This window comes from Streptococcus sp., assembly GCF_032481935.1.
Lineage (GTDB): Bacteria > Bacillota > Bacilli > Lactobacillales > Streptococcaceae > Streptococcus.
In genome coordinates this window covers 1-57,671 of record NZ_JAWERU010000001.1, presented here as the reverse complement: position 1 = coordinate 57,671, position 57,671 = coordinate 1, and the positions used below count along the sequence as shown (strand labels likewise).

Sequence of the window (57,671 nt, the reverse complement as noted above, 5' to 3'; positions counted from 1 at the left end):
ATAAATATTTGACATAATTGTCCTCCTTATTTAATAACGACTGTGTAGTCAGTATTTTCTGTAATGACTTGCTCAGCACGTTTTAAATCCTGAGCATTCTTAAAGGAAATTTGCAGAATCCCGTGAACATCCTCACGGTTTTCCTCATTGATATGGATATTGACCAAAGAAGTTCCTCTTAGCAATTCCAAGATGCGCAAGATGACGTTTTCCTCATCAGGAACGTCTACATAGAGGTCAAATGAGCTATCTACTCCTCCACGTTTATGGATTTCCATAGCTTGACGTTGTTCACGCGCTTGATTGAAAAAGTTCCAGATTTGGTTTTCGTCACCCTTACTAATAGCTTGTCCAACCTCGTCTAAACGTCGCTTGAAATCCTCGATGCGTTCAATAATGGTCTCTCGATTGGATAAGAGGATAGAAGTCCACATTCCTGGCTCACTTTCGGCAATCCGAGTCATATCCCTGAAACCACCTGCCGCAAAACGTCGTGCCATCTCATGTTCTTCAGCATAACTGGCAGTTTGTTCCATCAATCCTGATGCTAAGATATGAGGAAAATGACTGATCTGAGAAGTCACTCGGTCATGCTCTGTAGCATCGATTTCAATGAAACGAGCGTGAAGACCTGACAGCAAGTCTTTCATTTCTTCAAGCGTATCCTGGGTTGTTAAGCTCGAAGGCGTAAAGATATAGTAGGCATTTTCAAAAAGATTAATATCTGCAGAGGCCGCTCCTGTCTTATGACTACCTGCCATAGGATGCGCTCCAACAAAGCGAACAGGCTTATCTGCAAAGCAATTCTCAGCTGTAGCTACGATAGCTGACTTGGTCGATCCAGCATCAGAAATAATGACATCTTCTTTTAGTTCCAAAGTTGCCAATTCTTGTAAAAAAGCAATGGTTTGCTTGATTGGCAAGGTAAGAATGATGACATCTGCAAGTGGAGCAAAACTAGCAAAGTCATTCGTCGCCCGGTCGATCATTCCTCGCTCCAAGGCAATATCTCTGGACGCCTGACTACGATTGTATCCCAAAATCTCATAATCAGGATGATCTCTCTTAATCCCCAGTGCCATGGAAGCACCAATCAAACCAAGCCCTGCGATATAGATGGTTTTTGCCATAAGAACTCCTTAATAATTCTTTGTATACTCCCGATGATTCGCAACAACTTCTTTTAATTCTTCCAGATTATCTGAGGAGAATTTCTCTAAAATTTCTTGGGCCAAGACCGTTGCTACGACTGCCTCCATAACGACGCCTGCTGCTGGAAGAGCAGTTGGATCACTTCTCTCTACTGTTGCTTTATAAGGTTCATGGGTTTCGATATCGACACTCATCAATGGTTTATAGAGTGTTGGAATTGGTTTCATAACCCCACGGACAACAATTGGTTGGCCGTTAGTCATACCACCTTCGAAACCTCCAAGATTATTAGTACGACGAGTATAGCCATCTGCTTGTGACCAGAGGATTTCATCCATGACTTGGCTACCCTTGAGATAACCTGCTTTAAAGCCTAGTCCAAACTCCACTCCTTTAAAGGCATTGATTGAGACAACCGCTTGAGCTAGTCTTGCATCTAGTTTGCGATCCCATTGGACATATGAACCCAGACCAACCGGAACACCACCGACAACCGTTTCAACAACACCACCGATGGTATCTCCATCACGTTTGATTTGATCAATATAGTCTTTGATTTCCTGCTCACGTTCTTGGTTAACGATGGAAACTTCTGACTGGGCAGCTAGTTTTTTAATCTCTGCAACTGTTAAGTTTTCTGGAACATCGATTTCCTTACCACCAAAGACAACAACATGGTTGGCAATTTCAATATCAAGCTCAGCCAATAGTCGTTTAGCCACAGCCCCAACTGCAACTCGCATTGTCGTTTCACGAGCAGATGAACGTTCCAGGGAATTTCGCAAATCATCAAAGCGGTATTTGATACCTCCTACCAAGTCAGCGTGACCTGGGCGAGGATGTGTAATTTTTCGTTTACTTTTAAGTTTATCCTCAATATCCTCAGCAGACATGATATCTAGCCATTTTTGATGGTCTTTGTTAATGACATCCATGGTAATGGGAGCCCCTGTCGTCTTCCCGTGGCGAACACCAGAAGTAAAGACAACTTGGTCACTTTCAATCTTCATACGACCACCACGTCCGTATCCACCCTGGCGACGTTTGAGATCCTCATTGATATCTTCTGCAGTTAAAGGAAGACCTGCTGGGATTCCTTCAATAATTGCTGTCAGACGAGGACCATGTGATTCTCCTGCTGTTAAATATCTCATACATTCTCCTTATTTTACTAAGTAATCTTTCATTTCTTCGAGAGAAACTGGATGAATCTTTGCTGAACCAAGCTCTGGTACCAAGACTAATTTCATAGTGTTGCCACGCGCTTTTTTATCGTGAGTCAAAGCCTGATAAAGCTTATCAAGGTCCCAGTTTTCATAATCAACAGGAAGGCCAAATTTTTGACACATTTCTCGGATAGACTGAGTGATTCCAGCTGGCATAAGACCTTTTTGTTCTGCTACCTTAGAAACCTGAACCATTCCCATCGCTACTGCCTCACCATGCATGACACGTCCATAACCAGCAGTTGCTTCAATAGCATGACCGATTGTATGACCAAAGTTGAGATACAGACGAATGCCATTGTCCAATTCATCCTCAACTACCATCTTTCGCTTGACCTGGCAAGAATGCTCAATCAAACTTTCTGAATGCTCCAAAATACTCTCTACAGAACCATCCATTTCAGATAATAAGTCCCAGAGTTCTGGATCTTCAATTAAGCCATACTTGATGACTTCACCCATTCCTTCAATCAATTCTCTCTTCCCTAAGGTTTCAAGAACGTTTGGGTCAATCAAAACACCATCTGGCTGGGCAAAAGTTCCCACCATATTCTTGGCAAAAGGAGTATTCACTCCTGTCTTACCCCCGATTGAAGAGTCAACTTGAGCTGTCAAGCTAGTCGGAATTTGAACAAAGTGAATACCTCGCATATAGGTTGAGGCTACAAAGCCAGCTAAGTCTCCGACCACTCCGCCACCAAGTGCAACGATGCCGTCACTGCGAGTCAAGTCTTGCTTAACTAGAAATTCATAAGCCTTTTGAACCGTGGTTAGATTTTTTCGCTCTTCACCCTCTAGAAAGTCAAAAACTGCCACTTGAAAACCAGCATCCTCTAAGCTCAATTTTACTTTTTCTGCATAGAGAGAAGCCACATGGTTATCCGTAATGATAACGACTTTTTGCGGTTGCCAAAGTTCCCTCAACCATTTTCCTGCTTGAGACAGGCATCCTTTTTCAATCTGAATATCATAAGGATGGTGGGGAAGGTCTATTTTGATTTTCATAGCAGTTCTCCTTTTTTCATTTTTGATACTTTTGTTTTAGTAATTCCCAGATTTGATCGGTTGGCATTTCCTTTCCGGTCCATAACTGAAAAGCTTCAGCTGCTTGGTAAAGCAACATGCCCAGGCCATTAACAGCATGATTGCCCTGGTTTCTTGCCCAATTTAAAAATGGTGTCTCAAAGGGTTGATAAATCACATCAGCTACCAAAAGCTTCTCTGGTAAAACGACACTTGCTGGGATTGGCAGAGATACTCCATCCATGCCAACACTAGTCGCATTTACCAGTAAATCCGAATCAATTATCCTTGCTTGCAGTTCAGAAACATCTTCTAAAGCAAATAAATCTACCTTAAATCCTGTTTCATTTTGTAGTTTTTCTAAGTAAGGTCTTGTTTTTTCTATTGAAGCCGAACGTACAAAGACAGAAACTTGACTGACTCCATCCAAGATTGCCTGCGCCAAAATTGCCTTGGCTGCACCGCCTGCTCCTAACAATACCATTTTTTTCCCAGATATTTTAAAAGAAGGCAAGCTCTTAAAGAATCCCTTGCCATCTGTGTTATATCCGATTAAAGTTCCCTCTCGATTCACCACTGTATTGACAGCACCAATCAACCGAGCTTCTTCACTCAACTGGTCCAGATAAAAAATCACCTGCTCCTTGTAAGGCATGGAAAGATTGATCCCAAACATCTGATAGCGACGAACATTTGCAACTGTTTCTGCCAAGTCAGTCGCTTCTACTTCCCAAGCTACATAGACACCATTGGTATGAGTTGATTCAAAAGCTTGATTGTGAATGAAGGGAGAAATGGAATGTTTGATAGGATTGGCGACTACAGCTGCTAAACGTGTGTAGCCATCAATCTTCATTTAGTATCTCCCGAATTTTTTTCATGCTAGAAAGTGAAATCTGTCCTGGAGCACTGGCTTCGTCCAGACTTGCGAAAGACCAGCTAGAACCCGTCACATCTGAAGTGATACGAGAAACCTTACCCACTTTCCCCATAGAAATCGTCACATATTCTTGTTCTGGGTTCAATGTTTTAAAGCCACGTGTAAAGTTCATAAGGTCCAATACATCTTGTTCTGTATGAGCCATAACCGATACTTTAACCACTTTCGGAGTTAGACTGGTTAGCTCGGATAAGATTTCCATCATATTCTCTGGAGTTTCTTGAAAGTTATGATAACTCAAGACTAGATTTGGAAAATCAAGCATCTCTTCAAAAACATCCTTGTGAGAAAAATACTCAAAATCAATATATTCTGGTTGATAGAGTTGAGCTACATCTTTGATAATTTGGACATACTCTGCCGAATCCAAATCTATCTCTCCTCCCTCAGCACGAGTTCGTAGAGTAAAGAGGAGTTCGCGACCTGCAAATTTTTCAAAAATAGCTGGGGCTACCTGTAAAATAGCTTCCTTAGGTAGGAAATCGGCACGCCACTCAATGATATCAGCATCAATATACCGCATGGCATCGATCCCTTGCGCCTCTTCCAAACTCTTTGGCATTACTGAAACGACTAATTTCATTTAGTTACCTTCATGCTAATCACCTTGAGGTAATTACTACTTTCATCTTTTTCATTGTAGACAAAGTCTGCTGGAAGTCCATACTTTTGAAGAACCTGATATTTTCTTCCTGCGAATCCTTTGTCGATTTGTTCTATAAATTTTTGACGGGAAACATTGGCAGCATTGGTACTAGCAATGATCATACCTCCCGGATTTAAAATCTCTAAACTCTGGGAAATCAACTTGTGATAGTCCTTAGCTACAGAGAAAGTTTGCTTTTTATTACGGGCAAAGCTAGGTGGATCAAGAACGATCACATCATAAGATAAGCCCTTACGTTTAGCGTATTTAAAGTATTCAAAGACATCCATAACAATGAAACGATGACTGTCAAGACTGAGTCCATTGGCATGAAAATGAGCTTCTGATAGTTCTCTTGAACGTTTGGCTAGGTCTACAGAGGTTGTTTCACTAGCTCCCCCCATAGCTGCAGCAACTGAGAAAGCTGCTGTATAGGAAAACATATTTAGCAAGGACTTGCCCATGGCTAAACCATCAACCAAGCTACCACGAACTTCATGCTGATCCAAGAAAATCCCTGTCATAAGACCATCATTCATAAAGACTTGGTACAAGACTCCATTCTCAAGAACTGTAAAATTTTCTGGTGCTTCTTGACCATAGATATGGGCAGACTCATAGTCTAGACCTTTAAAACGAATCTTTTCATAGGCACCTAAGACTTCAGGGAAAACCTGAGCAAAAGCTGCTAAAATCTGTTGGCGAAGCCCATAGATATAGGAGTTATACCATGAAAAAACAACATAATCTCCATAAAGATCCAAAGTCATTCCACCAAAACCATCGCCTTCTTGATTAAACAAACGAAAAGCAGTTGTCAACTCATCTTGATAGTAAGCAAAACGTTTTTGTTTGGCTTTTTCAAACAAACTTTCAAAGAATTTTTGGTTAAAAGAAAGCTTCTGGTTCGTTACAAACCAACCAATCCCCTTATTTTGACGAGATAAATAGGCCTTGCCCAAAAACTGCTTGTTTTGACTCAATAACTCAACTTCTTGATCAGTTTCAGATAGTTCTGGAAAATCAATTTCCTCCAAAAGTACTAGACCTTGGTTTAGTTTTTTTTCAACACGTCTACTGACGAATACTTTATTCATAAACACTATTATAACAAATTTTGTGACAATTCACAAAATAGAAACTATTGATTCATCCATCATCTTGCCCTATCTGAGAGAATTTTTCCTCCCATTAGTCCTACTATTTTTATTTTATAGTATTTCAACACTTCCAGTTGAAAAAGAGACATAAATTTCAAAGAGTTTAATTATAACGCAAACGTTTGCATATTCTTTAGCTTTATGCTACAATAATTCTCATCACTGTAAGTAAGAGGATCAACTATGAAAAATCAAACCCTAATGCAATATTTTGAGTGGTATCTCCCCCACGATGGAAATCACTGGACACGCCTAGCTGACGATGCTGAACACCTAGCCAACTTAGGTATTAGTCACATTTGGATGCCCCCTGCTTTTAAAGCAACAAATGAAAAGGATGTTGGTTATGGCGTCTATGACTTGTTTGACCTTGGAGAATTTAATCAGAAGGGTACTGTACGTACCAAGTATGGCTTTAAAGAAGACTATCTTCATGCCATTCAAACTTTAAAATCTCATGGGATTCAACCAATGGCTGATATCGTCTTAAATCATAAGGCAGCCGCTGACCATTTAGAATCTTTCCAAGTAATAGAAGTGGATCCAGAAGATCGAACTGTGGAACTAGGAGAACCTTTTACCATCAATGGCTGGACTGGTTTTACCTTTGACGGACGACAAAACACCTACAATGACTTCCACTGGCACTGGTACCACTTTACTGGAACTGACTATGATGCCAAACGCCGTAAATCTGGGATCTATCTGATACAGGGAGACAACAAAGGCTGGGCTCATGAAGAATTAGTCGACAATGAGAATGGCAATTACGACTATCTCATGTATGCCGATCTAGATTTCAAACATCCTGAAGTGATAAAAAATATCTACGATTGGGCAGATTGGTTTATGGAAACAACTGGTGTAGCTGGTTTCCGTTTAGATGCAGTTAAACACATTGACTCTTTCTTTATGCGCAACTTCATTCGCGATATCAAAGAAAAATATGGCCAAGATTTCTATGTCTTTGGAGAATTCTGGAATCCAGATAAGGAAGCAAATCTGGACTACCTTGAAAAGATTGAAGAACGCTTTGATCTTGTCGATGTTCGCCTTCACCAAAATCTCTTTGAAGCAAGCAAATCTGGAGAAGACTATGATTTGACAAGCATCTTTGAGGATAGTCTAGTTCAACTCAATCCAGACCGAGCTGTAACCTTTGTCGATAACCATGATACTCAACGTGGCCAGGCTCTTGAATCCACTGTTGAAGAATGGTTTAAACCAGCAGCCTACGCTCTTATTCTCTTACGTCAAGAAGGGCTTCCATGTGTATTTTATGGAGACTACTATGGTATTTCTGGTCAATATGCTCAGCAAAATTTCAAAGATGTTCTTGACCGTTTGCTAGCTATTCGAAAAGAGTTGGCTTATGGAGAGCAAACGGACTACTTTGATGACCCTAATTGTATCGGTTGGGTCCGTTCAGGAGCTGAAAATCAATCACCACTTGCCATCGTGATTTCTAATGCCCAAGCAAACTCTAAAACCATGTTCGTCGGTCAAGAATGGGCTGACCAAACCTTTGTTGATTTACTAGCAAATCATCCTGACCAAGTAACGATTAATGCTGAAGGTTATGGAGATTTCCCAGTTACAGAACGCTCTCTTAGTGTATGGGGACTGGCTAACTAATCAATTAATACTCTTCGAAAATCTCTTCAAACCACGTCAGCTTCCATCTGCAACCTCAAAACAGTATTTTGAGCTGACTTCGTCAGTTCTATCCACAACCTCAAAACGGTGTTTTGAGCAACCTGCGGCTCGCTTCCTAGTTTGCTCTTTGGTTTTCATTGAGTATAAAACCCACAAAAAATGCCCACAAGCTAGATTTTCTTTCTAGCCTGTAGGCATTTTTCTATTATCAATATTTAAAATTAGTCTTTCCAAAGATCCATAGCATTTTGAAAATCTGATGAGACTTGTACATTCTGAGGATTAGTTGCTTCTCTCTCCTGGCGTTTAGCCTCTACCTGGGCTACACTCTTAATTCCCTCATGACGCCAGTTGCGGAGGATTGCTTGGATGTACTTCCAATTTGGTTTACCATTCAAAACAGCTTCACGCAAGGCTTCCTTTATCAAGTCTGCACTGGTTCCGTCTTCTTTCAAACTCTTTTCCAAATCTTCAATTTCAAAAGGACTCAAGAGTCGACCTAATTCCTGTTGAAAAGTTTCTACCAAACTCTTTAAATCATTTTTAGCAGGTACAGCTTGGCTTGGTTCTTGTTTTTCAAAAAGCTGGTCCAAACGTTCTAAAGCAAGGGTCGCATCAAAAATAACTTCTATTTCTCCATTGAGTTCAATCGTACGATATTGGAGTAAGCCTTTTTCGGTCAAGCGTGAAATTGCTTGATTGACTTCATAGACTTGCTTGCCTATTTTCTCAGCAATTTGACTTGGGGACAATTCCCCTAAAGCTGTTGTATTTTGTAGGTAAAAGAATTGCCAAACTAAGAAATCATCGCTTGATGAGAAAAGTTGATTGTAGTTTAAGAGCAGAGCACTTGGTAAGACCAAATTCCCTGATTTGAAAGCATCTAAATATGTCATAATTCCTCTTATAAATATCCAAAATGAGACACATCTTCTTCTGCACTCTTCCATTCAAAAGGCGTTTCTTGGTAAACTGCATAATTTACCCAGTTACTGAAAAAGAGAGCTGCTGAGGAACTCCAACGCATACAAGGAAGTTCATGAATGTCATCATTTTTGAAATAATTTTCTGGTATATGGGGATCTAAACCAGCATCTAGATCTCTAAAATATTCCTTTGCGAGCGTATCGCGATCATACTCTAAATGCCCAAAGCTATAGACTTCTCTCAAATCTCGACTCGCAAGGATAGAGACTCCTACCTCTTTTCCTGATGCTAAAATCTCTAGATTTGTTTTGTTTAGAATATCTTCTTTGTGGACTTCTGTATGGCGAGAATGAGGGGATACATATAAATCATCAAAACCTCTCAGTAGAAGATGACCTTCTTTCAAAACATCTTGAGAATAAATCCCAGAAAGCTTCTGGTCCATCTGGTATTTATCTACGCCATAGCGATAGTATAGACCCGCTTGTGCTCCCCAGCAAATATACAGGGTTGAAAAGACATGAGTCTTAGACCAATCGATAACCTTAGTAAATTCCTCCCAATAGTCCACTTCTTCAAAAGGGAGATGTTCAACTGGAGCACCTGTAATAATCAAGCCATCAAAATACTGGTCTTGAACTTCTGAGAAGGTCTTATAAAAAGTCTTCATATGCTCAGAACGAGTTGTTTTCGACTGATGACTTTCCATATATAAAAATTCAATATCTAACTGCAAAGGAGTATTGGCTAAATGGCGTAAAAGCTGAGTTTCTGTAACCATTTTCAGTGGCATCAAGTTTAAAATCAGAATTTTCAGTGGTCGAATATCCTGATGAGCCGCCCTCTGGTCATCCATGACGAAAATATTTTCCGTTCGTAAAATCTCAACTGCTGGTAATTTTTTATCAATTCGAATCGGCATAGAAATCTCCTTACTGTATCATACTGGACTCAAGTAACCTGACTGTCATCGAATGGAATAATCCAGCTGATGACATTGCTTCCCTTTATTATACTGTAAGAAGATACAGTTTTCAATTATAGTTTTTCTCTAACTAGATATAGCCTTTTTTTATATCCGATGAAGAGAAAACAGCCCTAGGGACTGTTTTTCATTAATAATGCATCAAAACTTTATAATCGTAATCTCCGATTGCCTCACGACCTTTTAGCTCGTCAAGCTCAATCAAGAAGGCACAACCAGCTACGACACCACCTAATTTTTCAATCATTTCGATGGTTGCTTTAACAGTACCACCTGTTGCCAAGAGGTCATCTACGATAAGAACACGTTGTCCTGGTTTGATAGCATCTGCGTGCATAGTTAAAGTATCAACGCCATATTCTTTTTCGTAGTCAGCTGAAATGACTTCACGTGGCAACTTGCCAGGTTTACGAACAGGCGCAAAACCAATTCCCAACTCAAAAGCGACTGGACATCCAACGATAAATCCACGAGCTTCTGGTCCTACGATCATATCAATCTTTTTGTCAGTAGCGTATTGGACGATTTCACGAACAGCGTAGCTGTAGGCATTGCCGTTAGCCATCAAAGGGCTGATATCACGGAATGTAATTCCTTCTTGTGGATAATTTTCAATACTTGCAATGTAATCTTTTAAGTTCATAGCATTTCTTTCTTTTTAAGTTTTTACTCCCTATTATACCATAAATCTTAGAAAAGAGAAATAGAAAGAAAACCTGGAAACTGAGTCCAAGGCTTTTAATCAGATCTGTAACTATTGCTCGTTTAATGAAATCTTGCCTTCTTTTTGTTTTTAGAGTTTTGATTGCGTTGACGATTTTGTTGGATGCGCCACTCTCGCTCAAAGTAGGACATGGTTTCAAATACTCTGCTTGGTAAACCGACATCTAGCAAATAGATTGGGATTTTCAAAACATTTGATTGCTTTGCAGTCAAAAATCTACTTCGTAGACGATTCCATAAAGAGTTGGGTTTTATAAAATCCTTGTCATAAAAATGAACTTCAATAGTGTAAAAATCCCTTGAACTTCTACCACCCTTGATTCTCATAAGAGAAAACGTTTCTACTTGCCCCCATGAATAAAACTGCCAATCTTTTTTAGGATGTGGCTTATAGGAAAAACCTTGGGCCGTACATTTCAAATACTCTTTATCTGAAAAAAGAAGTCGCAAACGTTCATACAAAATCCATCCAACAATGATGATTAAGAATAAGACAAAGAGTCTTAATACCACCAATCCCACAGGTGCCTCCTTGGGATAGGTCATCATAAAAGATAGGATCCAAAGAAGAAAAGCTAACTCAAGGAAGCAGAGAAGAATAGTCCAAATGATTTTCTTACTGCTCCATTTGATAATTTTTTCTTCCATTACGCCAACTCACTTAAATATTCATAGCGTTCATATTTTTCAAGCAAGGCTTCATTCTTCTCATCTAACTCTTTTTGAAGAGTAGCTAACTTCCCAAAGTCCGAACCATTGGCCTGCATTTCCTCTTCAATGACTGAGATACGGTTTTCCAAGGCTTCGATGTCACCTTCAATACTTGCCCACTCTTGCTTTTCTTGGTAGGTCATGCGTTTCTTTTCTTCACGAACTTTGACGACTTTTTCCTTCTCAGCCTTTTGAACTTGATTTGTCGCTTCTGCTTCGAAGGCTTTTTCATCTAGGTAGTCGGTATAATGCCCAAAGAAAGGACGAATGCTACCGTTTTCAAAAGCAAGAATCTTAGTCGCAACTTTATCAAGGAAATAGCGGTCGTGACTAACTGTCAAAACTGGACCTGCAAAACCTTGTAAGAAATTTTCTAGAACAGTTAAGGTCGCAATATCTAAATCATTTGTTGGCTCGTCCAAGAGAAGCACATTGGGTTTTTCCAAGAGCAATTTGAGGAGATACAGGCGTTTTTTCTCTCCACCAGATAACTTTTCAATCAAGGTACCGTGCGTTGAACGCGGAAAGAGGAACTGTTCTAATAACTCCGCGATAGAGGTCGTAGAGCCACCACTAGTCTTAACCTCTTCTGCCACTTCTTGTAGGTAATTGATAACTCGCTTGCTTTCATCCAGACCTTCGATTTGTTGAGAGAAATAGGCGATGCGAACCGTCTCACCGATGATAACCTCTCCTTCCGTTGGCTCAAGACTTCCCGCAATGAGATTGAGAAGAGTTGACTTCCCAACACCATTATCCCCGACAATTCCGATACGGTCTTTGGCTTGAACCAAAAGGTTAAAATGTTTCAGAATCGGCTTGTCGTCATAGGCAAAGGAAACATCCTTAAACTCGATGACCTTTTTACCGATACGGCTAGTTTCAAAATTCATGCTTAAGTCTGTCTCAACACTATTATCTGAAACTTCCTTCTTCAAGTCATGGAAACGATTGATACGCGCCTGTTGCTTGGTTGCACGAGCTTGTGGTTGTCTTCTCATCCAGGCTAATTCCTGTTTATAGAGTTGTTCCTTTTTGTGAAGTAGAGCTGCATCGCGCTCATCCTGTTCAGCCTTGAGACGAACATAGTCTTGGTAATTTCCTTGATATTCGGTCAAACCAGCTCGGTCCAACTCAAAGATTCGCGTAGAAAGAGCATCTAGGAAGTAACGATCGTGGGTGATAAAGAGAACCGTCTTCTTAGAATTTTTCAAAAAGAGGGTCAGCCACTCAATGGTGGCAATATCCAAGTGGTTGGTAGGCTCATCAAGAAGCAAAAGATCATGATTGCCCAGAAGGACTTGCGCCAACTGAACCCGTCTTCGCAAACCACCTGATAGTGCTCCAACGGGAGTTGATAAATCCTGAATACCCAACTTGCTGAGAACGGTCTTGACCTGACTTTCGATTTCCCAAGCTTGGAGGGAATCCATCTCCGCCATAACCCTTTCCAAACGGACCTGCTTGTCCTCACTGTAGTTGAGCATGAGTAATTCATACTCACGAATCAACTGGATTTCTTTCAAATCGCTCGATAGAACAGTATCTAAGACAGTTTTGCTATCATCAAAATCTGGGTCCTGAGTCAAGTAGCCAATTTTGTAATCATTCTTTGCCGAAAAAGGGCTAACATCACCATCAAAACCAGAAACTCCTGAAAGCACATCTAAAAGGGTTGTTTTTCCAGTTCCGTTGACACCGATAAGACCGATTCTGTCCAAGTCATGAATGATAAAGGAAATATCCTTAAAGACTGTCTTGTCTCCAACGGATTTACTTAGTTTTTCAACAATAAAATCACTCATTTTTTCTCCCTCAAGTAGGCATGAATAGCTTCCAAGTTATTTTCCAAATCTCCATCCACAATAGCATACTCAATCTCTGCTAAAATTTCTCCCATTTCTGGTCCTGGTTGATAGCCATATTCTTTGATCAAAATCCCACCATTGATTTGAATTTCTTTTTTATCATGGATGGTTAGGCTGTGGTAAGTCTCTGTAATGGCCTGTGGATTGACTTCTTTTCCTTGAGACTGACGAAGATTTTCAGCCTGTAAAAGCAAATCTAGATCAAAGCGGTAACAATCGCGCTTGCTTAGTTCTCCTTCTTCACGAAGTTCTAAGATTGTTAGCAAATCTTGAACTTGCTTGGCAAATTGACGCGAAGTTTTCCAATGTTTCAAAAATTGTTGAGCATCTTCCACTTCTAAAACCCATAAAAGTGCTGCCCAGGCTTGTTCAGAAGATTCAAAGGTAAAATCAGCCTCTAAGTCGAACAAAGATTGGAGTTTGTCCTGACTACCAGCCATATCTGGAAGATAATCATAAGCTTTACTTGCAATCATAGAAGACAGACCTACTCGCCAATGAGGAGCCAGAAGAAGTTTATCAAATTCAACAAAAGTACGTTCCACAGAAATTTTCTCTAAGAGTGGCGTTAAGGTCTTCATCGCTTCAAAGGTTTCTTGCTCGAGTTCAAAACCAAGACTAGCTTGAAAACGAAATCCACGCATGATGCGTAGAGCATCTTCGTTGAAACGCTCACTAGCTACACCAACTGCTCGTAAAACTTGATTTTCTAGATCTTGTAAACCATCAAATAAATCAACGATTTCCCCTTCTTCATCCAAGGCAAAGGCATTGACTGTGAAATCTCGGCGCTTGAGGTCCTCTTCTAACGAACGAACAAAAGAAACTGAACTTGGTCTACGGTAGTCTACATAGACATCTTCTGTTCGAAAAGTGGTCACTTCGTACTCCTCATCTCCGTCTAAAACCAAGACGGTTCCATGCTCAATCCCGATATCAGCTGTACGAGGGAAAATCTGCTTGGTCTCTTCTGGATAAGATGACGTCGCGATATCTACATCATGGATGGGACGATTGAGTAGGGCATCCCTAACAGAGCCTCCAACAAAATAGGCTTCAAAGCCTGCTTCTTTAATTTTTTCTAATACTGGTAAAGCCTTCTGAAATTCAGAAGGCATTTGTGTTAATCTCATAATAAGTGTTCTAATCCATAGACAAGCTCATGACGCTTGACAACTTCTTTGATTCCCAAATTCACCCCTGTCATGAAGGAGCTACGATCATAGGAGTCATGACGTAGGGTCAATCCTTCTCCCTGATTTCCAAATATAACTTCCTGATGAGCTACCAAACCTGGCAAACGGACTGAGTGGATTCGCATACCATCAAAGTTAGCACCACGTGCACCTGAGATGATTTCTTCCTCATCGCTAGCACCTTGTTGGATAGACTCACGAACCTCTGCCATCAACTCAGCTGTTTTGATAGCTGTTCCACTAGGGGCATCTTTTTTCTTGTCATGGTGAAGCTCAATAATCTCTACATTTGGGAAGTACTTTGCAGCTTGTGCTACAAATTGCATGAGCAAGACAGCACCCAAAGCAAAGTTAGGAGCAATCAAGCCACCCAAGTTTTTAGAACGAGAAAATTCTTTTAGTTCTTCAATCTCTTGACTAGTGAAACCTGTTGTCCCAACGACAGGTGCAAAGCCATTTTCAAGCGCAAAACGGGTATTCTCATAGGCAACAGCTGGTGTTGTAAAATCCACCCAAACATCTGCCTCAAAACCTGCCAAGTCATCCTTATCATTGAATACTGGAATTCCCTGCCAGTCAGATGCAGACTCAAAAGGATCTAAAACCGCTACCAGTTCAAGTTCAGGATCAGACAAAACCATCTGACAAGCAGATTGTCCCATTCTCCCCTTAAAACCAGCAATAATTACTCGAATACTCATCTCAATCTCTACTCCTGTTTAAGATACAAAGGACCTTAGCTGCCCATGAAAAATAAGGAATGGCACTGACTTTCCACGAAAGGCAAGACAGGCATCTTTTTTCAAGAGGCAGGTAGTCCGTGTTCAATTTCTAAGATTCAAAGGACCTTAACTGTCCATGAAAAATAGTCTAGATTATGGGTGTATAGCCCAGAGCAATACTTCCTTCTCCCAGGTGAGTCCCAATAACACTACCGAAGGTTGCAATTGAAACATCTGTAGCCACTCCACCATCGATTAAAAGCTGGCGCAAATCTGCTGCTTTTTGAGGAGCATTCCCGTGAATGACAGTAATCTGGTAATTCCCATTAGCTGTTGCTTCTTTAACAATTTCAACTAAGCGTTTTGTAGCCTTTTTCTCTGTACGAACCTTTTCATATACTTCTATAACACCTTGGTCATTGAAATATAGGATTGGTTTAATGCTAAGAAGATTTCCTAAAATGGCTGCACCATTAGAGAGTCGGCCCCCCTTAACTAGATGGTCAAGATCATCCACCATGATAAAGGCTGAAGTTTTCTGAATTTGATTTTCCAACTGATCTAAAATGGTGGTAAACTCCTCGCCTTGCTCTGCCCATTTAAAGACACTCTCAACCATATAGCCTAGGGGAGCGCTTGTAATACGGGTATCAGGGAAGGCAATGGTTAACCCTTCATATTCATCCTTCATATACTGGATATTTTGGTGAAATCCTGAAATTCCAGAAGATAGGAAAAGCCCCAAAGCATGTGTATAGCCTTTATCTTTCAATGATGATAAAATTTCATCCAACTTGGCAATACTTGGTTGGCTCGTTTTTGGCAATTCGCTTGCTGAAGCCATTTTTTCATAAAATTCTTGAGCGGTTAGATTTACACCTTCAACATACTCCTGTCCATCGATATTCACAGGAATGTCTAGCACAAATAAATCTTCTTTCCGCAAGGTTTCCGCTTGTAGAAAAGCAGATGAGTCTGTTATGACCGCTAATTTCATTTCTTAAAACTCCAAATTAATTCCCGGTAAATCAAGGGCAATTTCTGTTACTTCATAAGTCAAACGATTAAGCATATCCAAACATGGACGAGCTAGTGTCTCAACTTCTTCTTGGCTGAAATCACTTGGTTGGTCGATAATACGACCTTCAACATGATTGACTTGAGAAATCGTTCCACTAATGACAAATCTATCAAAGACAATCATAAAGCTCAAAACAACTACTAAAGAGGTAACTTGATTTTCTTGATCATGCTGAAGCAACTGGAAGTTTACATCAACCTTAGTTTCAGGTGCTCCATTTTCATTTTCCCATTCAAAGTTACGCGCATCGAAGTGATACTGACTAACAAATTCTTGTTCACGTTTTAAATTCATTTTCATCTCCATTGGTACAATATAGTTGCCATTGTACCATATTTTTTTATTTTCTGCTAGATTTACTAAATACCAATCTCAGTTTTAACAACTTCAGCAATAGTGTCTACATAGTAGTCTACTTCCTCAGTGGTTGGGGCTTCAGCCATGACACGCAAGAGTGGTTCTGTTCCGCTAGGACGAACTAGGATGCGACCATTTCCTGCCATTTCTGCTTCCATCTTCTCGATAATAGCCTTGATAGCAGGAACTTCCATAGCTTTTTCTTTCATGGCATTTTCCACACGGATATTGACCAATTTTTGTGGGTAAATAGTCACTTCTGAAGCCAACTGAGACAAGCTCTTACCTGTTTCTTGCATGATCTTCGTCAATTGCACAGCTGATAACTGACCATCACCAGTTGTATTGTAGTCCATCAAGATAACGTGACCAGACTGCTCACCTCCGAGATTGTAGCCAGATTTTCTCATTTCTTCAACTACATAGCGGTCTCCAACAGCAGTGACTGCTTTATTGATTCCTTCACGATCCAAGGCCTTATGGAAACCGAGGTTGGACATAACTGTTGTTACGATCGTATTTTGAGCCAATTGACCTTTTTCAGAAAGGTATTTCCCGATGATATACATAATCTTATCACCGTCGACAATTTCACCATTTTCATCAACAGCAATCAAACGGTCACTATCACCATCAAAGGCCAAACCAATAGCTGACCCGCTTTCTTTTACAAGTTCTTGCAAGGCTTCTGGATGAGTTGAACCAACGTTCAAGTTGATGTTTAGTCCATCTGGAGTTTCTCCGATAACCGTTAATTGAGCACCTAGGTCTGCAAAAATTTGACGAGCACTTGTTGCAGCTGCACCGTTGGCAGTATCCAAGGCCACCTTCATTCCTTCAAGAGGAGTTCCAGTTGAAACAAGGTAGGCTTCGTACTTGCGCAAACCTTCTGGATAATCAACAACAGTACCTAAACCTTCAGCGCTTGGACGTGGAAGAGTATCTTCGCTCGCATCAAGCAAGGCTTCGATTTCTGCTTCCTTGTCATCGTCAAGTTTAAAACCGTCACCACCAAAGAATTTAATTCCGTTATCAAGGGCTGGGTTGTGACTAGCTGAAATCATGACACCTGCACTTGCTCCCTCAGTTTTAACCAAGTATGCTACTGCTGGTGTTGCAAGTACACCAAGTTTATAAACGTGAATTCCCACTGAAAGAAGTCCAGCAATAAGAGCAGCTTCAAGCATTTGACCTGAAATACGTGTATCACGTCCTACGAAAACCTTAGGTGCTTCCGTCGCATGTTGACTGAGGACATAACCTCCGAAACGACCAAGTTTAAAGGCCAATTCTGGCGTTAATTCTACGTTTGCTTCTCCACGGACTCCGTCCGTTCCAAAATATTTACCCATGTTATATCCTTTTCTATTGTTTTTTTAGTCATTCTTTGAAGAGTCTGGCTTGGTTTCAGAACCAGTTGAAGACGAACTGCCCGAAGATGAGCTTGTCGTTGATGAGCTAGAACTACTTGCTGATCGAACTTGTTTCGTCGTTACTTTCATAGTTGTTTCATAGGGTGTAATCACCGTTGGTAAAACTGTTCCATTCTTATCAATAGCTTGTAGAGGAACTGAACCCGTATAATTTCCTGTAATTTTTTCACTAGTTGGTAAAACAGCCACAATCTTATCAATCTTGGATAAGGTATCAGCATCACTAGTAACCGAAACGCGTTCATCTGAAACAGTCACACTATCGATGAGAATTCGTTCATCAACCTTACCAGAGTCAATCTGTGGAGTGACTGGTAAATTATCCCGTGTTGCTTTCTTCCCAATTTTAACGGTGATTTTCTGCGGTGTTGCTAGGGCTGTTAAACCGCTTGGAAGATTCTCAATCGTCAAGGGAACTTCAATGGTTCCTTCGGTAGCCTGTGTTAAATCTGCAGTAACCTTAAATTTACGAGTGCTTTCTTGCATCTCACTAGCCAAGGTTACTCGATTGGATCCAGTTAAAAATACCGTTACTTCTGAACTAAAACCACTAATAAAATACTGCTCACTATCGTACTGAATATCAATCGGTACATTTACGACCGTATTGGTATAGGTTTCTGTTCGAGCCGGTCTTGCATTATTATTATTTTGATAATTAATAGAGGTAGCGTAAATAAATAAAACGCAAGCAAAGAGGAGTGAGGAGATGATATATAAACTATTTTTTTTCATTCTTCCAGCCTCCTAATATACGTTCTGTTAAGCTTGGCTCTTGTGAATTTTCCGGAATCAGGATGCGATGTAGCTCTTCCTCAAATTCTTCCATCGTTAAATCATGCTTAAAGACACCATTATAGGTAATGGAAATACCTCCAGTCTCCTCTGATACCACAAAAGTGAGAGCATCAGAAACCTCAGATAAACCAATGGCTGCACGGTGTCGCGTTCCAAACTCCTTAGAAATACCAGTGTCTTCAGTAAGTGGAAGATAAGCAGATGTTACAGCTATTCGATCACCTTTTATAATGACTGCACCATCATGTAAAGGTGTGTTTGGAATGAAGATATTGATTAAGAGTTCTGCAGAAATTTTAGCATCTAAAGGAATCCCCGTGGAAATATATTCCTGCAAGGTTCTGACACGCTGAACTGATACAAGTGCTCCAATTTTCCGAGGGCTCATATATTCTACCGCTTTAACAAAGGCCTGAATCATCTGTTCTTCTGAACTCATTGGTGTACTTGAAAAGAAATCAGTCGCACGTCCCAAGCGCTCTAAACCTGTCCGAATTTCTGGAGAGAAAATAACAACCGCTGCGATAACACCGTAAGTAATCAATTGATTGATCAACCAAGAAATAGTCGTCAAGCCCAGGGTATTTGCTACTATCTGAGCTAAGATAAAAACTAAAACACCTCGAACCAGGATCATAATCTTGGTCCCTGCAATTGATTTTGTAAATTGGTATAAGATATAGGCAACGATAAGAATATCAATCACATTTATCAGAATACTCCAAGGACTGGAAAATAAACTAGACCAGTATTGAAGATTAGATAATTGCTGAAAATTCATTCTAGGCCTCCTCTCCATAAAAAAGCTACTCTTCATTATATCATTTTATATGAAAATTTTCTTCCCCCTACTTCATTTTAAATTGGTAGAAAATATGATAGAATAAAATGATAGAAATGAATTAAGGAGAAACCATGTCTGAACTATATGATATTACCATTGTAGGAGGTGGACCTGTCGGTCTTTTCGCAGCCTTTTATGCTCACCTTCGTCAAGCCAAAGTACAAATCATCGATTCTCTTCCTCAACTAGGTGGTCAACCTGCCATCCTATATCCTGAAAAACAAATTCTCGATGTTCCAGGTTTTCCAAACCTTACAGGGGAAGAATTGACTAACCGCCTTTTGGAACAACTTGAAGGGTTTGAGACACCTGTTCACCTCAATGAAACTGTTCTTGAGATTGAAAAAGAGGATGGTGTTTTTAAGATTACAACCAATAAGGGAGATCATACTTCTAAAACCGTTATTATTGCTATGGGAGGCGGGGCTTTCAAACCACGTCCACTCGAATTAGAAGGTGTTGAAGGCTATGACAATATCCACTACCACGTTTCTAACATTCAACAATATGCTGGTCAGAAGGTAACCATCCTGGGGGGTGGTGACTCAGCCGTTGACTGGGCTTTAGCTTTTGAAAAGATTGCTCCAACTACACTTGTTCACCGTCGCGATAACTTCCGTGCACTTGAGCATAGCGTACAAGCCTTGCAAGAGTCTTCTGTAACTATCAAAACACCATTTGTGCCGAGTCAACTTCTTGGTGACGGCCAAACTCTTGACAAGCTTGAAATCACAAAAGTCAAATCCGATGAAACCGAAACCATTGAATTGGACCACCTCTTTGTCAACTATGGCTTTAAATCTTCTGTCGGTAATCTTAAAAAATGGGGATTAGAACTGAACCGCCACAAGATTATCGTCAATAGCAAGCAAGAGTCAAGCCAAGCTGGAATTTATGCTATCGGTGACTGCTGCTACTACGAAGGTAAGATTGACTTGATTGCGACTGGTCTAGGGGAAGCACCAACTGCTGTTAATAATGCCATTAACTACATTGACCCCGAACAAAAAGTACAACCAAAACACTCTACAAGTCTATAAGAAAAGAACCACGAATCATACGATTCGTGGTTTTACAGTTCCTCTGCGATTTTGTTGATCTTTCTCAGGCGATGATTGACACCACTTTTGGTTAAGGGATTTGTCAGACTATCTGCCAACTTTTGAATAGAATAGTCTGGATGCTGAATACGCAGACGGGCAACTTCCTGCAAATCTGCTGGCAGATTATCCAAGCCAATTCTATCTTTGATTTTACTGATATTATTAATGGTTTTCATACTCGCTGAAACCGTACGAGCAATATTTGCTGTCTCTGCATTATTGGCACGATTGAGGTCATTTCGAGTTTCTCGGAGAATCTTGACACCTTCAAAAGTATCTCGCGCCTGCATAGCTCCTACTAAAATCAGGAAATCCATAATATCTTCTGCTCGCTGGAGATAGGTCACTGCACCTTTTTTTCGTTCAATCACCTTGGCATCTAACAAGAACTGCTGCAAGAGCGAAGCGATCCCTTGGGCATGGTCCAGATAAACTGAACTAATTTCCAGCTGATACTTGCCTGACTCGGGATCTCGAATGCTCCCATTTGCTAAAAATGCACCACAAAGATAGGCACGACCTGCTTCTTCATCTTCTAAAATATCCGGATCAATTCCCGTCTCCAGACCAAAGAAAGAATCAGCCAAACGCAAATCCGCTAAAAGTTCTTGGACTTGTTCATCTGTAAACACAGTATAGACCCGATTTTTACGAAGATTGCTTCTCTGATGATGACGAATCTCCGACTTGATACCATAAAAGTGCAAGAACGATTCATAGAGATGGCGGGCAAGCTTGGCACTCTCTGTAACAACGGATAAGGTCAAGCCAGAACTAGACAAACCTACGCTTCCAGACATCTTGATAATGGCTGATAACTCATAGCGACTCAGGTGGTGTTGACCTAGGATTTCTTCTTTTACTGCTACTGTGAAACTCATTTTCTCACCTGTATGATGCGCATCAATTCATCAACGATTAAATCCCCATCGTGGAAGGCGCCACCATTTTCCAAACGTAGGAAGTTGGATGAAATGACACGTGGGACTTGCTTACGTAAGCCTTCAAAATCATGCTCAACCTGTACTAAATACTCATCAAAACGATTGGTATCCATATAATCTCTAGGTACCTTCTCGATATTAACAAGCACAGTATCAATAAATGGTCTACCCAAATGACGTTGCAAGACTTCCACATGATCACTATCTGTAAAATGCTCAGTCTCACCACGTTGGGTCATGATATTGCAAACATAAGCCACCTCTGCTTTGGTTTCAAGAAGGGCTTTTCCAATCTCTTCAATGACGATATTCGGCAAAATGGAGGTAAAGAGTGAACCAGGCCCTAAGACAATCATATCACTCTCAAGAATGGTATTCACAACTCGACGACTTGCTTGTGGTTTTTCATCATCCAGGGTATTGGTGACGTAAACATGATCAATCATGCCTGAATGATCTGCAATGTGACTTTCCCCAGCTACTTCTGAACCATCTTTAAAGACTGCGTGCAAGGTTAAGGGATGATCACTAGATGGATAAATCTTACCTGTCGTATGGAAAAATTTACTCAGTAATTGCATGGCATTATAGGTTGAACCCTGCATTTCAGAAAGCCCTGCTATGAGAATATTCCCCAGAGGATGTCCAGCAAAGGCACCTGCATCATCAGAGAAGCGGTATTGAAAAACCTTCTCATAGAACTTTGGCATATCTGACATGGCCACAAGGACATTGCGTAAATCCCCAGGTGGTGTCAACTGCTGCATATTTTTACGCAGTTCACCTGAAGAACCTCCGTCATCAGCAACAGTTACAATGGCTGCAATGTCAACATCTCTTTCCCGCAAACTTTTTAAAATAACAGGGATTCCAGTTCCTCCACCAATCACCGTAATTTTTGGTTTTCTCATGAACGGTTTACCGTTTCCTTTCTTCGGTCTTTATCACGATGACTTTCATTTACAGACCAATTCTTAGACAAATCATTGGCTAATCGTTTGGCAAAGGCAACACTCCGATGTTGCCCACCTGTACAACCTACTGCAATGGTTAAAACTGATTTGCCCTCTTTTTTATAGCCAGGTAGGATTGGTTCAATCAAGGCCAACAAATGGCGGTAGAAATCTTCAGATTCCTCATGATTCATGACATAGTCATAAACGGCCTGATCTTCACCTGTCTGATTGCGAAGTTCTGGTAGATAGTAGGGATTTGGGAGGAAACGGACATCAAAAACTAAGTCAGCATCAATGGGAATGCCGTATTTAAACCCGAAAGACATAACCTCAATACGGAAGGACTGAGCCTGTTCTTGATCTGAAAATTGCTCTGCAATCGTCTTACGAAGTTCACGGGGAGTTAACTCTGTTGTGTCTACTACGTTTTGACTCATATTTTTCAAGGGTGCCAAAAGTTCGCGTTCCAACTTGATCCCGTCCAAGATACGACCATCTGCTGCCAGAGGGTGACTTCTTCTAGTTTCCTTATAGCGTGCCACCAATTCCTTATCTGCTGCATCCAAAAAGAGGATTTTAAAGTCTAAATCATCTTGATTTTCCAATTCATCCAAGACAGCCTGAATTTCTGAGAAGAAAGAACGACTACGCATATCAACCACTAGGGCTAACTTGTGGTCATCATCCTTGGTCTCAACCAACTGCAAAAATTTTGGTAAGAGTGCAGGCGGCATATTATCAATGGTAAAATATCCTAAATCCTCAAAGGATTGAATGGCTACAGTTTTTCCTGCACCACTCATTCCTGTCACAATCACCAGGTGAAGTTGTTTCTTTGTCATCATTGTCTCCTTATATCAAAAGAAGTTTGGAAGAACCAAACTTCAACTCGCTTATCCAATCTCTGCAATGACTTCAATTTCGACTTTTACATCGCGAGGAAGACGAGCTACTTCTACAGCTGAACGAGCTGGAAATTCCTTATTAAAGGCTGTTTGGTACACCTCATTGAAAGGTACAAAGTCGTTCATATCACTCAAAAAGCAAGTTGTTTTGACAACATGGTCAAAATCTGTCCCCGCTTCTGCCAAAATAGCTCCAATGTTTTTCAAAACTTGTTCAGTCTGTTCTTGGATCGTTTCTCCTACGATTTCTCCAGTTTCAGGAGATAGTGGAACTTGACCGCTAGCAAACAAAAGATTGCCAACGATTTTTCCTTGAACGTAAGGTCCGATTGCCTTTGGAGCTTTATCTGTATGAATTGTTTTTGCCATATGTATTCCTCACAATTTTTCTAAAATAGCATCCCAAGCTTGATCCATTCCTGCTTTTGTTACGGATGAAAAGAGGATAAAATCATCGCTTGGATCAAAATTTAATTTCTTTTTTATAGCTGATTCGTGCTTGTTCCATTTACCACGCGGAATCTTGTCTGCCTTGGTCGCCACAATGATGACAGGAATCTCATAATACTTAAGAAACTCGTACATCTGTACATCATCTGCTGACGGATCATGACGAAGGTCAACAAGACTAACAACCGCTCGAAGATTTTCACGAGTGGTTAAGTACTCCTCAATCATGCGACCCCACTTTTCGCGTTCCTTTTTGGAAACACGAGCATAACCATAACCGGGCACATCCACAAAACGCATCTTATCATCAATGTTAAAGAAATTAAGTAGTTGTGTTTTTCCTGGTTTCCCAGAGGTACGAGCTAGATTTTTTCGATTGAGCATGGTATTGATAAAACTAGATTTACCAACATTTGAGCGACCTGCGAGCGCAATCTCAGGAAGTTCATCCTGTGGATAGTGGGACTTGTTGGCTGCACTCAGCAAAATCTCAGCATTGTGTGTATTGATTTCCATAGTCACCTCTAGGCTGTCTCTAGGATTGGCTTAGCCGTTCCGTCAACCGCTTCTTTTGTGATACGAACTGTTTTCACATTTTCTTGACTTGGAACTTCAAACATAACGTCTAGCATAGTTTCTTCGATGATTGAGCGAAGACCACGCGCACCAGTTTTGCGTTCGATTGCTTTGTTAGCAATTTCCTGGAGGGCTTCGTCGTCAAATTCTAACTCAACATCATCATAAGAAAGCAAGGTCTGGTATTGTTTGACCAAGGCATTTCTAGGCTCTTTCAAAATGCGAACCAAGTCATCTACTGTCAACTGCTCCAGAGCTGCAAAGACAGGCAAGCGTCCAATCAACTCAGGAATAATACCGAATTTTTGAATATCTTCTGCGATGATTTCTTGCATGTAAGAACTATTTTCGTCAATGGCCTTGTTGTTTTGTCCGAAACCAATCACTTTTTCACCCAGACGCTGTTTGACAATCTCTTCGATGCCATCGAAGGCACCACCCACGATAAAGAGGATATTTTTTGTATCCACTTGAATCATTTCTTGTTGTGGATGTTTGCGTCCACCTTGCGGTGGTACACTAGCTACAGTTCCTTCGATAATCTTGAGAAGGGCTTGTTGCACCCCTTCACCAGAAACATCACGTGTGATAGACACGTTCTCGCTCTTCTTAGCAATCTTGTCAATCTCATCTACATAGATAATTCCACGTTCTGCACGTTCGATGTTGAAGTCAGCTGCCTGCAAGAGTTTGAGGAGGATATTTTCCACGTCCTCACCTACATAACCAGCCTCAGTAAGAGCTGTTGCATCTGCAATGGCAAATGGTACATTCAAACTTCTAGCAAGTGTTTGAGCAAGGAAAGTCTTCCCTGAACCAGTTGGGCCAATCATCAAAATGTTTGATTTTTGCAAATCCACATCTTCTGACTCTTCACGAGTGTCATGGAAATTGATGCGTTTGTAGTGATTATATACAGCCACTGCCAAGGCACGTTTGGCACGATCTTGACCGATCACATAGTGGTTCAAGATGTTTAGGAGTTCGATTGGTTTTGGTACTTCAGACAAGTCTGCTAGGACTTCCTCTGCCAACTCCTCACGAATGATTTCCTGGGCTAACTCCACACACTCATTACAGATAAAGGCGTTGTTCCCAGCGATTATTTTTTTAACTTCTTCTTGGCTTTTGCCACAAAATGAGCAATAAACCATCATATCATTTTTCCTATTTGTAGGCATGATTCCCTTCCGTTCTAAATGATTTTTCTATCTAAAATAAGGTCATATAAAAAGCATGAATGCTATTCACCAGGTTTGTAAAAGCATTAAGCCAAAGTAGAGTAGCAAGTCCAAAGCGCTTTTTACGAAAAGCGTGTGTTCCAGCTACAAGACAGACAGCACACAAAAGAGCTGTGAAAAATCCAAAAATACTGCGCTCCATTAGACTTCCTTTCTCTTTCTATATTCGATGGTAAAATCAAAGACATTTTTCTCATCTCTAGTATAAGATTTACTTGCAAGAGTCTCAAAAACAGTCAAGTCAAAATCTGCTGGGAAAAAAGTATCCCCTTCAACTTGAGCATGGATTTGTGTCACAATAATCTCATCGAGATAAGGTTCAAAAAGCTGAAAAATCTGCTTGCCCCCAATGATATAGAGATTTTTATCCTGGTTCTGATACCAGTCTAAAACATCCTCAACATTTTGGAAAACCAGAGCACCCTCAATGGACTCTTCAGGATTGCGCGTCAAAATCAGAGTCTCACGTCCTGGAAGCAAACGTCGTCCCATTCCATCAAAGGTGACACGTCCCATCAAGATGGCATGATTCAAGGTTGTTTCTTTAAAATGTTTTAACTCTGCTGGCAAATGCCATGGTAAGCGATCCTCTTTTCCGATTACACCCTTTTCATCTTGAGCCCAGATGGCTACGATTTTCTTTGTCATGCTTTCATCCTTTTTATTGATAGTTCTATTTTATCAAAAATCTTGAAAAAAGACTGTTTTGGAACGCCCTCCGAAATAGAAAAAATCCGTAGAAACTTTCTACGGATTTTTGACAAAATAGAGTATCTTACAAACCAGGTGCTTGTCCTAATTCTGCTGCAAGCATCCAGACAGTTTTTTCAAGGTCTGCCTTAGCACCAACGAAGATATCATTGGTTACATCATCACCTTCTTCATCTGTTACATCCAAGGCTTTTTGGAAAAGAGTGATGAGGTAACGATAAATTTCAAGAACACGTTCCAAACTTTCTTCTACATTGCGGAACTCTCCAACTTCTTCTTCGATTTCACTGTGTTGAAGGAATTCTGTCAAAGTAGAGTATGGTTTGCCACCAAGTGTAATCAAGCGTTCGCTGATTTCATCAAGGTAACCATCAAGGCTATCCATGTATTCATCCATCTTAGGATGCCATACCATGAATCCACGTCCACGCATGTACCAGTGTACTTGATGAAGAGCGATATGGGCTACATACAAGTCTGCTACTGCTTGATTCAAAACTTCCTTTGTATTTACTAGCGCTTCTGCCGCTGGTTTAGATAATGTTGCTACGTCTTTTAATGCATTTTTTTTCAATTCTACCATTTTTCTCACCTCATAATATTATTTTTGCAACCATATTTATTGATTACTATCTCAGTATACTACACCTAGTAGACAAAAGCAAGAAAATTAACCCATATTAAAAAAGTTGTAATAGACTGATAATTTAAGAAAGTGAGCAGATGTTTTTTTAGTTATTTTCCCTGTTTTTATTAGAGAATTGACTTTGATAAAGGTCATAATAGAAACCCTTTGCAGCTAGGAGACTCTCATGATTTCCCTGTTCGATTATCTGTCCATCTTTCAGCACCAAAATCTTGTCAGCTTCCTGAATAGTCGAAAGTCGATGGGCAATGACAAAGCTTGTTCTTCCCTTCATCAAACGCTTCATAGCTTTTTGAATCAAAAGCTCTAAGCGTGTATCGACTGATGAGGTTGCTTCATCAAGGATTAGAATTTTTGGATCCGCTAAGAGTGCACGCGCGATAGTTAGCAACTGTTTTTGCCCAAGAGAAATATTACTTGACTCTTGGTTCATTTCCATGTTGTAGCCACCAGGAAGGGTGCGGATAAAGTGGTCAACATTGGCCGCCTTAGCAGCTTCAACGATTTCTTCATCTGTTGCCTCAAGATTTCCAAAGCGAAGATTTTCCTTGATACTGCCTTCATAGAGCCAGGCATCCTGTAAGACCATCCCAAACTGGCGACGATAGTCCTGACGAGACAGGTCACGAATATCTTGCCCATCCACTAAAATGGCACCAGCTGTCACATCGTAAAAACGCATGAGAAGGTTAATCAAGGTTGTTTTCCCCGCTCCAGTAGGTCCAACGATAGCTACCATCTCTCCAGGTTCAACATCTAAGTTAAAATTGCGAATCAATGGTTTGTTTTCTACATATTGGAAATCGACATTTTTGAAACTAACTTGACCTGTCAATGGTGCAAGTTCTTTCACTTCAGCAGTTTGGACTTCTTCCTTTTCATCTAGAACTTCGAAGACACGATCAAGCGAAGACTTAGCACTTTGCATTTGTCCAGTTAATTGAGTGATATTTTGGATCGGCTGGCTAACTTGCCACACATACTGAACGAAAGCTTGCATATTACCAATCGTCAAGCGCCCTGCAATAACCTGCAATCCACCTAAGACAGCTACAATTAAGTATGTTAAATCAGACACGATATGAAGGGCTGGCATCATCAATCCTGAAATAAAGCTAGCCTTAAATCCGACCTGTTGCAATTCATCCGTAATCTTCTCAAACCTCTCTTGAGAGTTCTCTTCACGACCAAAAAGTTTGAGGACATTGAAACCTGTCAAGTTTTCCTGTACAAATCCATTCATACGTCCTAGAATGGCTGCCTGCTGTTTAAAGTATGGTTGCGAACGATTCAGAATCGTTTTAGCCCCAAAATAAGTTATCGGAATCGACAAGATAACAATGATAGCCAACTGAAGATTTAGATAGAGCACCATTCCCATAACAAAAAGAATGGTAAAGACTGCATTGACAATCTGTAAGAAGGATTGTTGAAGGGCATTTGAAACAGTCTCTACATCACTGGTAAAACGGCCTAACAAATCTCCAAACTGGTGCTTGTCAAAGTAAGACACAGGGATGCGGTTGATTTTTTCGCTCATTTCATTTCGCAAATCCTGTATCATGGACTGCACCGCATTGGTCATAAAGTAATTTGAGTAGTAAGACCCCAACTCGTAAAGAAGCCCACGCAAGAGATAGATTACTAGAATTACTGCGATATAGCTGGTATTGATACCCGCTCCTGCAACACCATTTGCCATATCAAGAAGATTACTGGTTAATTCTGTGATGGCAAGCCCTAATACGAAAGGCTCGATAACACTCATAATAACGCTGACTATCTTCAAAAAGACTGCAAAGAAAACAGAAAAACGGTAGGCTTTTAAATAGCTCCATAGACGAGCTAGACTAGATTGTTGTTTCATCCTTTACCTCCTATTCTTCTGTCAGAGACGCATTTTTCAGCTGCGACTCAGCAATTTCTCGATAGATGTCATTGGTCTCCATCAATTCTTCATGACGGCCACGACCAACGATTTCACCCTTATCAAGGACAATGATCTGGTCAGCATCCATGATAGTTCCAACACGTTGAGCGACAATCAAAACCGTTGCATCTTGAGTCACTTCCTTGAGACGACGGCGTAAGATAGCATCTGTACGGTAGTCCAAGGCTGAGAAAGAATCGTCAAAGATATAGATATCTGGACCCTTGATAACTGCTCGTGCAATCGACAAACGTTGTTTCTGACCACCTGATAGATTGCTTCCCCCTTCGGCCAGATGCGTTGCGAAACCTTCTTCTCGACTTTCGATAAAGTCTTTGGCTTGGGCTACATCAGCTGCTTGGTGCAAGTCCTCATGACTGGCATCCTCTTTCCCGTAACGGAGATTGTCTGCGATAGTCCCAGTAAAAAGCAAGGCCTTTTGTGGAATAAATCCAATCTTCTGACGGAGTGATTTGAGACGGTAATCCCGTACATCAACACCATCAACCTTAATTTTCCCCAGCGTAACATCGTAGAATCGAGGAATCAATTGAACCAGAGTAGACTTACCTGACCCAGTCGAACCGATAAAAGCAATGGTTTCTCCCGGTTTAGCAGTAAAGGAAATGTTATGTAAGACAGGGCTTTCTGTTTCCCCAGGATAGGCAAAGGTCACATTATCAAATTCTAAGTAACCATGTGTTTCTGTTTCTTGAATTCCGTCCTCATTTGGATCAATGGAAATGGGCATGTCCATGATTTCCTTCAAACGTTCACTGGATACGGCCGTTCTAGGATACATGGTAAAAAGGTTTGACAAGAAGAGGAAGGACAAGAGGGCGTGGAAACTATACTCGATGAAGGCTACCAAATCCCCAATCTGCAAACTTCCTTGTTTGAGAGGGTCTAGAGCAAACCAAACGATAGCTACAATCATGGCAATAATGATTTGCACAAAAAGTGGTTCCGTCAAACCAGTCAATTTGAACAAGCGATTGGAATTGTCTGCATAGATTGCATTTTTCTCTTCAAAACGGTTTTCTTGGAAGTCTTCACGAGCAAAGGCACGAATCACTCGTAGTCCCATCAAATTTTCACGGACATACTGGTTAATCTTATCCAGTGTTTTCTGTTGTTTTTCAGATAAAGGACGGGTTTTGACCGCCACATAAATGACTACTACAGCTAGAAAAGGAACGGAAAAAGCGACAATCCAGGCCAGTGAAGGACTCGTCAAGAAAATCATGAGAATACTTGATAACATCATCATAGGAGTGATAACACCCAACTTAAGCGTTTGTTCCGCAAACTGCATGAGGACAAAGGCATCACTAGTAATACGAGTGACTAGTGAAGACACACCAATTTGCTCGTACTCATGATGAGAGTACTCTTGCAGCTTAGCATAGACATCATCCCGCATGTCCTTAACCATATTCGTGGTCAGTTTACTAGCAGCATAAGCCAGAACAACCCGTCCAAATGTTCCCAAGACGATAATAACCAACATGATTACGGCCCAAAAATAGAGTTTATCCTGATCACCTTGGTTGATTCCCTGGTCAATCATGCGGGCTAAAACTGTTGGTAAACCTAGATTGACAATGACAAAGAAAATTGCCCCGAGAAAGTCTAACACTAACCACTTGGGATAGCGTTTGAGATAAGACCAAATATAAAGCATGATTCTCCTTTCTTTTTCTTCTAATACTCTTCAAAAATCAAATTCAAACCACGTCAGCTTCGTCTTGCCGTACTCAAGTACAGCCTGCGGCTCGCTTCCTAGTTTGCTCTTTGATTTTCATTGAGTATAAAATGCAGAAAAGAGCGTGCTTTCGCACGCCTTTTTACTAAAAAGAAGACAGGCAGCCAAAACCTCGAGAGGGGGAACTGTCTGTCTCAGATATTTAAGGCTTATTTTACAAAGTCAAGCAATGCCAAGAAGCTTTCTGGGTCAAGTGATGCACCACCAACAAGAGCTCCGTCAACGTCTGGACAAGCCATGTATTCAGCAACGTTTTCAGGTTTAACTGAACCACCGTATTGAACACGTACTTTGTCAGCTACTTCTTGACCGAAGTCAGCAGCTACAACGTCACGAACAACTTTACACATTTTTTGTGCGTCGTCTTGTGAAGCTGATTTACCAGTACCGATAGCCCAGATTGGCTCATAAGCGATAACTGATGAAGCTACTTGTTCTGCAGTCAATCCAGCAAGAGCAGCTGAAACTTGAGCACCTACGAATTCTGCTGCTTTACCAGCTTCGTAAGTTTCAAGTGACTCACCACAACAGATGATTGGAAGCATGCCGTTAGCAAAGATTGCTTTTGCTTTTTTGTTGATGTCTTCGTCTGTTTCGTGGAAGTAGTCACGACGTTCTGAGTGACCGATAACAACGTAGTCAGTACCGATTTCTTTCAAAACTTGTGGGCTAGTTTCACCAGTGAAAGCACCAGCATTTTCAAAGTAGCAGTTTTGAGCAGCAACTTTAAGGTTTGAACCTTTAGCAGCAGCAAGTACAGTAGTCAAATCAACTGCAGGAGCTGCGATACCTGCTTCAACAAGGTCTGATGAAGGAAGTTTTGATGCTACAGCTTCAACGAATGCTTTTGCTTCTTCTGGGTTTTTGTTCATTTTCCAGTTACCAGCAATAAATGGTTTACGTGACATTTCACATACCTCTTTTTTCATTTTATTTTCTACTTATTTTATCATATTTATAGATAGCTTGCAAATCTTACTCTGTAACTAGAAGTCTTCTTTTCAAAAACTTTCCAGTCGCCATTTCTATTTGAAAGCTGGCTTGCGCCTCGTTAATTTGACCACTGCTTCTGTTCTAGCCGTGTGTGGAAACATGTCAACGGACTGGATATAATGCAGGTCATAAACCTCTAGCAATCGGACTAAATCACGCGCCAAGGTAGACACATTACAGGATACATAAACCATCTTTTCAGGAGCGTATTTGACAATGGTATCCAAGAGCTTATCATCTAAACCTGTACGCGGCGGGTCTACTATCAAAGCATCTGCACGATAGCCTTCCTTGTACCAACGAGGAATAATTTCTTCTGCAGTCCCTGCTTCATAGTGAGTATTGGTATAACCCATACGCTTAGCATTTTCTTTGGCATCCTCAATAGCTTCTGGGATAATATCCATCCCTCTCAAACTTTTGACTTTTTTAGCAAAAGCAAAACCAATGGTCCCAACACCACAATAGGCATCAATCAGATGGTCATTCTCAGTCACATCCAAGGCCTTAACCGCTTCACTATAGAGAATTTCAGTCTGTTCAGGATTAAGCTGATAGAAAGCTCGAGGTGAAAGAGAGAATTCATAATCTAGAACACCTTCGCGTATACTATCTTGACCCCAAATAATCTCTGTCTTGTCCCCATAAATCTCAGAAGTTTTGGCAGTATTGGTATTGACTGCGACAGTCACTACTTCAGGATAATCCTTGACTAGGTCTTTCACAAATTGAGTCAAATTCAATTGGCGATTGGTCACAATGATAATCTGAACTTGCCCAGTTTTCCGTGCTCGACGAACCATGATGGTCCGAACTCCAAGAATTTTCCGTTCATCTGTAATCGGAATTTGATGATAGGTCAAGAGTTCAGAAATGCGATTGGCAATAATCTGCGTCTCCTTGTCTTGAACCAGACAGTCTTTTAGCTCAACCAAGTAGTGAGAATTCTGAGCATACAAACCTGCCTTGACTTGGCCTTTGAACTTTCGAGTTTGGAATTGCAGTTTAGCCCGATAATACTTAGGCTCCTGCATGCCAATGGTTGGTCTGATTTCATAGTTTTCATAGCCAGCAGGTGCAAATTTCTTCAGAGCTTGATGGAGGAGATCCGTCTTGAACTCCAGCTGTTTGTCATAGTGCAGGTGCATGATTTGACAGCCTCCACACTCATTATAAATGGTACAGTCTGGAACCACTCGAAACTTAGATTTTTTATTGACCTCAAGCAGTTTAGCCTCAACGTAGTTACGCTTAACCGAAGTCACCTGACAATAGATATCTTCTCCCTTGAGGGCACCTGGAACAAAAACGAGGGTTTTCTGGAAAAAACCAATTCCTTCCCCGTTAATCCCCATGCGCTTGATTTTTAATGGAATTTTTTGTTTGACTTTTAGATTCATAAGTCTATTATACCACGTAGTTTCTCAATGGTTAAGAATATGTTACAATAAAACCATGAATACAAAGATATCTTTTTCCTCATTGGATTTTCCTGAGCAATTACGAACTTATATAGAGGGGGCCAACCTATCTGACAGCTCTTCTCATTCAGGCGCAAGAGTTCTCTATCTTGATTCAGATTACTATTTAAAAATTGATCAAAAGGGAAGATTAGAGCGAGAAGCTAGCATTGCAAGTTGGTTTGAACAAGAAGGAATAGGAACTCCAGTCATCCACTATCTATCTACAGATAAAGACTACCTCCTGACTAAAGAGGCTATTGGTCATGATGCTCTCGCTTTTTTAGACCAGCCAGAAAAAATCTGCCGAACCATGGCAGAGGCTCTTAAAAAGCTTCACAACTTAAACCCACAAAATTTTCCATCAGAAAATCATTTAAAAGCCTATAAAGAAAGAGCCTTTAAAAACTATGAAAAAGGTGAGTTCTATGCCAAGGCGCTCCTCCCCCAATTCCAGATTAACAGTCGCGAAGAGGCCTTCCAACTCATCCAAGAACAAGGGCACCTTTTAGAAACAGATGCCTTTATTCACGGTGATGCCTGTCTACCAAACTTTATTCTCAAAGATGCTGACCACTTCTCTTGTTTTATTGATCTTGGTTTGGCTGATTTTAGTGACCGGCATATCGATCTCTTTTGGGCAGTTTGGTCCCTCAATTACAACTTAAAAGATCCCAAATATGCTGAACTATTTCTCAACTATTACGGGAGAGAGCTGGTTGATAGCAACAAACTTCGACTCGTTGCTGCCTTCGAAGCATTTGGATAAGAGGTAAACCATGAAAATCACAAAACTTGAAAAGAAAAAAAGACTCTTTCTACTTGAGCTTGATAGCGACCAAACCTGCTACATTACAGAGGATACCATTGTGCGCTTTATGTTGACAAAAGGGAAAGAGATCTCAGCTGAAGAACTAACTGAGATTAAATCCTTTGCGCAATTTTCCTACAGTAAAAATCTAGCTCTTTACCACTTATCCTTCAAGGCCCGCACTGAAAAAGAAGTTCGAGATTATCTAACCAAGCATGAAATTGATGGGAAAATCATCCCCAAAGTTATCCAGTCTTTAAAAGATGATAATTGGATCAATGACCGGCAATATGCTTATGCCATCATCAATTCCAATCAGCTTTCAGGAGATAAGGGAAGCTATATGCTGATGCAGAAGATTTCTCAAAAAGGCGTTACCAAATCCATTATCCAAGAAGTCTTACAAGAATTTGATATGACGGAAGTCGCAGAACGGACAGCTGAAAAACTACTGAAAAAATACCAGGGGAAATTACCTGCCCGCGCCCTACAGGATAAGATTATCCAAAGCCTAACCAATAAAGGATTTTCCTACACAGAAGCCAAAACAGCCTTTGACCAATTGGATAGCCAGGTCGAAGAAGAAACCGTTCAGGAACTTATTTTTAAAGAGTTAGATAAGCAATACCCAAAATACTCACGAAAGTATGAAGGATACGAACTGAAACAACGTTTGACCCAAGTTTTAGCTAGAAAAGGTTATGATTTTTCGGATATAGCCAGTGCTCTCAGAGAATATCTTTAATTTTTTCATGAAAAAACTAAGAACTTTAAACAAAAATGTGATACAATAGTAAACGATAAACTTATAAATTGTAGAAAGTTGGTTAGTTATGAAACTTCCAAAAGAAGGCGACTTTATTACAATTCAAAGTTATAAGCATGATGGGAGTCTCCACCGTACTTGGCGAGACACCATGGTACTAAAAACAACAGAGAACGCTATTATCGGCGTCAACGACCACACACTTGTTACCGAAAGTGACGGTCGTCGTTGGGTGACTCGAGAACCGGCTATTGTTTACTTTCACAAGAAATATTGGTTTAATATTATCGCTATGATTCGTGAAAATGGTATCTCCTACTACTGCAATATGGCAAGTCCTTACTATCTGGATGAAGAAGCTTTAAAATACATTGACTATGATTTGGATGTTAAAGTGTTTACAGATGGTGAAAAACGCCTCTTGGACGTTGAGGAGTATGAACGACACAAGCGAAAAATGAAGTATTCTTCTGATCTAGACTATATTCTGAAAGAGCATGTTAAGATTCTTGTTGATTGGATTAACAATGAGCGAGGTCCTTTCTCAGAAGCCTATGTCAACATTTGGTACAAACGCTACGTAGAACTAAAGAATCGGTAAAGTTGTCAGAGGTCAGGATTAAAATCCTGACCTCGTTTTTTGATTTTCAACGAGCCTTTGAGTGGCGACTAATTGAACTGTTTATCAGCATTCTAAATTTCAAAAAATACTTTTAACCTAAACTTCATTTTTCATCCACAAGTTTTAAGATGCACTGATTTATTAAAGGATTGAGATTCTAGGACTAGGAATTCATAGATTGGTCCATCGATTTCTCTCCATCACCTTTTCCTAGCAAAAAACCTGCCCAATGTGGCAGGTTTTCGTCTAAATATCTAACTTCGTAACAGTGAACTTGATATGCGAATAGTCTTTCTCGATATCCTTATCTACCATAAAGGCAGTTGCATCCTTCTTGACCTGTACCAAGTCAATATTCTGTGCTTGAGCGGCATAGACACAGCCACAGTAGCATTGGCGATAAATGTCATACTCTTCACACATTTCTACAGAGCGTTTATAGCCTTGATTTTTCTTAAAATCACTCGGAAGATAATGAGTGGTGTAGATTTTCTGCACATCAATCCCGATACTATTGATGGTTTGTGAATTTTTGTGAGGACTGATAGTCAAGGCAGAACCGAAGTAGTCAAATCCTAAGTCCATGGCCACCTGTGCTGTCTTATCCAGACGATAGTCAAAACAAACCTTACAACGATCGCCACCTTCAGGTTCTTCTTCCAAACCTCTGACCAGCTGACGGTATTCGTTGGGTTCATAGGGTGCTTCTAGATATTGAACCTTGTTGCCAGTCCGTTCATTGAAATCACTGACAAACTTTTTTGTCACATAGGCACGCTTGTGATACTCAGCTTTAGGATGGATATTTGAATTAGCAAAATAAATAGTTACATCTGCATACTTGGTCAAATACTCTAAAGTATAGGTGCTACAAGGAGCACAACAGACGTGCATGAGAATGGTTGGTTTTTCTTCATTTTTTTCCCAAACTTGAACCATCTTTTGCATGACTCGGTCATAGTTGATCTTTTGATTGGGATTCATCTTACTTAGAATTTCTTCTACATCGATCATACTCTTCTCCTTTTCCTCTTGCTATTGTACCACAGGATGATCCTTTGGGCAAATAGGTTTTCGTGCTTTACTCAGTTTTTAAGTCCTTATCTAATAGCTTGCCCATCCTTGTCAGACTGATTATTAATATAGGATAAATTAAAAGCAAGATAAGACCTAGAACTAAAAAGACCGCTACAAGACCCCAACGATCGATCAACCAACCTGTCAGTGGAAATATGACAATCATGGAAAGACTAAAGAGCATGGAATTGATACTAAGCATAGTTGCTCTTACACTGGAAGGTAAATAACCTTGTAAGTCATTGAAATAGATCGGCTGATAAACTGCATAAAGTGTATCAGTTAAAAGATATACAAGAAGAAAAGCAAAGGGGGTTCCTAAAAACACCAACAACAAGGCCAAGCCCGTTAGTGCAACAAGAGTCGGAAAAACTCGATTACTATTCCATTTTTTACCGATTTGACTAGCTACATAAACAGCTATAAGATTTAACCCACTACCAATAAGCATAACCAGTGAAACCTGCCATCCTGCTAAGTCACTTATTTTCTGCTGATAATAAAAGTAAAACATACACATGAGTGTCCCTATTAGCTGATAAGTCAGCATCCAGTAAAAGAGTACTGGTTTTTCCTGCCATTCTTTACGAACTTGTTGGACAATCATTTTAAAGGTTAAGACTTCATTTTTCTCTCTCTTAGCCATTGGTTCTTTCATAAAATAAATCAAAATGATAGAAAGAAATGAAAATCCTATAGCAATTAGATAGGTCCAAGCCAATGCTCCGTGAATAAAGAAGCCTGCCACAACTGTACCTAGGGTTCGGGTGACTTCTGCCACACCAGACAAAAAGCTCGAAATCTGAAGATATCGGTCCTTTTGACCCGCTTCTACCGCAGAATCATATAAGAAAGCGGTGCTGGTTCCCGAGTCAAAATTATAGGACCAAGCACTAACCATCATGGCAAGAGCATAAATCCAAAAATTCCCTTGACCAAGTAAAATCAAGATAGAGGATACAATACTGGCCAAGCGAGCCAAATAGAGATTGGTCTTGTAGCTAAATCGATCGGCCAACATACCAGACGGGATTTCACACAAGAGACTTGTACCGTGAAAGATACTTTCTAATAGACCAATTTGAAGTAAGGAAAGACCGTTTTGAATGAAAAATAAAATCCAAAAACTGGTGATTCCAAAATAAGAAGTGAATTCCAGACCTGCTAGGAGTGGAATATTGCGTTTGTAAGTTCTTTTAAACATCGTTTTCTCTCTTTCAATATATAATATGAGTTTTTCTAAAAGACTTACTTAGAGTTGCCTACATTTTCTCCACCTCTTTCATTTAAAGTAAAAACGCCAACTGGCGTTTTATATAGTTATTAAGGTTTGATACGGTGCAACATACGTGGGAATGGAATTGCTTCACGGATGTGTTTTGTTCCTGCTGCAAAGGTTACCATACGTTCGATACCGATACCAAATCCACCATGTGGGACTGTACCATATTTACGAAGGTCAAGGTAGAATTCATATTCTGTACGATCCATACCAAGAGATTCCATCTTCGCTACAAGGGCATCGTAATCTTCCTCACGCATGGAACCACCGATGATTTCTCCGTAACCTTCTGGTGCGAGCAAGTCTGCACAAAGTACGCGATCTGGGTTACCAGGAACTGGCTTCATGTAGAAGGCCTTGATGTCAGCTGGATAGTTGATCACGAAGGTTGGTACACCAAAGTGGTTTGAAATCCATGTTTCATGTGGTGAACCGAAGTCATCACCATGTTCAAGATGTTCGTAGTCCGCATCTTCATCATTTTCATGCTCTTGCAAGAGATCAATCGCTTCATCATAAGTGATGCGTTTGAATGGCTCAGCAATGTAGCGTTTCAAGAGCTCAGTATCACGCTCCAATGTTTCCAAAGCTTGAGGAGCACGGTCAAGAACTCCTTGAAGCAACGCTTTAACATAAGCTTCTTGCAAGTCAAGTGATTCGTCGTGTGTCAAGTATGAATACTCAGCATCCATCATCCAGAACTCTGTCAAGTGACGGCGAGTCTTAGATTTCTCTGCACGGAATACTGGACCAAAGTCAAAGACGCGCCCAAGAGCCATAGCACCTGCTTCAAGATAAAGCTGTCCTGATTGGCTTAAGTAAGCTGGTGTTCCAAAGTAGTCTGTTTCGAAAAGTTCTGTAGAATCTTCTGCAGCATTTCCTGAAAGAATTGGGCTATCAAACTTCATGAAGCCATTCTTATCAAAGAACTCATAAGTTGCATAGATGATCGCATTACGGATTTGCATCACAGCAACTTGCTTACGAGAACGAAGCCACAAGTGACGGTTGTCCATCAAGAAGTCTGTTCCGTGTTCTTTTGGAGTGATTGGGTAATCTTGAGATTCACCGATAACTTCGATATCTGTAATATCCAATTCGTACCCAAATTTAGAACGCTCGTCTTCTTTAACAATCCCTGTCACGAAAACAGAAGTTTCTTGGCTTAGGCGTTTGATCGTATCAAATTTTTCAAGACCTACTTCTTCTCCAAATTTTTCGATAAAGTTTGGTTTAAAAGCTACACCTTGGAAAAAGGCTGTTCCATCACGCAATTGCAAGAAAGCAATTTTCCCTTTTCCTGATTTGTTGGCAACCCAGGCTCCGATAGTCACTTCTTGACCAACGTAGTCTTTTACTTCGATAATTGTTACACGTTTTGTCATCATTTATCTTCCTTTTTTCGTTTAACTTGTCCAAAGACATTATTACTCATTATTGTACCACAAATAATGCCTGATAGCTAGCTAGTTTAACAGAAATTCATAAGTTTTTAGCTACAAAAACCTCCGCCCAAAGGACGGAGGTTTAACTTCTTATTTTTCCATAAATCGGTGCAAACGACGAATAGCTTCTTTAAGAGTTTCCAAGTCTGTCGCATAACTGAGACGAACATTCTCTGGTGCTCCAAATCCGGCTCCTGTAATCAAGGCCAGACCAACTTCCTCAAGGATAGCCGTTGTAAATGCTGTTACATCGCTATAACCTTTCATCTCCATAGCTTTTTTGACATTTGGAAAGAGATAGAAAGCTCCTTGTGGTTTGACAACTTCAAAACCAGGGACTTCACACAAGAGTGGATAGATGGTATTCAAACGTTCTTCAAAAGCTTGACGCATAACTTCCACAGAATCTTGCGATCCAGTTAGCGCTTCAATCGTTGCATATTGAGATACCGCAGTCAGGTTTGAAGTCGTTTGACCTGTTAGTTTACTCATAGCAGCGATGATTGCTGGATCACCCACTGCATAACCTACACGCCAACCTGTCATTGCGTAGGCTTTTGATACACCGTTAATGACAATGGTTTGCTTGCGAATGGCTTCTGATAGACTAGAGATTGGGACGAATTCATTTCCGTTATAGACCAAACGACCATAAATATCATCTGCTAGGATGAGAATGTCATGTTCAACAGCCCAATTTCCAATGGCCAAGAGTTCTTCACGAGAATAGATCATACCGGTAGGATTAGATGGTGAGTTAAGAACCAAGACCTTGGTCTTATCTGTACGAGCTGCTTCTAATTGCTCAACAGTCACTTTAAAGTGATTGTCTTCCTTAGCTTGGACAAAGACTGGCACACCACCAGCCATTTTAACCTGATCTCCATAGCTGACCCAGTAAGGAGTAGGAATGATGACCTCATCTCCAGGATTAACTACAGCCATAAAGAAAGTGTAGAGAGAGAACTTGGCACCTGTAGCAAAGGTAACTTCGTTAGCTGCTACAGAATAACCATAATAACGTTCAAAATAGGTATTGACTGCTGCTTTTAACTCAGGCAAACCTGAAGCTACCGTATAGAAAGAAGCTCGTCCATCTCGAATGGCTGCAACAGCAGCATCTTGAATATTTTCAGGAGTATGAAAATCGGGCTGACCTAAAGTTAAGAAAAGAACATCTTTTCCTTCAGCTTTTAACTTCTTTGCTCTTGCATCACTAGCCAGAGTGACACTTTCTTCCATTTCTAATACACGCTTGGATAGTTTCATAGCTTCTCCTTTTCGATTAGGGTACCAGATTCAAAATCTACTAGATAATAGTCTTCTCCAGACTTGATTTCCCAAACGGGCTTTTCAGCATAGCGTCCAAAGGTAACCGTATCAATTTCAGTAGCTCCTTTTTCTCTAACAACTGCTTCTGCTTTTTCTTGTGAAATACCATTTTCTAGTTGATATACGTAAATATTGTTATTACTTTTCTCTATTAAAACAGCAACTGGTTTCTGATTCTTATCTTGACCAAGAACGCTATAATAGCTTTCTAAGCCATTAAAGATATCAACCTGGCTGACCGTTTCTAGATTCGCATACTGCTTGGCAAGTTTTTCCCCTTCTACCTTTGCTGTCTGATAAGGCTTCATGCTAAGCCACACCAAATAGAGAAAGGAAGAAGTCACAACTAGTGCCAGCAGGGTCAAGCCAATGCTGTACTGAAATAATAAGGAATTTTTTTCTTTTTTCTGTCTCATTTTCACTCGTCTATTTTACCATCTATCCTAGTGAATTACAAGTGAATAAAGGGGAGGATTTAGCAAGGAACTTCTCTTATGACAGGAGTATATGAAGCTTGAATCATTGATTTCACAGTCTTTTCATAATCTCTACTCCTAAAAATAATCTTGACTATCATCGATTTTTATTTTCTGAGCAGATTTCTTGCAAATGATTTCCCATTGTTGTAACATTGTTTATAACAACAGAGATAACTCTGATTAAAATCTAAAGGAGACTCCCTATGTCTAAAAAAGTATTATTTATCGTTGGTTCACTTCGTGAAGGTTCTTTCAACCACCAAATGGCGCTAGAAGCTGAAAAAGCTCTTGCAGGTAAAGCTGAGGTTAGCTACCTTGACTACTCAGCAATCCCACTTTTTAATCAAGAACTTGAAGTTCCAACTCTTCCAGCTGTAGCAGCAGCTCGTGAAGCTGTTCTAGCTGCTGATGCTATCTGGATTTTCTCTCCAGTCTACAACTTCTCAATCCCTGGAACAGTGAAAAACTTGCTTGACTGGCTTTCACGCGCTCTTGACTTGTCTGATACACGCGGAGCATCTACTCTTCAAGATAAAATCGTTACTGTGTCTTCAGTAGCAAATGCTGGTCATGAACAACTCTTTGCAATCTACAAAGACCTCTTGCCATTCATCCGTACAAAAGTTGTTGGTGAATTCACTGCAGCTCGTGTCAATGATTCTGCTTGGGTAGATGGCAAATTAGTCCTTGAAGACAGTGTTGCTTCTTCCCTAAAACAACAAGCTGAAGACTTGGTTCAAGCTATCCAATAATTGAATTGAAAAAAAGAAGAGGTTTTTTTATTAGCAATCAAACTTTGACGCGGTAGCTGATTGAACTTTTTGTTCGTCTTTTAGACTCCAAAAAGCTCCTAATCATCCTCGCGGGGCTGGGACAACGAAATCGAGACTTTGTCTATCGATTTCTGTCCCACCGCCTTTTTCTTAATCAACTAATTCATCAATCATACTATGTTTTAGTGGTAAACTACACATCACTAACAGGAAAATAAAGGATGATTGAATCCAAAAGAGAGCCAAATCAAAAATTCCGTGCACAGCTACTACTGTCAGGAAAGAGAGGTAAAGTCCAAGGATAGGACGCTTACTAGGTACTTGACTCATATCAATCAACATTCGTACCGGAGTGGCAGAAGCAATCCCCAAGAGAACTGTACCAACAACTCCATAACTCAAAATCGTATCTATATAAATACTATGAGCATGTTCATGATAAGGTGCTCCAATACGAGGGAAAGAGTGCATGTAGGTTAGTGGTCCTTCACCCCAGAATGGATTTTGCTTAAACAAGGCCATTCCAGCATTCCAGATAGAAACACGCTCTTCCATAGATGAATCTAAGGTTCCCATTCGAACACCCAAATCACTTGAAAATAGAAAGGCTAAACCAACCCCAAAAACTCCAATACTAAGCCAGAAAGCACGCCAGTTCTTAATGGTTGTGAAGAGATAAATAATCGCTCCAAAGATAATGGCTGGAAAAGCTGTACGATTCTGCGTAAAGTTTAAACCGAATAAATTAGCAAAGATGGCAATCATAGAAAAGATTCGTAACCATCTTAACTTCGTTGTGCTAATCAGATAAAAACCAATCATGATACAGAAACAACAGATAATTCCATAGTAATTGGGATTAAAGAAGGCAACTTCCGCTCGGTTTTGATGCCAAACCTGCATTCGTGGTGAGAGGAAGGTATAATCAAATTTCTTTACAATTTGGAAATGTTCCAAGGCTGCAAAGACTGCTGCCAAGACACTCGAGGCTAAAACTCCTTCAATCGTCAACCTGAAAAATTTAGGAGTCAATTGAGATTGGTAATAGTAAAAGAAGATTGCAAACAGAAACATTGCAACTGAGGCAACTACTCCCATCACATTTTGTGCTAGAAGAGAAATTGCAGTGCTATAGGCAATAAAAAAGAGCAAAACAGGGTGTTGAGACAGACGTTTCAAGATCCCCTTCATCTCCCCAGTATATACTAACCAAAGTAAGTAAGAGATAAAAATAATAACAAAAAGATAAAAAGGGAGAAAAATACTCAGAATAACTCCTAAAAGAAGTCCTTCTTGTTTCGATAAACTTTTTAACTTTTCAATGACACCTATTGATTTCACAACAGATCCTTTCCTTCTGAATATCACATTCAGATAAATAAGCTATTAAAACATTTTACCATTTTTCAAGCGATTTGAAAACCTCTTTGCCTCTATCATCCTAACTAAAACTGGGTAAAATTTTATAGTTAGCTAAGATTACTCTAAAAAACGCTCTCCCTTTTTTAAAAATATGGTACAATAAATCTAATTATTCCAGAAAGGGTCTAGCATGAAATCCTACCAAGAAGTCTATAAAATACTAATTACTGAGACTGATTATCTAAGCGGAGAAAAAATAGCTGAGAGATTAAACCTATCTCGAACTTCAGTATGGAAAGCTATCCAACGTCTCCAGCAAGAGGGACTGGAGATTGACAGTATCAAAAATCGTGGGTATAAACTTCTGGACGGAGACCTTATCTTGCCTCAGGAAATCGAAGCGAATAGTCCCATCACTGTCCAGTTTAAACCCTCAACAAAATCTACCCAAACTGATGCTAAAGAGGCTATGGAAGCTGGTGCCAAAGGGGATAGGCTCTACCTTTCCACTAGCCAAACTATGGGACGTGGCCGTTTTCAACGTCCTTATTACTCACCTGATAAGGGGGGGATTTTCATGTCCCTCCACCTACAACCCAATCTCCCTTATCAGAATCTTCCTGCCTATACACTTCTAACAGCTGGAGCTATCTACAAGGCTATCAAGAATCTTAGTTTGATTGACGTGGATATCAAGTGGGTCAATGACATTTATCTGAACCAGAAAAAAATTGCTGGTATTTTAACAGAAGCCATTACCTCCGTCGAAACTGGACTCGTTACAAATGTTATCATTGGGGTCGGGATCAACTTTTCTATCGCTGAATTTCCAAAGAATCTACAAACTAAAGCTGGAAGCTTATTTTCTCAACATACTCCCATTACTCGCAATGAATTGATTGCTGAAATCTGGAAATGTTTCTATGAAACAGAAGCCGATGAACTCCTCTATCTCTATAAAAAGCGCTCAATCGTTTTAGGAAAAGAGATTTCCTTCAAGAAGGATCAAGAAATATTCACAGGAAAAGCCTGTGACATCTCTGACCAAGGACAACTGCTGATAGAATTAGCCAAGGGTGAAAAGATTTGGCTCAATAGTGGCGAAGTTTCGCTGACTAAATGGTAGTTTTCCTAGATCAAAAAAATCGACCTTTCTTATTGAAGGTCGATTTTCTGATTATTTTTTCAAACGTTCAACGTCACGTGCAATGACCAATTCTTCATCCGTTGGAATTACCAGTACACGTACACTTGCTGCATCTGTCGAAATATCTCCGGTTGCACCAAAGACATTTTTCTCTGGATCTACATCGCAACCGAACCAAGAAATCCCTGAAATAACATCTTCACGTACATTAGTAGAATTTTCACCGATACCTGCTGTGAAAATAATAGCATCTGCTCCATTTAGGACTGCCAAGTATTGTCCGATGTGTTTTTGGATACGATCAACATACATTTCATAAGCCAAAGTGGCATCGTGATCTCCTGCCTCCATAGCAGCAATTACATCACGCATATCACTAGACTTACCTGAAACACCCATCAACCCTGACTCACGATTGAGGATACGACTGATGTCCTCAGGCTTGTTAAAGTCCTCTGTATATTGCATTAAATAAGGAATGATAGCAGGGTCAATATCCCCTGTACGAGTTCCCATCATTACACCACCAAGTGGAGTGAATCCCATTGAGGTATCGACAGATTTCCCACCCTTAACAGCTGTAATAGAAGCACCATTACCGATGTGACAAGTGATTAACTTCAACTCTTCAAGTGGACGACCCAAGAGTTTTGCTGCTTCTTGAGCAACGTACTGATGGCTTGTACCGTGCGCTCCGTACTTACGAACCTTGTTTTCTGTGTAATATTTTGTTGGTAGAGGATAGCGATAAGCTTTCTCTGGCATTGTTGTATGGAAGGAAGTATCAAAAACAACGACACTCGTAATATCTGGCAATAATTCTTTGAAGGCGCGAATACCCGCAGCATTTGCAGGATTGTGCAATGGGGCAAGAAGACCTAACTCTTCAACTTTTTCAATTACATCACCTTCCACGACTGTAGACTCTTTGAAGTACTCTCCACCTGCAACGACACGGTGTCCAACACCAGTAATTTCATCATAAGATTTAATAATATCAAAACGAATCAAGTCATCAAGCAAAATCTTAACTGCCAAAGTATGGTTGTCAATGTCAAGGACTTGTTGTTCTGAGCGACCATCGAACTTAACTGTAGAAATAGAATCTTTCAATCCAATTCGCTCAATCAACCCTTTTGCAAGCACTTTTTCTTCTGGCATTTGGTAAAGTTGCCATTTCAAGCTAGAGCTTCCAGCGTTAATTGCAATGGTTTTTGTCATAATGTTTCCCCTTTTTTAAGCGTTTTCAACTATTATATCAAAATTTATACTAGATTTCATGTTCTTGACACCAATTTTGAAAATTTTCCTTAAATTCCAACAAAATTTCAGGATCCCGAAGGCTAGTAAGTGGATAAACAAAGGGCTCTGTCCCTTCTCCCACCTTCTTTTGCAGAACAAAAATGGTCTTAGACTGGGCTCCTTGAGCGAAGAGATCCTCTGGTAAAGCTAGGATAGCGACTAGTTGAGCTTGATCAGTCAGCCAGGATTTCAAGAAATCACTCTGAGGACTCGTCAAAAGATCTGTTGGAGCAAGGAAAATAGCATAACCTCCCGTCTTAAGATACTTGAGAGATTGCTCCATTAATAGATGATGAGCGTAAGTATGTTCATCCTTTGCTGCCACTTGGTAACGTGAAGCGATCTGATCGTCTGGGTAGTAGCCAATCGGGAGGTCGCTCACAATAATATCACTTTCTTTTAATACTTGTGGACGTATTGCATCTCCTTGGACAAAGCCCATTTGCAGATCCATAACTTCAGCCATACTTGCAGCCAAATCGATTAAGAGGTCATCTAGCTCAATCCCAAGGTAATCTACCTTTTTGTTCATGGACGTTAAGAAGCTAGCACCCAGAATTCCCATCCCAGACCCCAACTCTAATAAACTTAGATTTTCAGCAGGCCACAGTTGCTCCATCAGAAAAATCATCAAGTGACCAATGGCGTCTGGTGTAAACTGGTGATTTGCTTGGAGAGGTTCTGTTTGCGCTGCCTTCATTAACAAGAATTGGTAGGTTCGTAACCACTCTTCTTTTCGAAGAGCCAGTCGTTTTAATGCTTGATTGTTTTTCTTGACATCTTCAAGATTTGTCTGACCATCCAGATAGATTCCATTTTGCTCAATCAAGGCATCGTAAAAATTTGTCGTCAAATCATTTTGAATGATTTGGACATTTTCTAGTAAATAGGTATATGCTTGTTCAATTTTTTCAAAATCCATACCCTTATCTTACCAAAAATAGTGTCCTTTTTCCAGATTTTCATAATTGTGAAAATGAAAAAAAGAAAATCTACCTCCTCAGTAGACTTTCTCTGTTTAACATTTATTTCCAAGCGCCACTGGCATCTACATAATAGCCATCTGGCGTGCGTGTATTGCTAAGCATATTACCAGATGAAGCCAGATAGTACCACTTACCATTATCTTTGATCCAGCCTGTTGCCATTGCACCAGAATCTTTTAGGTAATACCAAGAGCCCTTATCTTTCACCCAGCCTGTTGCCATGGAACCTGAGTCTTTTAGATAATACCAAGTACCACCATCTTTAAGCCAGCCTGTTGCCATTGAACCTGAGTCTTTTAGGTAATACCAAGACCCATTATCATATAACCAATCAGCTGAAATCATAGCTCCTGATGATTTAAAGGCATACCAGCTACCACCTTGATGAAGCCATGTTTGATTAAACATAACCCCTTTATCATCCATAAAATACCAGCTTCCCTGATCCTTAATCCAAGCATTTTGAACTAGTTGGCCTTGTTTTTGATAGTACCAGTTTTGTTTAGATTTTAGCCAGCTTTCTGTTTTTATAATTGGATAAAGTTCTTGGAAAGCTCCCCCACCCTTATAAGAATGACTGATAGTTTCTGGTTTTGCAAGTTTCAACTCACCATTGTCATAATCTGCCCAAGCATAGACTTTTTGACCATTGACAGTCTCTGGTAAGGTTGCAGTATAAGTCTTAGTTCGATAGTCCCATTTGGTATCAAGGTAGATGTATTGATCGTTTGATTCTTCAATACGGAAGTAACCACTCTTTCCACCGTCATGATACACATCATCAACTACTTTAGTGGACCAGGTCTTTACTTCATTTCCGCTCTTGGCTTCTACCTTGATATCCCCTCTATAGCCATAGGGTACGTAGAAATTCAGGTAACGCCCCTCTGTACCGACCATAGACTTTTCCTTTTCTTGACCTAGAAAATTGACAGTCTGATCTTGACCATTTAAAGTAACTTTCCACTCGATTTTCTCAGTTTTTGGCAAATCTAAGACTTTGATATCTACTTCATGTCCATTTTCAAATCGAAGAATTTTGCCATCTTGATATTGAACACCACCCTTAATAACCCACTCTTCTTCAAGCTCGAACGCCTTTCCTGAATGAGGAAAAGCTAGTAAAGCTAAACCTGCTAAAGACAAACTAAATAGTGTGATTTTTTTCATGAGATTTCCTCCTGTTTTTATCCATGTTAATTATATCACTATGTTATTTTTTTGCAAGAGATATCCTAAATGTATATAGGAAAAACCTCTGAGATGACTCTCAAAGGTTTTATTCTGTCTATTTACTATTTTCAACTGCTGCTGTTACAAAAGCAGTGTAAAGTTCTTCTGGGCGGTTTGGACGACTTGAAAGCTCTGGGTGGTACTGACAAGCCACAAAGAATTTGTTTTCTGGAATTTCAACAATTTCGACCAAGCGATTGTCTGGTGAAACGCCTGAAAAGACAAAACCTGCTCCTTCAAACTGTTCACGGAAGGCATTGTTAAACTCATAACGGTGACGGTGACGGCGTTGCACCACCTCTTTGTTATGATAAGCTGCCGCTGCCTTAGAACCACGTTTTAACTTAGAAGGATAAAGTCCCAAACGAAGGGTACCACCCATGTCCTCAACATCAATCTGATCACGCATGATATCAATGATAGGGTATTTGGTATCAGGATTTAGCTCTGCTGAATTAGCTCCTTCAAGACCTAAGACATTACGGGCAAACTCGATACAGGTCAACTGCATACCCAAGCAGACTCCAAGCATTGGTACATCATTTTCACGCGCATAGCGAATCGCTTCAATCTTACCTTCTGTTCCACGTTGACCAAAACCACCTGGAACGATGATTCCGTCAGCGTCAGATAGAAGTTCTGCCACATTGTCAGCTGTCACATCGTTAGCATTGACCCAATCAATCTTCACTTCTGCATCATTGGCATAACCAGAGTGTTTCAAAGCTTCAACAACTGAGATGTAGGCATCTTGCAACTCAACATACTTACCAACAAGGGCAATCTTGACTTGTTTTTTGAGATTCATGACCTTGTCAACCATAGCTGACCACTCTGTCATATCTGCTGCAGGTGCATCTATCTTCAAATGGTCACAGACGATTTGATCCATGCCTTGTGCTTGCAGATTAAGTGGGATTTGGTAAAGATGATCCACATCCAAGGACTCGATAACTGCTTCTGGCGCCACATCACAGAACTGGGCTAGTTTATTTTTAATCCCTTGTCCTGCTGGTTTTTCTGTACGAATGACCAACATATTTGGCTGGATTCCCAGACCACGCAATTCTTTGACAGAGTGTTGAGTTGGTTTGGTTTTCATTTCACCAGCTGCCTTGAGGTAAGGAAGCAAGGTCGTATGGATATACATGACATTATCTGCACCCACATCTGCCTTCATCTGACGAAGAGCTTCTAAGAATGGAAGGGACTCGATATCGCCGACTGTTCCACCAACCTCTGTAATAATAACGTCAGAGTCAGTCGTTAGAGCAGCACGCTTGATTTTTTCTTTCAAAGCATCTGTAATATGAGGAATAACTTGGACAGTTGCACCCAAATACTCTCCACGGCGTTCCTTACGAAGAACTTCGCTGTAGATTTTACCAGTTGTCACGTTTGAGTATTTGTTGAGGTTGATATCGATAAAACGTTCATAATGACCCAAGTCCAAATCTGTCTCAGCCCCATCATCAGTTACAAAGACTTCCCCGTGCTGGTAAGGGCTCATGGTTCCTGGGTCGATATTGATATAAGGGTCAAATTTTTGAATGGTCACCTTCAAACCACGGTTTTTCAAAAGACGCCCAAGGCTCGCTGCAACGATCCCTTTTCCAATAGACGACACCACACCACCAGTGACAAAAATATATTTCGTAGACATAGATTCCTCTTTCTAAAATGTTCAAGGTCTTGTTCACTAACAGGGGATTGAGAAAACAAGACCTTCATCAATAACTACACCCCAAGAAGAAAAGCTTCCTGGAAAAACAAAAATAGCTCCCTAATAACTAGGGAGCTCCGACCTCTAAAAGAGGTGCCCGAACAATATATTACCTCAAAATGAACCATTTGTCAAATAGAACAAATCGTTGACTTGGCGCATTCCAGCTTACAAAACTAATTCAAATTAATACAAAAAGCTGGACTAGGAAATCGAGACTTGATAGACCGATTCCAGCTCCAACTCCTTTTTATTTTTATTCTTCCTCTTCTTCAGAGTCTTCGTCGTCTTCTTCATTAAGATCGACTTCTTCATCTAGATCATCTGGGGCGATTTCATTGATTTCAGCATCGTAGGCTTCCACTTCATTCTTCTCATCATCTGGATTTTCATCATCATAAGAAAGAGCTGGATCTTCTTCGTAGGCGTCTTCATCCTCTGGATCATCTGCACTGTAATCAATAGCATCTGTATCACCATCCATAAAGGCGTTGACACGTTTTTTCTTAGCCTTAGGTGCTACTTCTTCATCATCACTTTCTTCAAGAGCAATGATTTCCTCATCGATTTCATCCACTCCATACCATGAACGAAGGCCCCATTTGTTATCTCCAAGTGAGATAAAGCTACCGTCAAAGTTCAACTCTGTATAGAACAAAGGCAAAGCTTCACGAATATCGCTATTAGAGGTACCGAGATAGTTTTGGATTTCATTAACCAAATCACTAAAATGCATCTCATTATCACGACCACGGAGTTCCAAGATGGCACGAGCCACCTCAATCATAGATAGTTCACTTTTTTCTTGCCCAGCAAATACTTCTAATTCCAAAGCGTTTCTCCTCATTTTTTACTACTAACGTCAGAGTGGATAAACTCTGATCTCATTTTATCATGTACTCTTTATTGTACGATAATTTTGCCTAATAGTCAAAGGTTTAGGAGAAATAAATGTGAAATATTTCAGCTAATTAATACTCAATGAAAATCAAAGAGCAAACTAGGAAGCTAGCCACAGGCTGCTCAAAACACTGTTTTGAGGTTGCAGATGGACGCTGACGTGGTTTGAAGAGATTTTCGAAGAGTATAAAAGACCTGGGAGATACACTCACAGGTCCGTGACTTTATTTATAGCTCAAAGCTCGTTTAAAGGTTTTCCAGATCCCCAAATCATCCGTTTGAAGAACCAAACTAGCATACATACGTCCAATAAAAGCTGTTGCAGTAACTGCAAAAATAACTGTTATAGCAAGCGAAATCCAAGCCTCTAGTCCATTTGCGTAACCATTGATAGTTCTGAAAGGCATAAAGAAGGTTGAAACGAATGGAATGTAAGAACCGATTTTCAAGATTAAATTATCACCAGAAGTTCCTAATACAGTTACTCCAATGAAACCTACCATAATCAAAAGCATCAAAGGCGATAAGGCCTTACCAGAATCTTCAGGTCGCGAAACCATAGAACCTAAGAAGGCAGCCAAGACCACATACATAAAGAGACTAACCAAGACAAATAACAAGGTATTGATCGAAAAGGCTTCTCCCAAGTGATTTAGAATACCTGAATTTGCCAAGATAGGCATATCCTTAAAGAAGAAAATAGCTCCAAGTCCACCTACAACATAAATACCAATATGAGTCAAAATAACAAGAAGTAAGGCAATCATGCGTGCGTAGAAATAATGGCTAGCACGAATGCTTGAGAAAACCACTTCCATGATTTTGGTTCCTTTTTCACTAGCTACCTCTTGAGCAGTGACACTAGCATAAGTAATCAAAATCATATAGAGGAAGAAACCCAGTCCTGCAGCCGCAAAGGTTTGGACCATCTTTTTATTTTCCTTGGCTTCATCAATCTGTTCTGTGAATTGAATTGTTTGAGCCAAGCGTTTTTCCTGTTCCTGAGACAAATTTGCTTCTGAACGGTTGAGTTGGGATTGGAGTTCATTCAACTTAGCGGTCACTGCTAACTTAATGCCACTCTCTAGTGAAGTTTCACCATGATAGACTGCCTTGAGGACACTATTCTCCTGGTCAATGGTTAGATAACCTTTTATTTTCTCATCTTTGATAGCGGCTTGGGCACTTGCTTCATCCTTATAGTCAAAGTTAAGACCATTGGTCGATTTAAGTTCTTCTGTAACAAGAGGAACAGAACTAACTACTGCTACCTTACTATTTTGAGCCAAGGAAGAACCTTGGAGAACACCAATTCCTCCAGATAGACCTAAAAAGAGGAAAGGCGAAATCACCATAAAGAAGAAACTCCAAGACTTGACATGTCTTAGATAGGTTTCTTTGATTACAACCCACATATTTCTCATACTTCCACCCCTGATTCTAATTTAAAGATTTCATCGATTGTTGGAGCTTGTTGATCAAACGTCGCGATATATTGACCTTGAGTCAAGATTGGGAAGAGTTCTCTACCTGCACTTTCATCATCTAAAATCAACTTCCAGCTACCTTGCTTGGTCAAGCTAACCTGTTTGACATGAGGAAGGCTCTCCAGTTCTTCCTTGCTTCGGTCACTTGAAACAAAAAGTCGTGTTTTGCCATATTGATTGCGGACTTCTTGAACCGGTCCATGCAAGACCACACGCCCATCACGAATCATGAGGATATCATCACAAAGTTCTTCGACATTGGTCATGACATGGTCAGAAAAGATAATGGTCGCGCCACGTTCTTTTTCTTTCAAGATAACCCGCTTAAGAAGTTCGGTATTAACTGGATCCAAGCCACTAAAAGGCTCATCTAGGATAATCAAATCTGGTTCATGAATCAAAGTGATAATCAACTGAATCTTCTGTTGATTTCCTTTTGAGAGACTTTTGATCTTATCCGTCAGTTTCCCCTTGACTTCCAGTTTTTCCATCCATTGAGGGAGTTTTTCTTTGATTTCCTTAGCGTCCATGCCTTTTAGAGTCGCCAAATAACGAACTTGTTCAAGGACTGTCAATTTAGGCATAAGACTGCGTTCTTCAGGTAGATAACCAATGCGAGCATAGGTCTCCTGACGAATGTCTTGACCATCAAGCTCAATCTCCCCTTGATAGTCTAAAAATTTCAAAATACTGTGAAAAATAGTTGTTTTCCCAGCTCCATTTTTCCCGACCAGCCCTAAAATACGCCCTGGTCGTGCTTGAAAGTCAACACCAAACAAAACTTGCTTAGGCCCAAAACTTTTCTCTAGATTTCTTACTTCGAGCATCATCCACCTCCGAAATTTATTGCACTCATTATACTCCTTTTTGATAGCATTTACAATGATTTATGTACATTTTTAAATCATGACTCTTAAGAAGGGAGTTTACTGGATAAGGACTTTATTGGCTCATCACCAAGCATTTTAATCCTCCAGATTTTAAGTGATAAATTTATTATACTCATTTCTTGATAAATCCGTTGGCTATGTCCTCAAATGTTCATTTTCAGTCCTGAATTGTTACTAGCAATCTTCATCATCCTGCCTAGCTTATCGTACTATTTTATGGTATATTTTTGATAGACTATAGATTATCATCGGCAAGGAATCTGATATGAAAAAAAGACTTAAACTCGAACCAAACAACAATAACTTAATCATTTGGGAAACTGAACAGCCAAAAGCCGTTCTTCAGCTCGTACATGGAATGGTAGAGTACGTGGAACGATATGAAGAATTTGCTCTAGCCATGAATAAAGAAGGCTTTACGGTTATCGGCCATGATCATCTCGGCCATGGTCATACTGCTCAAAATCCAAGTCAACTCGGAGTCTTTCCTGAATCTCCCGAGGAACTCATCGATGATATTGAAAGAGTGACCTCTTTTATTCAAGAAAGCTATCCAAAACTTCCAATCGTCCTTCTAGGGCATTCTATGGGTTCTCTTATGTGTCGCTATTATGTAGCTAAACGAAAACCACCTATCAATGCCTTGATTATCATGGCTACTGGTCAACAACCTCAGTTTCTAACTCGATTTGCTCTCATCCTAACAGAATGCATCCGACTTATAAAAGGGAATAAACACCGTAGTAAACTCTTGACTTATCTATCAACTGATAGTTTTAATCGAAGTATTAAGAATTCGAAAACATCTGTCGATTGGCTCTCGAAAAATGAAGAATCTAACCAAGCTTATCTGAAGGATCCATTCTGTCAATTCATCCCTACTATTCCCATGTACAGATCCATTTTTTACTTCTCTAATCAAGTAGCTAGTAAGCAGGTAATCGATGAGATTCCAGCTCAACTCCCCATTCTCGTTATTTCAGGACAAGAAGACCCTCTGGGAGAAAATGGTAAAGGTATAGAAAGATTTGTAAAACTCCTAAAGGCTTCACATTCGAAAGTAAGCGTCCGAGTAGTTGAAGAGGCTCGTCACGAAATTCTAAACGAGAATAATCGAAACGATACTTATCACTTCATAGCTGATTGGATGACAAAAAATACCGATGTCTGATCATCTTGTAACAGTATTAAAAAGGAGTTGTTTCCCCGTCAATTTGATTCAATCATCAGGCTAAAGCTTGATGATTTTTTCTACTAAAAAATCCATCCCTAGGGATGGATTGAAGGTTTTTAACGCACTTCTGCATTCACTTTTTCTTCGAGTGATGCTTGGATTTTTTCCATGTAGCGTGCGACTTCTTCGTCAGTCAAGCTATCTTCTGGATTTTGGAAGGTCAAGCTATAAGCCATTGACTTCATACCTAGTCCCAATTTTTCGCCTGAGAAAACGTCAAAGAGTTTGATATCTGTCAATCGTTTCACGCCTGCAGCCTGGATAGCATCTACAACTTCTTGGTGAGTGACTTCTGCCTTGAGGAGAAGGGCGATATCACGGCTCACCGCTGGGAATTTGGTGATTTCCACAAATGGAGCGGCTGGTTGAAGAGCTGTCTCAATAGCTGAAAGGTTGAGCTCTGCTACATAAGTTTCTGGAATATCGTAAGCCTTGGCTGTAACAGGATGTACTTGACCGAGGAAACCAAGGACTTGGTCACCGAGTGAGATCAAGGCTGTACGTCCTGGGTGAAGACTAGCAATTTCAGAAGTTGCTGTATAAGTCACTTCAAGACCCAAGCGAGCAAAGAGAGCTTCCAAAATTCCCTTAGCATAGAAGAAGTCAACAGGAACTGCCGCAGTTTGGAAGTCTTTTTCAGCAACTAAGCCAGTCAAGGCAAAGGCAAAGCTGTTAATTTCATTTGGCAAGTCTTCTTTTGGATTACCAGTTTGCTCGAAAACTTTTCCAATCTCATAAAGAGCCAAGTTTTTATTCTTACGTGCTACGTTGTAGGCAACTGTATCCAAAATACCTGAAACCATATTTTGACGGAGAACTGAACGATCCACAGTCATTGGCCACATGAGCTCTGTTAAATTGCTTGGCTGAATCGTAAACTCAACCGCTTTTTCAGGAGTTGTAAGAGCATAAGTGATGATTTCTGTCAATCCAGCACCTTCAGCAATGGTACGAACTTGACGACGGAGTTTTTGTGTCGCAGTCAATTCACCTGCTGTCCCATCGTCTTTTGGAAGACTAGTTGGTAAGCGATCATAGCCATAGATACGAGCGATTTCTTCAAAGAGGTCCGCTTCGATAGTGATATCCCAACGACGACGAGGGACGCTGACAGTGAAGGCTTCTGCATTTCCAGAAAGACCGAAGCCAAGACGACGGAAGACATCTTCAACATCAGCAAATGAAAGCTCTGTACCGAGGACACGGTTGACGTCAGCAAGAGTTGAAGAAACTTCCACATCAGAAGTGTCAAGCTCACCTGCTGAAACGATTCCCTTACGAACAGTTGCTCCTGCAAGCTCTGCAATCATGCTTGCTGCCGCATCAAGGGCTTCATTGACAGTTGCCACGTTGATGCCTTTTTCAAAGCGAGAAGAAGATTCTGAACGAAGGTTGAGGCGACCACTAGTCTTACGGATAGATTTGCCATTGAAAACTGCAGCTTCAAGGACGACACGAGTAGATTTTTCAGAGATTTCTGTAGCTTGACCACCCATAACACCTGCAAGGGCTACTGTTTTATCAGCAACAGTGATCACTAAGTCATTTGTTTCCAACTCACGTTCTTCACCGTCCAAGGTTACCAATGTTTCACCTTCACGCGCTTCACGCACACGAATCTCGCTTCCTTCAAAGGCATCCAAGTCAAAGGCATGCATAGGCTGACCAAAGTAGAGGAGGATATAGTTAGTCACGTCGACCACGTTATTGATTGGACGGATACCTTCGTTCATGAGAAGATTTTGCAGCCATTGTGGACTTGGTGCGATGGTCACATTGTCCAAAATACGAGCTGCATAATAAGGAGCCTTATCTGTGTCAATGCTGACAGAAAGAGCATCGGCTGCAGCTTGGTCTGTTTCTGTTAAACTGAATTCTTTAAAGTTGACTGCCTTGTCATAGATAGCTGCTACTTCGTGCGCTACTCCACGCATAGAAAGAGCGTCTGCACGGTTTGGAGTGATAGAAAGTTCGATGATTTCATCATCCAAGTCTAGGTAAGAGAAGACTTCATCCCCTGGAACAGCATCTTGAGGCAAGATTTGAATTCCATCTGCAAATTCCTTAGGTACAACTGAGTCAGAAATACCCAATTCACCAAGTGAACAGATCATTCCGAGAGATTCTAAACCACGGATTTTCCCTTTTTTGATTTTGTAGTTGTCAGCGATACGAGCTCCCGGAAGTGCCACCATAACCTTGATACCTGCACGCACATTCGGTGCGCCACAGACGATTTGACGAGCTTCTTCTTCACCAACATTGACTTGGCAAACATGCAAGTGTGTTTCGGGCACATCTTCACAAGACAAGACTTCACCGACGACAATTTTTGAGAGACCAGCAGCAGGTGATTCCACACCTTCGACCTCGATCCCTGTAGTTGACATTTTTTCAGCCAACTCATCTGATGGTACATCAATGTCCACCAATTCTTTTAACCATTTGTATGATACTAACATAATTCTGAGCATAAGATCCCAACCAGCGAGATCTTTTCAATTCCTTTCTTTTTCTTCGAGTCAGTCGCTTCTTTTTCTAGACTATGTAAAAACGAGAACGACTGTTTAGGATTGTGTTTCAGGTTTCAATCTTATTTAAACTGTTCTGAGAAGCGGACATCGCCTTGGTAGAATCCACGGATATCGTTGATTCCATAGCGAAGCATAGCTACACGCTCTTGACCAAGACCAAAGGCAAAACCAGAGTAAACAGTTGCATCGATACCACTCATCTCAAGGACACGTGGGTGAACCATACCAGCACCCATAATCTCGATCCAACCAGTTTTCTTACATACGTTACAGCCGTCTCCTCCACATTTGAAGCACGAAACATCCACCTCAACAGATGGCTCAGTGAATGGGAAATAAGATGGGCGTAAACGAATTTGACGCTCTTCACCAAACATTTTTTGTACAATCAACTGAAGGGTTCCTTGAAGATCCGCCATTGAGATGTTTTTCCCAACAACTAAACCTTCGATTTGGTGGAATTGGTGACTGTGGGTCGCATCGTCAGTATCACGACGGAATACACGTCCTGGTGAGATCATCTTCAAAGGACCTTTAGAAAAATCATGAGCGTCCATCGCACGCGCCTGAACTGGAGATGTGTGGGTACGGAGCAAGATTTCTTCTGTGATGTAGAAAGTGTCCTGCATATCACGGGCTGGGTGGTCTTTTGGAAGATTCATACGTTCAAAGTTGTAGTAATCTTGCTCAACTTCAAATCCATCCACAACTTGGTAACCCATTCCGATGAAAATATCTTCAATTTCTTCACTAGTTTGTGTGAGAACGTGACGGTGACCAGTCGCAACTGGACGACCTGGAAGTGTCACATCGATGCTTTCACTTGCTAGTTGAGCTTCCACTTTCTTTTCTTCCAAGAGCTTAGCTGTTTCTTCAAAAGCGGCTGTTAGGACATCACGAGCCTCATTGACGTGTTTTCCGATAACAGGGCGCATTTCAGCTGATACATCCTTCATCCCTTTGAGGATTTCAGTTAGTGACCCTTTTTTACCAAGGACAGAGACTCGCAAATCTTGCATCTCTTTTTCATTTTCAGCAGTAATCTGCTTCAAGCTAGCTAGCGTTTCTTCACGAAGCGCTTTTAATTGTTCTTCAATAGTTGACATAATTCCTCCATCAGTCTCTCGTAGATAAAAAGAAAACCACATGCCAAAAACT

General features: G+C 40.5%; 54 protein-coding genes (1 of these 54 running past the window's edge). 8 read left to right on the top strand and 46 right to left on the bottom strand.

What is annotated here, in order from left to right; genetic code table 11:
• The 7 genes in view from E7C97_RS00270 to E7C97_RS00240 are tightly spaced (at most 16 nt apart) and all read right to left on the bottom strand, a layout consistent with a single transcriptional unit that may run on beyond the window.
• Positions 1-15 carry the 5' portion of a YlbF/YmcA family competence regulator gene (locus E7C97_RS00270; RefSeq protein ID WP_316107516.1) on the bottom strand. It extends 324 nt beyond the left edge of the window, so only the first 15 of its 339 coding nucleotides appear in the window; its start codon is at positions 13-15; the stop codon falls past the left edge of the window.
• A gap of 11 nt (positions 16-26) precedes the next feature.
• Entirely contained in the window at positions 27-1,130 is a 1,104-nt protein-coding gene (locus E7C97_RS00265; protein WP_316107515.1) for a prephenate dehydrogenase, read from the bottom strand.
• 9 nt (positions 1,131-1,139) lie between these two features.
• Positions 1,140-2,306, bottom strand: coding sequence for a chorismate synthase (aroC, locus tag E7C97_RS00260; protein ID WP_316107514.1), 1,167 nt, complete (start codon positions 2,304-2,306; stop codon positions 1,140-1,142).
• Between the two features lie 9 nt (positions 2,307-2,315).
• Positions 2,316-3,383 carry a 3-dehydroquinate synthase gene (gene aroB / locus E7C97_RS00255; protein WP_316107512.1) on the bottom strand — a complete coding sequence of 356 codons (1,068 nt, stop codon included), beginning with the start codon at positions 3,381-3,383 and terminating at the stop codon, positions 2,316-2,318.
• A gap of 16 nt (positions 3,384-3,399) precedes the next feature.
• On the bottom strand, positions 3,400-4,257 hold the full coding sequence (locus E7C97_RS00250; RefSeq protein ID WP_316107511.1) for a shikimate dehydrogenase: 858 nt from the start codon (positions 4,255-4,257) through the stop codon (positions 3,400-3,402).
• On the bottom strand, positions 4,247-4,924 hold the full coding sequence (gene aroD, locus E7C97_RS00245) for a type I 3-dehydroquinate dehydratase (RefSeq protein WP_049508709.1): 678 nt from the start codon (positions 4,922-4,924) through the stop codon (positions 4,247-4,249). The genes E7C97_RS00250 and aroD overlap by 11 nt, the downstream gene beginning before the upstream one ends.
• Positions 4,921-6,084: a class I SAM-dependent rRNA methyltransferase gene (locus E7C97_RS00240; protein ID WP_316107510.1), complete on the bottom strand. Its 1,164-nt coding sequence runs from the start codon at positions 6,082-6,084 to the stop codon at positions 4,921-4,923. The genes aroD and E7C97_RS00240 overlap by 4 nt, the downstream gene beginning before the upstream one ends.
• A gap of 246 nt (positions 6,085-6,330) precedes the next feature.
• Here E7C97_RS00240 and E7C97_RS00235 point away from each other — a divergent pair, with 246 nt between their 5' ends.
• Positions 6,331-7,782 carry an alpha-amylase gene (locus E7C97_RS00235; protein WP_316107509.1) on the top strand — a complete coding sequence of 484 codons (1,452 nt, stop codon included), beginning with the start codon at positions 6,331-6,333 and terminating at the stop codon, positions 7,780-7,782.
• 242 nt (positions 7,783-8,024) lie between these two features.
• Here the strand turns inward: E7C97_RS00235 and E7C97_RS00230 are convergent, their stop codons facing one another.
• The 12 genes from E7C97_RS00230 to cdaA form a co-directional block, all read right to left on the bottom strand.
• On the bottom strand, positions 8,025-8,699 hold the full coding sequence (locus E7C97_RS00230; RefSeq protein WP_316107508.1) for a DnaD domain-containing protein: 675 nt from the start codon (positions 8,697-8,699) through the stop codon (positions 8,025-8,027).
• Positions 8,700-8,707: 8 nt separating this feature from the next.
• Positions 8,708-9,652 (bottom strand): homoserine O-succinyltransferase, encoded by a 945-nt coding sequence (gene metA, locus E7C97_RS00225; protein ID WP_316107507.1) that lies wholly within the window; start codon positions 9,650-9,652, stop codon positions 8,708-8,710.
• A 193-nt stretch (positions 9,653-9,845) separates the two neighbouring features.
• A complete protein-coding gene (locus tag E7C97_RS00220; RefSeq protein ID WP_001049312.1) occupies positions 9,846-10,358 on the bottom strand; it encodes an adenine phosphoribosyltransferase in 513 nt (170 codons plus the stop codon).
• A 122-nt stretch (positions 10,359-10,480) separates the two neighbouring features.
• A complete protein-coding gene (locus E7C97_RS00215; protein ID WP_316107505.1) occupies positions 10,481-11,086 on the bottom strand; it encodes a hypothetical protein in 606 nt (201 codons plus the stop codon).
• Positions 11,086-12,954 carry an ABC-F family ATP-binding cassette domain-containing protein gene (locus E7C97_RS00210; protein ID WP_316107504.1) on the bottom strand — a complete coding sequence of 623 codons (1,869 nt, stop codon included), beginning with the start codon at positions 12,952-12,954 and terminating at the stop codon, positions 11,086-11,088. Before E7C97_RS00210 ends, E7C97_RS00215 begins: the two co-directional genes overlap by 1 nt.
• Positions 12,951-14,150, bottom strand: coding sequence for a CCA tRNA nucleotidyltransferase (locus tag E7C97_RS00205; protein WP_316107503.1), 1,200 nt, complete (start codon positions 14,148-14,150; stop codon positions 12,951-12,953). The genes E7C97_RS00210 and E7C97_RS00205 overlap by 4 nt, the downstream gene beginning before the upstream one ends.
• Positions 14,147-14,914 carry a 4-hydroxy-tetrahydrodipicolinate reductase gene (gene dapB / locus E7C97_RS00200; RefSeq protein ID WP_316107502.1) on the bottom strand — a complete coding sequence of 256 codons (768 nt, stop codon included), beginning with the start codon at positions 14,912-14,914 and terminating at the stop codon, positions 14,147-14,149. Before dapB ends, E7C97_RS00205 begins: the two co-directional genes overlap by 4 nt.
• Before the next feature lie 169 nt (positions 14,915-15,083).
• Complete coding sequence (locus E7C97_RS00195; protein WP_316107500.1) at positions 15,084-15,932, bottom strand: DegV family protein; 849 nt, start codon at positions 15,930-15,932, stop codon at positions 15,084-15,086.
• Between the two features lie 3 nt (positions 15,933-15,935).
• On the bottom strand, positions 15,936-16,310 hold the full coding sequence (locus E7C97_RS00190; protein WP_001050093.1) for a DUF1149 family protein: 375 nt from the start codon (positions 16,308-16,310) through the stop codon (positions 15,936-15,938).
• Positions 16,311-16,375: 65 nt separating this feature from the next.
• On the bottom strand, positions 16,376-17,725 hold the full coding sequence (gene glmM, locus E7C97_RS00185; protein WP_316107499.1) for a phosphoglucosamine mutase: 1,350 nt from the start codon (positions 17,723-17,725) through the stop codon (positions 16,376-16,378).
• Positions 17,726-17,749: 24 nt separating this feature from the next.
• On the bottom strand, positions 17,750-18,541 hold the full coding sequence (locus E7C97_RS00180; protein WP_316107498.1) for a CdaR family protein: 792 nt from the start codon (positions 18,539-18,541) through the stop codon (positions 17,750-17,752).
• Positions 18,528-19,385: a diadenylate cyclase CdaA gene (gene cdaA, locus E7C97_RS00175; protein ID WP_316107497.1), complete on the bottom strand. Its 858-nt coding sequence runs from the start codon at positions 19,383-19,385 to the stop codon at positions 18,528-18,530. The genes E7C97_RS00180 and cdaA overlap by 14 nt, the downstream gene beginning before the upstream one ends.
• Before the next feature lie 134 nt (positions 19,386-19,519).
• On the opposite strand from cdaA, the gene E7C97_RS00170 reads away from it, so the two are divergent.
• A complete protein-coding gene (locus tag E7C97_RS00170; RefSeq protein ID WP_316107496.1) occupies positions 19,520-20,488 on the top strand; it encodes an NAD(P)/FAD-dependent oxidoreductase in 969 nt (322 codons plus the stop codon).
• Between the two features lie 32 nt (positions 20,489-20,520).
• Here E7C97_RS00170 and whiA read toward each other — a convergent pair whose 3' ends face one another.
• The 12 genes from whiA to rlmD form a co-directional block, all read right to left on the bottom strand.
• On the bottom strand, positions 20,521-21,432 hold the full coding sequence (gene whiA, locus E7C97_RS00165; protein WP_049510249.1) for a DNA-binding protein WhiA: 912 nt from the start codon (positions 21,430-21,432) through the stop codon (positions 20,521-20,523).
• The gene (locus E7C97_RS00160; protein ID WP_316107494.1) at positions 21,429-22,406 is read right to left on the bottom strand and encodes a YvcK family protein; all 978 of its coding nucleotides are present in this window, start codon (positions 22,404-22,406) and stop codon (positions 21,429-21,431) included. Before E7C97_RS00160 ends, whiA begins: the two co-directional genes overlap by 4 nt.
• Positions 22,403-23,293, bottom strand: a complete 891-nt coding sequence (gene rapZ / locus E7C97_RS00155) for an RNase adapter RapZ (protein ID WP_004252192.1) — start codon at positions 23,291-23,293, stop codon at positions 22,403-22,405. The genes E7C97_RS00160 and rapZ overlap by 4 nt, the downstream gene beginning before the upstream one ends.
• Positions 23,294-23,344: 51 nt before the next feature.
• Entirely contained in the window at positions 23,345-23,725 is a 381-nt protein-coding gene (locus E7C97_RS00150; RefSeq protein ID WP_001140424.1) for a RidA family protein, read from the bottom strand.
• Between the two features lie 9 nt (positions 23,726-23,734).
• Positions 23,735-24,322, bottom strand: coding sequence for a ribosome biogenesis GTP-binding protein YihA/YsxC (gene yihA / locus E7C97_RS00145; protein WP_049494688.1), 588 nt, complete (start codon positions 24,320-24,322; stop codon positions 23,735-23,737).
• Positions 24,323-24,330: 8 nt separating this feature from the next.
• A complete protein-coding gene (gene clpX, locus E7C97_RS00140) occupies positions 24,331-25,563 on the bottom strand; it encodes an ATP-dependent Clp protease ATP-binding subunit ClpX (RefSeq protein ID WP_006145154.1) in 1,233 nt (410 codons plus the stop codon).
• Between the two features lie 201 nt (positions 25,564-25,764).
• Complete coding sequence (locus E7C97_RS00135; RefSeq protein ID WP_316107484.1) at positions 25,765-26,271, bottom strand: dihydrofolate reductase; 507 nt, start codon at positions 26,269-26,271, stop codon at positions 25,765-25,767.
• A gap of 127 nt (positions 26,272-26,398) precedes the next feature.
• The gene (locus E7C97_RS00130) at positions 26,399-26,917 is read right to left on the bottom strand and encodes a Dps family protein (RefSeq protein ID WP_316107482.1); all 519 of its coding nucleotides are present in this window, start codon (positions 26,915-26,917) and stop codon (positions 26,399-26,401) included.
• Positions 26,918-27,065: 148 nt separating this feature from the next.
• Positions 27,066-28,847 (bottom strand): ABC transporter ATP-binding protein, encoded by a 1,782-nt coding sequence (locus E7C97_RS00125; RefSeq protein WP_316107480.1) that lies wholly within the window; start codon positions 28,845-28,847, stop codon positions 27,066-27,068.
• Between the two features lie 10 nt (positions 28,848-28,857).
• Entirely contained in the window at positions 28,858-30,594 is a 1,737-nt protein-coding gene (locus E7C97_RS00120) for an ABC transporter ATP-binding protein (RefSeq protein WP_075228089.1), read from the bottom strand.
• 230 nt (positions 30,595-30,824) lie between these two features.
• On the bottom strand, positions 30,825-31,583 hold the full coding sequence (gene tpiA / locus E7C97_RS00115) for a triose-phosphate isomerase (RefSeq protein ID WP_000087902.1): 759 nt from the start codon (positions 31,581-31,583) through the stop codon (positions 30,825-30,827).
• A 117-nt stretch (positions 31,584-31,700) separates the two neighbouring features.
• Positions 31,701-33,068, bottom strand: coding sequence for a 23S rRNA (uracil(1939)-C(5))-methyltransferase RlmD (gene rlmD, locus E7C97_RS00110; protein WP_075228090.1), 1,368 nt, complete (start codon positions 33,066-33,068; stop codon positions 31,701-31,703).
• A gap of 55 nt (positions 33,069-33,123) precedes the next feature.
• Between rlmD and E7C97_RS00105 the strand changes: the two genes are divergently transcribed.
• From E7C97_RS00105 to E7C97_RS00095, 3 genes are all read left to right on the top strand, one after another.
• A complete protein-coding gene (locus tag E7C97_RS00105) occupies positions 33,124-33,897 on the top strand; it encodes an aminoglycoside 3'-phosphotransferase (protein ID WP_001092976.1) in 774 nt (257 codons plus the stop codon).
• A 10-nt stretch (positions 33,898-33,907) separates the two neighbouring features.
• Positions 33,908-34,684 carry a recombination regulator RecX gene (recX, locus tag E7C97_RS00100; protein ID WP_000705056.1) on the top strand — a complete coding sequence of 259 codons (777 nt, stop codon included), beginning with the start codon at positions 33,908-33,910 and terminating at the stop codon, positions 34,682-34,684.
• An 88-nt stretch (positions 34,685-34,772) separates the two neighbouring features.
• On the top strand, positions 34,773-35,306 hold the full coding sequence (locus E7C97_RS00095) for a DUF402 domain-containing protein (protein ID WP_000775325.1): 534 nt from the start codon (positions 34,773-34,775) through the stop codon (positions 35,304-35,306).
• A 267-nt stretch (positions 35,307-35,573) separates the two neighbouring features.
• On the opposite strand, the gene E7C97_RS00090 is transcribed toward E7C97_RS00095, so the two are convergent.
• The 5 genes from E7C97_RS00090 to E7C97_RS00070 form a co-directional block, all read right to left on the bottom strand.
• Complete coding sequence (locus E7C97_RS00090) at positions 35,574-36,341, bottom strand: epoxyqueuosine reductase QueH (protein ID WP_316107472.1); 768 nt, start codon at positions 36,339-36,341, stop codon at positions 35,574-35,576.
• Between the two features lie 67 nt (positions 36,342-36,408).
• Positions 36,409-37,608 (bottom strand): MFS transporter, encoded by a 1,200-nt coding sequence (locus E7C97_RS00085; protein ID WP_316107469.1) that lies wholly within the window; start codon positions 37,606-37,608, stop codon positions 36,409-36,411.
• Positions 37,609-37,727: 119 nt separating this feature from the next.
• Positions 37,728-39,071 (bottom strand): asparagine--tRNA ligase, encoded by a 1,344-nt coding sequence (gene asnS / locus E7C97_RS00080; RefSeq protein ID WP_049530249.1) that lies wholly within the window; start codon positions 39,069-39,071, stop codon positions 37,728-37,730.
• A 150-nt stretch (positions 39,072-39,221) separates the two neighbouring features.
• Entirely contained in the window at positions 39,222-40,400 is a 1,179-nt protein-coding gene (locus E7C97_RS00075; RefSeq protein WP_316107468.1) for a pyridoxal phosphate-dependent aminotransferase, read from the bottom strand.
• Positions 40,397-40,885: a DUF5590 domain-containing protein gene (locus tag E7C97_RS00070; protein WP_316107467.1), complete on the bottom strand. Its 489-nt coding sequence runs from the start codon at positions 40,883-40,885 to the stop codon at positions 40,397-40,399. The genes E7C97_RS00075 and E7C97_RS00070 overlap by 4 nt, the downstream gene beginning before the upstream one ends.
• Positions 40,886-41,145: 260 nt before the next feature.
• On the opposite strand from E7C97_RS00070, the gene E7C97_RS00065 reads away from it, so the two are divergent.
• The gene (locus tag E7C97_RS00065) at positions 41,146-41,694 is read left to right on the top strand and encodes an NADPH-dependent FMN reductase (protein ID WP_316107466.1); all 549 of its coding nucleotides are present in this window, start codon (positions 41,146-41,148) and stop codon (positions 41,692-41,694) included.
• A gap of 171 nt (positions 41,695-41,865) precedes the next feature.
• On the opposite strand, the gene E7C97_RS00060 is transcribed toward E7C97_RS00065, so the two are convergent.
• Positions 41,866-43,056 carry an O-antigen ligase gene (locus E7C97_RS00060; protein ID WP_316107464.1) on the bottom strand — a complete coding sequence of 397 codons (1,191 nt, stop codon included), beginning with the start codon at positions 43,054-43,056 and terminating at the stop codon, positions 41,866-41,868.
• Between the two features lie 211 nt (positions 43,057-43,267).
• Between E7C97_RS00060 and birA the strand changes: the two genes are divergently transcribed.
• Positions 43,268-44,203 (top strand): bifunctional biotin--[acetyl-CoA-carboxylase] ligase/biotin operon repressor BirA, encoded by a 936-nt coding sequence (gene birA, locus E7C97_RS00055; RefSeq protein ID WP_316107463.1) that lies wholly within the window; start codon positions 43,268-43,270, stop codon positions 44,201-44,203.
• A 51-nt stretch (positions 44,204-44,254) separates the two neighbouring features.
• On the opposite strand, the gene E7C97_RS00050 is transcribed toward birA, so the two are convergent.
• The 7 genes from E7C97_RS00050 to E7C97_RS00020 form a co-directional block, all read right to left on the bottom strand.
• On the bottom strand, positions 44,255-45,445 hold the full coding sequence (locus E7C97_RS00050; protein ID WP_316107462.1) for an acetate kinase: 1,191 nt from the start codon (positions 45,443-45,445) through the stop codon (positions 44,255-44,257).
• 49 nt (positions 45,446-45,494) lie between these two features.
• A complete protein-coding gene (locus E7C97_RS00045; RefSeq protein WP_316107460.1) occupies positions 45,495-46,448 on the bottom strand; it encodes a class I SAM-dependent methyltransferase in 954 nt (317 codons plus the stop codon).
• 103 nt (positions 46,449-46,551) lie between these two features.
• Positions 46,552-47,682, bottom strand: coding sequence for an N-acetylmuramoyl-L-alanine amidase family protein (locus E7C97_RS00040; RefSeq protein WP_316107459.1), 1,131 nt, complete (start codon positions 47,680-47,682; stop codon positions 46,552-46,554).
• Between the two features lie 118 nt (positions 47,683-47,800).
• Positions 47,801-49,408 (bottom strand): CTP synthase, encoded by a 1,608-nt coding sequence (locus E7C97_RS00035; protein ID WP_000105251.1) that lies wholly within the window; start codon positions 49,406-49,408, stop codon positions 47,801-47,803.
• 316 nt (positions 49,409-49,724) lie between these two features.
• Entirely contained in the window at positions 49,725-50,300 is a 576-nt protein-coding gene (rpoE, locus tag E7C97_RS00030) for a DNA-directed RNA polymerase subunit delta (protein WP_316107457.1), read from the bottom strand.
• Between the two features lie 292 nt (positions 50,301-50,592).
• Positions 50,593-51,792: an ABC transporter permease gene (locus E7C97_RS00025; protein ID WP_049508198.1), complete on the bottom strand. Its 1,200-nt coding sequence runs from the start codon at positions 51,790-51,792 to the stop codon at positions 50,593-50,595.
• Positions 51,789-52,682 carry an ABC transporter ATP-binding protein gene (locus tag E7C97_RS00020; protein ID WP_316107563.1) on the bottom strand — a complete coding sequence of 298 codons (894 nt, stop codon included), beginning with the start codon at positions 52,680-52,682 and terminating at the stop codon, positions 51,789-51,791. The genes E7C97_RS00025 and E7C97_RS00020 overlap by 4 nt, the downstream gene beginning before the upstream one ends.
• A 328-nt stretch (positions 52,683-53,010) precedes the next feature.
• Between E7C97_RS00020 and E7C97_RS00015 the strand changes: the two genes are divergently transcribed.
• Positions 53,011-53,916 carry an alpha/beta hydrolase gene (locus E7C97_RS00015; RefSeq protein WP_316107455.1) on the top strand — a complete coding sequence of 302 codons (906 nt, stop codon included), beginning with the start codon at positions 53,011-53,013 and terminating at the stop codon, positions 53,914-53,916.
• A 119-nt stretch (positions 53,917-54,035) separates the two neighbouring features.
• Here the strand turns inward: E7C97_RS00015 and pheT are convergent, their stop codons facing one another.
• Together pheT and pheS are read right to left on the bottom strand one after the other, a co-directional pair.
• A complete protein-coding gene (pheT, locus tag E7C97_RS00010) occupies positions 54,036-56,441 on the bottom strand; it encodes a phenylalanine--tRNA ligase subunit beta (protein WP_316107562.1) in 2,406 nt (801 codons plus the stop codon).
• A 131-nt stretch (positions 56,442-56,572) separates the two neighbouring features.
• Positions 56,573-57,619 carry a phenylalanine--tRNA ligase subunit alpha gene (gene pheS, locus E7C97_RS00005; protein WP_049508191.1) on the bottom strand — a complete coding sequence of 349 codons (1,047 nt, stop codon included), beginning with the start codon at positions 57,617-57,619 and terminating at the stop codon, positions 56,573-56,575.
• Between the last annotated feature and the right edge of the window lie 52 nt (positions 57,620-57,671).

Excerpts from the sequence above, each read along its gene's own strand:
- E7C97_RS00085 (WP_316107469.1), bottom strand. The coding sequence starts at position 37,608 with ATGTTTAAAAGAACTTACAAACGCAATATTCCACTCCTAGCAGGTCTG.
- E7C97_RS00050 (WP_316107462.1), bottom strand. The coding sequence starts at position 45,445 with ATGACAAAAACCATTGCAATTAACGCTGGAAGCTCTAGCTTGAAATGG.
- E7C97_RS00250 (WP_316107511.1), bottom strand. The coding sequence starts at position 4,257 with ATGAAGATTGATGGCTACACACGTTTAGCAGCTGTAGTCGCCAATCCT.
- E7C97_RS00035 (WP_000105251.1), bottom strand. The coding sequence starts at position 49,408 with ATGTCTACGAAATATATTTTTGTCACTGGTGGTGTGGTGTCGTCTATT.
- whiA (WP_049510249.1), bottom strand. The coding sequence starts at position 21,432 with ATGAGTTTCACAGTAGCAGTAAAAGAAGAAATCCTAGGTCAACACCAC.
- E7C97_RS00150 (WP_001140424.1), bottom strand. The coding sequence starts at position 23,725 with ATGGCAAAAACAATTCATACAGATAAAGCTCCAAAGGCAATCGGACCT.
- E7C97_RS00170 (WP_316107496.1), top strand. The coding sequence starts at position 19,520 with ATGTCTGAACTATATGATATTACCATTGTAGGAGGTGGACCTGTCGGT.
- cdaA (WP_316107497.1), bottom strand. The coding sequence starts at position 19,385 with ATGAATTTTCAGCAATTATCTAATCTTCAATACTGGTCTAGTTTATTT.
- tpiA (WP_000087902.1), bottom strand. The coding sequence starts at position 31,583 with ATGTCACGTAAACCATTTATTGCTGGTAACTGGAAAATGAACAAAAAC.
- aroB (WP_316107512.1), bottom strand. The coding sequence starts at position 3,383 with ATGAAAATCAAAATAGACCTTCCCCACCATCCTTATGATATTCAGATT.
- E7C97_RS00120 (WP_075228089.1), bottom strand. The coding sequence starts at position 30,594 with ATGCTTTATATTTGGTCTTATCTCAAACGCTATCCCAAGTGGTTAGTG.
- E7C97_RS00020 (WP_316107563.1), bottom strand. The coding sequence starts at position 52,682 with ATGCTCGAAGTAAGAAATCTAGAGAAAAGTTTTGGGCCTAAGCAAGTT.
- E7C97_RS00025 (WP_049508198.1), bottom strand. The coding sequence starts at position 51,792 with ATGAGAAATATGTGGGTTGTAATCAAAGAAACCTATCTAAGACATGTC.
- E7C97_RS00205 (WP_316107503.1), bottom strand. The coding sequence starts at position 14,150 with ATGAGATTAACACAAATGCCTTCTGAATTTCAGAAGGCTTTACCAGTA.
- E7C97_RS00220 (WP_001049312.1), bottom strand. The coding sequence starts at position 10,358 with ATGAACTTAAAAGATTACATTGCAAGTATTGAAAATTATCCACAAGAA.
- E7C97_RS00125 (WP_316107480.1), bottom strand. The coding sequence starts at position 28,847 with ATGAAACAACAATCTAGTCTAGCTCGTCTATGGAGCTATTTAAAAGCC.
- aroD (WP_049508709.1), bottom strand. The coding sequence starts at position 4,924 with ATGAAATTAGTCGTTTCAGTAATGCCAAAGAGTTTGGAAGAGGCGCAA.
- E7C97_RS00190 (WP_001050093.1), bottom strand. The coding sequence starts at position 16,310 with ATGAATTTAAAACGTGAACAAGAATTTGTTAGTCAGTATCACTTCGAT.
- yihA (WP_049494688.1), bottom strand. The coding sequence starts at position 24,322 with ATGGAAATCAATACACACAATGCTGAGATTTTGCTGAGTGCAGCCAAC.
- E7C97_RS00130 (WP_316107482.1), bottom strand. The coding sequence starts at position 26,917 with ATGGTAGAATTGAAAAAAAATGCATTAAAAGACGTAGCAACATTATCT.
- metA (WP_316107507.1), bottom strand. The coding sequence starts at position 9,652 with ATGCCGATTCGAATTGATAAAAAATTACCAGCAGTTGAGATTTTACGA.
- E7C97_RS00045 (WP_316107460.1), bottom strand. The coding sequence starts at position 46,448 with ATGGATTTTGAAAAAATTGAACAAGCATATACCTATTTACTAGAAAAT.
- E7C97_RS00040 (WP_316107459.1), bottom strand. The coding sequence starts at position 47,682 with ATGAAAAAAATCACACTATTTAGTTTGTCTTTAGCAGGTTTAGCTTTA.
- E7C97_RS00195 (WP_316107500.1), bottom strand. The coding sequence starts at position 15,932 with ATGAAATTAGCGGTCATAACAGACTCATCTGCTTTTCTACAAGCGGAA.
- clpX (WP_006145154.1), bottom strand. The coding sequence starts at position 25,563 with ATGCCTACAAATAGGAAAAATGATATGATGGTTTATTGCTCATTTTGT.
- glmM (WP_316107499.1), bottom strand. The coding sequence starts at position 17,725 with ATGGGTAAATATTTTGGAACGGACGGAGTCCGTGGAGAAGCAAACGTA.
- E7C97_RS00265 (WP_316107515.1), bottom strand. The coding sequence starts at position 1,130 with ATGGCAAAAACCATCTATATCGCAGGGCTTGGTTTGATTGGTGCTTCC.
- E7C97_RS00075 (WP_316107468.1), bottom strand. The coding sequence starts at position 40,400 with ATGAAACTATCCAAGCGTGTATTAGAAATGGAAGAAAGTGTCACTCTG.
- E7C97_RS00215 (WP_316107505.1), bottom strand. The coding sequence starts at position 11,086 with ATGGAAGAAAAAATTATCAAATGGAGCAGTAAGAAAATCATTTGGACT.
- E7C97_RS00230 (WP_316107508.1), bottom strand. The coding sequence starts at position 8,699 with ATGACATATTTAGATGCTTTCAAATCAGGGAATTTGGTCTTACCAAGT.
- pheS (WP_049508191.1), bottom strand. The coding sequence starts at position 57,619 with ATGTCAACTATTGAAGAACAATTAAAAGCGCTTCGTGAAGAAACGCTA.
- pheT (WP_316107562.1), bottom strand. The coding sequence starts at position 56,441 with ATGTTAGTATCATACAAATGGTTAAAAGAATTGGTGGACATTGATGTA.
- E7C97_RS00065 (WP_316107466.1), top strand. The coding sequence starts at position 41,146 with ATGTCTAAAAAAGTATTATTTATCGTTGGTTCACTTCGTGAAGGTTCT.
- rapZ (WP_004252192.1), bottom strand. The coding sequence starts at position 23,293 with ATGACAAAGAAACAACTTCACCTGGTGATTGTGACAGGAATGAGTGGT.
- asnS (WP_049530249.1), bottom strand. The coding sequence starts at position 39,071 with ATGACAAAACGTGTAACAATTATCGAAGTAAAAGACTACGTTGGTCAA.
- dapB (WP_316107502.1), bottom strand. The coding sequence starts at position 14,914 with ATGAGTATTCGAGTAATTATTGCTGGTTTTAAGGGGAGAATGGGACAA.
- recX (WP_000705056.1), top strand. The coding sequence starts at position 33,908 with ATGAAAATCACAAAACTTGAAAAGAAAAAAAGACTCTTTCTACTTGAG.
- aroC (WP_316107514.1), bottom strand. The coding sequence starts at position 2,306 with ATGAGATATTTAACAGCAGGAGAATCACATGGTCCTCGTCTGACAGCA.
- E7C97_RS00180 (WP_316107498.1), bottom strand. The coding sequence starts at position 18,541 with ATGAAAAAAAATAGTTTATATATCATCTCCTCACTCCTCTTTGCTTGC.
- E7C97_RS00210 (WP_316107504.1), bottom strand. The coding sequence starts at position 12,954 with ATGAGTGATTTTATTGTTGAAAAACTAAGTAAATCCGTTGGAGACAAG.
- E7C97_RS00095 (WP_000775325.1), top strand. The coding sequence starts at position 34,773 with ATGAAACTTCCAAAAGAAGGCGACTTTATTACAATTCAAAGTTATAAG.
- E7C97_RS00090 (WP_316107472.1), bottom strand. The coding sequence starts at position 36,341 with ATGATCGATGTAGAAGAAATTCTAAGTAAGATGAATCCCAATCAAAAG.
- E7C97_RS00240 (WP_316107510.1), bottom strand. The coding sequence starts at position 6,084 with ATGAATAAAGTATTCGTCAGTAGACGTGTTGAAAAAAAACTAAACCAA.
- E7C97_RS00160 (WP_316107494.1), bottom strand. The coding sequence starts at position 22,406 with ATGAGAAAACCAAAAATTACGGTGATTGGTGGAGGAACTGGAATCCCT.
- birA (WP_316107463.1), top strand. The coding sequence starts at position 43,268 with ATGAAATCCTACCAAGAAGTCTATAAAATACTAATTACTGAGACTGAT.
- E7C97_RS00105 (WP_001092976.1), top strand. The coding sequence starts at position 33,124 with ATGAATACAAAGATATCTTTTTCCTCATTGGATTTTCCTGAGCAATTA.
- E7C97_RS00235 (WP_316107509.1), top strand. The coding sequence starts at position 6,331 with ATGAAAAATCAAACCCTAATGCAATATTTTGAGTGGTATCTCCCCCAC.
- E7C97_RS00015 (WP_316107455.1), top strand. The coding sequence starts at position 53,011 with ATGAAAAAAAGACTTAAACTCGAACCAAACAACAATAACTTAATCATT.
- E7C97_RS00135 (WP_316107484.1), bottom strand. The coding sequence starts at position 26,271 with ATGACAAAGAAAATCGTAGCCATCTGGGCTCAAGATGAAAAGGGTGTA.
- rlmD (WP_075228090.1), bottom strand. The coding sequence starts at position 33,068 with ATGAATCTAAAAGTCAAACAAAAAATTCCATTAAAAATCAAGCGCATG.